Source organism: Robertmurraya sp. GLU-23, assembly GCF_052983275.1.
This window is the reverse complement of sequence record NZ_JBRKCV010000008.1, coordinates 55,632-113,302: the sequence shown is the minus strand read 5'-3', so window position 1 is coordinate 113,302 and position 57,671 is coordinate 55,632. Positions and strand designations below refer to the sequence as shown.

Sequence of the window (57,671 nt, the reverse complement as noted above, 5' to 3'; positions counted from 1 at the left end):
AGCGTTAGAAAAAACAATTAGTCGAATAAACCACCATGAAACGGTGAATTCACTAAAGGATTATAATCAAAAAGAAAGACTAGAAAAAGAGACCCTACAGTTCTTGTTAGGCAAAGGCAATGAGTTACAGTGGAAGGAACGGTTTGGGAAAGACGCCGAAATGCTTAAAGGTGTGACCGTTCTTGCTCTTTCATCGGTCGTCCCACCACCAGACACAAACGAAGATCATCGGATTGTTGTCATTCAAAATGGTACGGAGAACTTATTAGTGATTTTTCACTTGGTGAAGGATTTAAAGAATATATGGGACCATTTGTTGAACTGGTCAGAGCATATGGGAGTGGCTGTTGGCTCGGGGAAGACGTATACAAATATATTAGATATTCATAAAAGTTATCACGAGGCTCTTCACGCCCTTCGATATACCCAGTTTATGAATGAGTTCGAGTGGTATCGCTTTGAGGATATTGGTGAAAGTCCTAGTCATAGCACCGATCTGTCCAAGCACGAACAAGCGGTTATCTTTCATATCCGGACGGGTGATAAGGAAGGATTGTTCGAACAGTTGAAGTCATTAATCACCCAACTGGACCGAAAGAAGCTTCACCCTGACGTGATCGAACGAGATGTGCTAAAGCTTGTCTATCTCGGTCTTGAAGTCTTAAAGGAAACAGGCTGCGATCCCAATCAAACCTGGCCGGACTACATGCCACATCATGAAATTCGTAAGCTACAAACAAAGGAAGAAATGTATTCATGGCTTTACAATCAACTAGAAAAAATTATTCATGCCTCTATTAATATTCGTTCTACATATAAGCATGAGGCAATCGAGCGTGCTTGTACATTTATTAAAGACAACTACACAAGAGATGTCACGCTACAAGAGGTTTCCGAGCATGTAGGAATGAACGCCACCTATCTTAGTCTCTTATTTAAAGAAGAGATGGGTGAGTCGTATATCAAATACTTAACTCATTTACGAATGGAAAAAGCGAAGCAGCTCTTGACGGAGGGGAAAAAAGTAGCGGAGGTAAGTGAGTTAGTTGGTTATCACAGCTATAGACATTTCTCCGAGCTTTTTAAAAAGCATGTCGGGATCAAGCCAGGTCAATTTAAGGAAATAAAATAGTCTTGTTCCATGGAACAGGACTATTTTGTGCGAAAAATTCATACATAAACAAAAAATACGGACGTAATCAAAAAAATGAGACAATTAAAAAACCTGATGAAAGCACTTACAATAAAGATAGATCCAAGGACAACAACCTAGGAAAACATAAAAATAGAATCTGATCTTCCTACAAGGAAGCGAGACAGCTGTCATTGGATTTTAGGTCATCATTATATATAAGGGGGAAGTTAAAAGATGAAGGCTAAAAAGAAAATTTTTGCCGTGCTATCAAGTGCTGCGTTATTCGCAGGAATTATGGCAGGCTGCAGCAGCAACAACGACAGTGCTTCAGGAGAAAAAGAAGAAGATTCAGGACAAGTGACGCTAACCATCCTCGTGGATAATCAATCTAACTTGGATGGAATGAAAGCGGTAACAGATGCGATTGAAGAAAAATACGACATTAAGACAGAATATGAATTGCGCCCTGGTGGAGGAGAAGGAGACAATTTAGTTAAAACACGTCTGGCAACAGGAGACATGACAGACTTAATGGCATACAACTCTGGTTCTCTATTCCAAGCGTTAAACCCAGAGCAAAATTTTGTTGATATTACAAATGAACCATTTGTTGAAACGATTATAGATGATGCCAAAGAATCACTATCATCGAATGGAAAAGTGTTTGGAATTCCAAGTGCCAATGTGATGGCGGGTGGATGGTTCTATAATAAAAAGGTTTACGCCGAACTAGGTCTTTCTGTTCCAACAACATGGGATGAACTAATGGCCAATAATGAGAAGATTAAAGCAGCCGGTAAGACTGCTGTAATTGGTAGTTACAAAGATTCTTGGACATCACAGTTAATCGTTCTTGCTGACAACTATAATGTCCTTCAACAGCATCCGACTTTTCCAGAGGATTTCACAGCTAATAAAGCAAAAATTGCTGATACTCCAGGGGCTCTTCGAAGCTTTGAAAAGTTAGCTGAGGTGTTTGAGGGTGGCTACTTAAATGAAGACTTCCTTGCTACAGGCTACGAAGCAGGATTAAAGATGTTAGCTGAAGGTCAAGGGGCTCACTATCCAATGTTAACATTCGCTTTACCTATGCTATCTGCTAACTATTCGGAACAATTGAATGACATTGGTTTCTTCCCACAGCCAGGCGAAAGTGCTGATGAGAATGGATTAACGGTATGGTTACCAGGCGGTATTTATATCAATAAAAACAGCGAACATGTCGATGAAGCTAAGAAGTGGATGGAGTTCTTTATTTCACAAGAGGGAATTGACATTTACACTTCAAAAATTAAGCCAGATGGACCGCCTGCCATTAAAGATATCGAACTTCCAGAAGATGTGTATCCAGCTGTTAAAGACATGATGCCATTCTTCGAATCTGGAAAAACAGCACCTGCTCTTGAATTCTTAAGCCCAGTAAAGGGTCCAAACCTTCCACAGATTGCTGTTGAAGTAGGAAGCGGTATTTCTGACGCAAAAGCTGGAGCTGAACTATACGATAAAGACGTTGAAAAACAAGCAAAACAACTTGGCCTTGAAGGCTGGTAATCAGCTGGTTAAATGAGATGAGGCCCTGTCATTCCCGACAGGGCTTCTAATCTAACCAGACTAGAAAAGGGGAATACATTATGACAAAGCTTACCAATCGCTCGTACACGTATTACTTCTTATTGCCCGCAGGAATTATATACTTCGTGTTTTTCCTACTGCCAACTATTATGTCGTTTTTCTTTAGTATGACATGGTGGACCCTCACAGATTGGAAATTTATCGGACTTGAAAACTTCATCACTTTTTTAACAGAACCATCGTTAAACATTGGTTTTAAAAATACGATCATTTACGCAATAGTGACCTGCACGTTAAAGGTAATCTTAGGACTTTTACTAGGTGTATTCTTAAGTCAAAAGCTAAAAACGATCGGGTTTGTACGGTCTATGGTATTCTTTCCAACTCTTTTAAGTACGATTGCTGTTGGGATGGCGTTTGCGATGATGATGCATCCTACTCAAGGGCTTATTAACACGGCGTTGAAGATTGTAGGAATTACAGGGCCAGATTGGTTAGGAGACACGACGATTGCTCTACTATCTGTTGCATTAGTAGATGTATGGAAAGGGGTAGGGATGGCAACCGTCATCTTTATCGCAGGAATCATGTCTATTCCAGAGGACTACTATGAAGCACTAGCCATTGATGGTGGAAACTCGTTCCATAAGTTTTGGAATATCATTGTGCCATTAAGCAGACCAGCCATGAACTCTGTTATTATTCTAGCCTTTATCGGTGGGTTACGTTCATTTGATTTAGTGTGGGCAATGACTAAGGGCGGCCCTGGATTTAGTACCGACTTGATTGCTTCTATTATTTATAAGCAATATCAAGGTGGCTTTTACGGTCTCTCCACAGCAGGAAACGTGATTTTGTTTGTTGTTGTTTCAGCTCTTGCCTTCCCATTATATGCATTCTTGAATAAGAAAGAGGTGGACTTATAATGAGTGAAACACAGATCGCAGTAAAAGCCGATACTCCATTTCGGACAAATACCAGGAAGAGAAAATCAGTAAGGAAGTTGTTCAGTGAAATATTAGCGATCATCCTGTCTTTAGTTATATTCGGAGTTCCGTTTTACTTTGTTATTGTGAATGCGAGTAAGGATACAAAAGAGTCCTCTCTCTTAAATATGGACCTTCCAAGCTCGTTTCAACTAATCGAAAATATTCAAGCGGTAATGGCCGCTCAAAACGGAATGATCGTAAGAGCCTTTTTCAATAGTATGATGATCACTGGTTTTTCAATTGCCATTCTCATCTTAGTCGGGGCCATGGCTGGATATGTGCTCCAACGTCGTACGAGCAAAATGTCACCATTTTTCAACTTTTTGATTTTGGCTGGACTTATTATTCCACCAGCGATCGTACCAACGATCTGGGTTCTTGATGGAATCGGACTATTTAAAACGATGCCGGGCATTATTTTAGTAGAGGTAGCACTGAACCTACCATTCACCATTTTGCTTTATAAAGGATTTATGGCAACACTTCCGAAGGAACTGGATGAAGCGGCACTGATTGATGGCTGTGGAAGAATGCGCTTGTTCTTTAGCATTATTTTGCCATTGTTAAAACCAGTTTCAGCAACCGTCATCGTACTTACAGCTGTTGGAGTGTATAACGACTTTGTTAACCCGTTATATTTCTTCCCAGGTGCTGAAAACGCTACGTTACAGTTAACGCTCTATAACTTCTCAAGCATGTACAATACACAATGGAACTTGTTATTTACAAATATTCTATTAATCTCGATTCCACCACTTATCTTGTTTATTTTCTTCAATAAGAAAATTGTAGCAGGTATGACCGCAGGAGCTGTGAAGTAGAAAGGATGCTGAAAAACAAATCTTACTTGTCCAACAGAAGGTGAAGGATTAGTGGGGTTTGTTTTTTTATTAAAAGGAGGAAAAAGAATGGCTGGGCTTAAAGTTACAAATCTGACTTGTGAGTATCGGAAAAATCCTATAGGGATCGATGTGAAAAATCCATCCGTCAGTTGGCAGCTGGAATCTGATCGGCGTGCTACGTTTCAGACGGCCTATCAGGTACAAGTATCAACCTCTAAAAACTTTGAAACTTGTATTTGGGATACGGGAAAAATAGAATCTGATCAATCCATTCAGCTCATGTATTCAGGTCCGATTCAGTCTCGAACTCTATACTTTACTCGAGTTAAGGTGTGGGATAACTACAATCGGGAATCCAATTGGAGTGAGGTCTCTAGTTGGGAAACAGCGTTCCTTGATCATCAGGAGTGGAAAGCTAGCTGGATTACTCCAGACGAAACGAAGATGGATCCTCAATCAGAGGAGATTTTTCAACTAAGGAAAGCATTTATTTTGGAAAAAGAGATTGCTTCCGCTCGAGTGTATGCGACAGCAGCTGGATTATATGAGGCGTATATCAATGGAAAGAAAATAACTGAAGATCTACTCACACCGGGCTGGACGAGTTACAAAACTCGACTGCAGTATCAAACGTATGATGTAACTGAGCTCTTGTCAGAGGGAGAAAATGCGGTAGGTGTACTGCTAGCAGATGGCTGGTATAAAGGGAATTTAGGTTGGAGTAATAAAAGAGATATTTTTGGTGACCAGCGAGCCTTCCTAATGCAGCTTCACGTCAAGTATGTTGATGGTACAGAAGAAGTCATCATTACCGATCCATCCTGGAAGGCTTCAACAGGCGCGATTTTATCTTCCGAGTTATACCATGGAGAAGCCTATGATGCACGCTTTGAACAGGCAGGCTGGAGCCAGTTTGAGTTTGATGATACCAATTGGGCTACCTGCGTAAGTATCGAGTTACCTTTTTCGAACCTGGTGTCTCAAGAAAACTGGCCAACTAGAGTAACTGAAACGCTTCGTCCAGTGGATGTATTTGTCACACCTGCAGGTGACACCGTACTAGATATGGGCCAAAACATGGTCGGACGCATGCGCTTTCATGTGGAAGCACCTAAGGGAACCATCATAACTTTAGAGCATGTAGAGGTTTTGGATAAGGACGGCAATATTTATTTCGGGAATTTACGAAAAGCAAAGCAGCGGGTGAGCTATATCACAAAAGGAGAAGGAGTGGAAACTTATGCCCCACACTTCACTTTCCAAGGCTTTCGATATGTAAAAGTTCAGGGTTATCCAAATCAAGAAAACGGTCTAGATCTTAGTCAATTTACTGGAGAGGTCATTCACTCAGATATGCCAGCAACGGGTGAATTTACTTGTTCAGACCCTTTCGTGAATCAACTTCAGAAAAACATTGTCTGGGGACAAAGAGGGAATTTTGTGGATGTTCCAACTGATTGTCCGCAAAGAGATGAGAGGCTTGGCTGGACGGGGGATGCGCAGGTCTTTATACGAACGGCACTTTATAACTACCAAGGGGCTCCATTTTTCAAAAAGTGGTTAAGAGATCTGAAAGCCGATCAGCTAGAGGACGGAGGCGTTCCGTTTGTTATTCCCGATTTGCCTAACTTAATGGGAGGAAATTCCTCTTCCGCTGCTTGGGGAGATGCGGCGACCGTTTGTCCTTGGACCGTGTATAAGGTGTATGGAGATAAGAGTGTGCTTAAAGATCAATACGACAGCATGAAAGCATGGGTCGAATACATTCGGAAACAGGGGGAGAACGAATTCTTATGGAATACGGGCTTTCACTTTGGAGACTGGCTTGGTTTGGATGCAAAGGAAAACAGCTATGTCGGAGCCACTCCGAGAGACTTCATCGCCACGGCTTTTTATGCTTACTCGACAAGAATTTTAAGAAACAGTGCGATTGTACTGGAAAGGTATGAGGACGCGGCAGAATATAGCAGTCTATTAAAAAAGATCAAAGAGACGTTTGTTCGAGAGTTTATCTCTCCAACTGGACGACTCGCTTCTCCTACTCAAACCGCGCATGTACTCGCTCTCGCCTTTGACTTAGTAGAAGATGAAACGAAGAAACGAGTCGCTTCCGATTTAAATACACTAGTCATCGAAAATGACTACCATTTAACAACAGGCTTTGTTGGCACACCATATTTATGCTTTGCTCTATCCGAAAATGGGTACCATGATACCGCTATGAAACTATTACTTCAAGATAGTTATCCATCATGGCTGTATTCAGTGAAAAAAGGGGCGACCACCATTTGGGAGCACTGGGATAGCATCAAGCCAGATGGTAGCTTTTGGAGTGATGATATGAACTCTTTTAATCACTATGCATATGGAGCCATTGGTGATTGGATGTACCGTAGAGTAGCCGGACTTGATATGGATGAAAGTGATGTGGCCTATAAAAAGATTCTGATTCGTCCTCAATTTGCTGGTGGGAAGTTGACATATGCTAGAGCGGAGCACCAGTCCTTATATGGAAAAATTGTCTCGGCATGGGAATGGACGAAGGATGAAATCAACGTACGGGTTGAAATTCCTGCCAATACGACGGCGACCATTGTGTTACCGAATGTTCATAGTGATGATCTAACGGAAAATAACATGGAAGTCGTCCAGGCGGAGGGAGTCGTACAGGTGGAAAATCAGGACGGGAATGTTCGAATTGAAGTCCGTTCAGGCGTATATTCCTTTACGTATCCAAACCGAATGGGAAGATTGGATCTATTTACAAAGAATTCCAGAGTGCTAGACCTTCTTTCCTCTTCTGTAGCAATGGAAGTATTAGAGAAGCACTCTCCAGGAATATCAGAAAAAATCGGGCCTTTTTCACATATGAAGGCTTATACTCTAACTCGTTTCGCCAAGGAACCAACGATTCAACTAAAAGATTTACATTCAATCATTCAAGAAATTAATGAAACTATATTAGCTGGAAAAAAGGAGAGTAATCATGAGTACTCAAAAGCTTAAGAATCATGTCGTTGTAAAAAATGAACGTTTTATCCAGGAAGCAGAACGTTTGAAGCCTGAATTAAAAAGTAGTGTAGTGAAACCTGAAAGACTAATAGAGGTCAATCCAGATCCAAGCGTTATGCATGGCTGGAAAGTGGAACCTGTATCCTCCATTGATGAATTGCAAAAGCAAGAATTCAAGAAAGGTGATTCGTTTATCGTTGATTTTGGGGACCACCAAGTGGGTTACCTAAACTTTCGGGTTCGTCCGGTTGGAAGTCCTCCAGATGCCCCTTTGAAACTAAAGCTAACGATTGGTGAAATGCCAGTAGAAATGGGAGAGCCCTTTGAGAATTATGATGGCTGGTTAAGCAGTGCTTGGCTACAGGAGGAGACCATTTTTGTAGATGTCTTGCCTGCAACGATTGCTCTTCCACGCAGATATGCTTTTAGATACGTGAAGTTTGAGGTCCTAGCCACTTCGCCAAAATACCAAGTTATGTTTGAGGATATTGAATGTAGGGCCGTCACGTCGGCTGATCTGGAAGCGGTCGAAGCCTTAGGACATCCAGACTCTATGTTACAAAAAATGGATGAAGTAAGTATTAAAACATTAGCGGATTGTATGCAGGACGTGTTTGAAGATGGACCGAAGCGTGACCGCCGTCTTTGGTTAGGGGATTTACGTTTGCAGGCTCTAGCCAACTATGAAACGTTTGGGACGAATGATTTAGTCAAAAGATGTTTATATCTTTTTGCCGGTGTACCGAATGATCAAGGAAAGGTATCAGCCAATGTATTTATAGAACCACAGTTAATTGCAGATGATACCTTTTTATTTGACTACTCACTTTTCTTTTTATCAACATTGCATGATTACTATCTGGCCACAAGAGACAAAGAAACATTAACAGAATTATGGCCTACTGCTTACCGTCAAGTGGAACTGGCTCTTGAAAGATTAGATAAAAATCATATCTTAGAAGATTCTGCAGAGTGGTGGTCCTTTATTGATTGGCAGCAGGGGTTAAATAAGCAAACTCCTTCTCAAGCGATTTTAATCTATACAATAAAGCAAGCGATATTTTTGGCAGAGGAATTGAAATTATCAGAAAAAGAGATTCTTGCTGTGCGCTTACAGGAAATTGTGGAGGCGACGAAGAAATATTTATGGGACGCGGAATTACAGTTTTTTGTGAGTGGGGCAGATCGACAAGTATCATGGGCAAGTCAAATCTGGATGGTATTAGCTGGTGTCGTAACAGAAGAAGAAAGTAAGCAATTGATGAAGCATTTGTTAGAGGAGAAACCAGAAATAGGAATCGCTACTCCATATATGTATCATCACTTTATTGAGGCATTACTGATTGCGGGAGAAAAAGAGCTAGCCATTTCTGAGATGAAAACCTACTGGGGTGGAATGATTGAAGATGGTGCCGATACGTTTTGGGAGTTGTATGACCCGAAAGACAAAGAATTCTCCCCATACGGAAGTCATCTAATCAACAGCTATTGTCATGCTTGGAGCTGCACACCAACGTATTTGATTCGTAAATATCATCTATAAGTTGCTTTTGGATAGGCTGTTTTCGTAAAGAGTGTTGTTAAAATCTTAAAGCCGATTTTAACGTAGAAAAAGCTGTTTTGCGCTTAAGAACTTAGTTTGTAGGCTCTTTTCTTATTAAATTTATGATGTTTTCTCCGGAAACTTAGCACAATTAATAAATTTATATCCCAAAAGCAACAAAGATTAAGAAAAGAGCCTTTAACTAAAAGGAGAAGAAGATGAAAAAGTATATTTCTTTTGACGTGGGTGGAACAAAGGTAAAGCACGGGATCGTCCTTGAGGACGGAACGATTGTAACAAAAGGAAGCTACTCGACTACTTGTGATGACCTAGAGGTATTTTTGGCCGATATGGTCAAAAAGATTACGGAATATAAAGAAGCTCATGAAGTGGAAGGCGTTGCCATTAGCCTTCCGGGCTTCATTGACCCAAGCACCGGGTTCGCCGAAAGAGCAGGAGCCATTATCGCTTTGGACGGAAGAAATCTAAAGGAGCTCCTTGAAGCTAGGGTTCCTTTACGAGTGGAGATTGAGAATGATGGAAATTGCTCGGCGTTAGCGGAAAGATGGAGCGGAAATGCCGTTGGCTGCGATGACTTCATTTGCTATACGATCGGCACAGGAATTGGCGGGGGGATCATGGTGAATGGTAAGATCGTCCATGGCCACACGTTCCGCGGTGGTGAATTTGGCTTTATGCTAACACAAGCAGATGTAAAGGGGAAAGAAATGCTGCATACCAACTCTTCTACCACTAGCCTGATCAAAAGGTATAGAGAGTATAAGGGCTTGGAAAAGGATGTAAAAGTTGAGGGAGAGTCCATTTTCTCCGATGCTGCTGAAAATCAAGAGGTGGACCAATTAATTCATGACTGGTTGGAGCATATTAGTTTCGGACTCTTTAATTTAGCAGTGACTCTAAATCCACAGAAGATCCTAATTGGTGGGGGAGTAAGTGCAAGAGAAGGGTTGATTGAACAAATCCAAGAAAAGCTAGAAGAACTTGAGTGGTGGAAGTTTTTAAAAGTGGAAATTGCTCCATGTAAACATAGAAATGATGCAGGGCTGATTGGTGCGGTGTATCATTTTATGAACAAATAATATAAGGGACGTATGTATTGGCATACGTCCTATTTTTTATTGCGTTTTAATGGCCAGTCTGAAGGTTCTCTGCCATCTCCAAATTGTTCATATAGGCAGCCATGGCCAATTCATACCTTACCTTTTTGCTTGCTTCAACGAGGTCGGCTTCCTTCACAAGTCCGGATATGGAGTACCTGTGACCCCTGAAATCAATGTTTAACTCAGTGATTTGGTTAAATTTGAAGATCTCTACGGGAACACCATGCTCATCCTTCAACAAGAATTCTCCGTATTTCTCGTTGCAAATTCGAGCGACTTCTTCCATGACCTTAAAAGCGTCGTCAGGATTTTGCCTGTAGCTGAGAACAAGGCTTTCGTTCACCCGGCGCCTTCCCCTGCTCCCGTTATGTAGTTCATTAATGTTGCTATAGGAAACCGAATAGAGGTAACCATCAAACTGGCGAATTTTCAGGTGGCGCATGCTGATTTCCTCGATTTTCCCCTGATGATTTCCATTGATAATCACATAATCTCCGTGATGAATCTGACGTTCAAACAAGTACGTTAGCCCCATGATATAATCCCGGATAATATGCTGGAAAATCAGTGCCAGGGCACCGGCTACTACGACCGAACCAGTAACAAGCCTAGTCAGGTCAAAGAAATGGCTGAGCGCATAAATAAAGAAAAACACCAGTCCCATTAATTTTGTCACCTGATACGCGAAATGCATCAAGGTCTCTTCACGATTTTCATCCAAAAAGCTCGTTTTATCAAAGAAAAGCCGGATGGATTTACGAATTAAATAAACGGTAAGAATAATCAGCACTGCCACTATAATAATCCTTACGGGCAATTTTTCGAATAGTTCCAAGGAAAACATTTTATCAACCCTCCACTTCTTTTACTATACCAAAGGAATGTGGAAAAGGAGAAAAAATTCCTATCGGATGAAAATTTAAAAAGCAGGCTTGTGAATGGGGTATTATTCATTTGAGAAAGATAATAAAGTAGAAATTCCCACATTGAAGAGAGGACATGTGAAGATGAAGAAAAAACAAAACTCTAAATATTATATGTTACTCATTATTTCTCATATTTTTCTTCTGCTTTATGTTCTTTATAAAAAGAAAGAAAGAAAAACGATTTTCTTCACATTTTTGTCTATAGTGGGTTTAGCCTATTATTTCGAGTATCCGTTATATATATTTAAAGCATATAAATATAAAACGAATCTACTTAAAAATAAAGAAAAAGATAACTCGTTTGGATCTGTTTTGTCTCAAGGATTGTTTGTTCCAACGGTTGCCATACTAATTTCTTCTTTTCAGCTAGGGTGGAAGATTAAATTTTTATTTTCAATGTATTTTATGTTGATTGAAAGACTTTTTATTAAGATAAAAATTTTTCAGAATAGATGGTGGCATACCATATACACTACGCTCTCCATTTTTACTTTTTTTTTCATAAGTGATGTTTGGTATAAAGAGTTGAAAAAAGGAAACAAGTTCATTTTAAAAATGACTCAATACAATACCTTCCACGTCATTTACATGAATTTGTTATTTTTACTTTCCGTATTAAAAAAGTTCAGATTTAAACCTGTTAGGTTAACCATTCATCCTTGGTATCATCACTACTCTTTTATGAAGGTTTACATTACTTTTGAGACATTTTTAACGATGTTTTTTTCAGAACAAAAAAACAATCAATTAAAGATCATTCCGATCCTTAGTATATTAATAATGGACACCTATTTAATAAAATGGAAGTATTTAAAAATGAAAGGTAATTATTGGGCATTTGTTTTTCCTGTAAGATTTCTTTCTCATTTATCACTATATATACTACAAAAATGGAATAAATCACTAGCCTAAATGAATGGTGCTTGAGTTAAAGATAGAGATCGCTGAGGCGATCTTTCTTAGTGTTAAAATATTAACTTAAAGGGAAACAAATTTAACTAATATTTATATATCTTAAACCATGATAAAGTATAAAAATAAGGGGGGATGAATATGACAAGTGGAAATGCCATCAGTAATAATAAGGAATTGTCACTAGAACAACGTGAAGAATTACTAAAAGTATTGAAAGCCCGTTTTGAAAAAAATATAACGCGTCACGAAGGTCTTGAATGGGAAAAAATCCAGGCAAAGCTGGAAATGAACATGGAAAAACTGTGGTCGCTTCATGAAATGGAAAGAACCGGCGGTGAACCGGATGTGGTTGGTTATGATCAGGAGACGGACGAATATATTTTTTATGATTGTTCAGCGGAAAGTCCTAAAGGTCGCAGAAGTGTTTGTTACGACCGTGAAGCGTTAGAGTCAAGGAAAAATCATAAACCCGAAAATAGCGCAATCGATTTGTCGTCTGCCATGGGCATCGAACTATTAACAGAGGAACAATATCGAGAGTTGCAGAAGCTTGGGAATTTTGATTTGAAAACATCGAGCTGGGTACAAACACCCTCTGCTATTAGAGAACTCGGTGGGGCCCTTTTTTGTGACTGTCGCTTTGGACATGTCTTCGTATATCATAACGGTGCCGAATCTTACTATGCTGCCAGAGGATTTCGCGGCTCGCTAAGAGTTTAAATTTAGCATAGACAGCTACATTCAAATGGAGAAGGAGGATTCGGTGAGATATTTACCACATCTCCCGTTTTTATTAGTGGAGCTGGTTTTCCCTCTTCCTGACCAACCGAAAATAAAAGACTGCCGCAAACTTAAAACACATAAGTTTGTCGACAGCTTAAGCAGCCGAGGCTGCTATTTTTTTCTCCATCTTAATAACGGTTTTGAGATAATCGGCGTTAACACACCTGAAAGAATCGCTTCGGTTATTCCATTAGTGGCGACTATAGTCAGGAGTGCAGGCAAGAGCTGCTCCATATCCAACTTCAAAAAGTTCGCATAGGGCTCCCCATAAAATAAATAAATGAATCCAAGAACTAAAAACGTATTTGTTAAAGATCCCAGCACACCGGCAACACTCATTCTTACTGTTTCATTGAGCTTTCCACTGAGTAATCGATGAAACACATATGCAGCAACCACACCAATTAAAATCCGAGGCAAAACGGATACAAGCGGATTCGTGAAAACAATGGGTGCAATTACGCTTGTCGGGGCGACAAATGCCCTGATGAACGTGATGATTCCCCATATGCCGCCTACAATGGCTCCTTCCTTCGTTCCGAGGACGATTGCTGCAGTAATGACCGTTACCTGAATAATCGTCAAGCTAAGCGGTCCCATCGGGATATATCCTAAAAATGGGATGGTCGTTTGAATAATGATGATGGCAGAAAGCATCCCTAATAGGACCATGCGGAATGTCTTGTTTTTTTTGTTCATGAATAAACTCCTCTTAACAAAAAATATATTCTTCATTTTCATTCTACACAAAAGAGACAATAGGAGGACAGACTAAAGAGCGTTTTTTTCTAGTTGGGGCGAGTTTTGCTTTTTTATATGCCAATTCTGATGTCAAAATGACCGTCATAAAGGTTCATTTTTTTAGTATAGCACCTCAAACCGGAACCCTTTATGTTTATCCCTGAAAGCTTTTATATTACACTAAAGACAACACAATTCACGTTCATGAGGTGTAATATGGGAAATGATCTTCTTGCAACCTTGATGGAAATGACAGAAGAAGAACAGATGATTCTCGAGCAAAGTAGTGAAATCAAAAAGGACCTTTATACAAATCAAACGTCTTTTATTATTGAAAGTGAAAAGTTCTTAAATCCAAACGAGATGATTATGCTAAGAAAGCATACCCGATTTATTGATTTTCCCAAGCATCGTCACAATTATATCGAAATTAATTACGTGTTTCATGGTGAGTTAAAGCAGAAGGTTGGAACAGAGAATGTCCACTTAAAGCAGGGCGAGCTTTTATTTTTGAACCAGCATATTGAACATGAGATTGAAGCTTGTGCAAAAGAGGATATTATCATTAATTTTATTATTCAGCCAAAATTCTTTGATTTCATTTTTTCTTATTTATCCTCCACCAATTTAATGAGTAACTTTATTATAAACAGTCTCTATAATCACACGCAGAATGGACAATACTTGTACTTTGCAGTTACACATGTGGAGGCCATTCAAGAGTTAATTAAGAAGATGATGGATGAAATCATGGAACCATCGTTATTTTCAGAGTCGACCTTAAAGCTTTATATGGGACTTTTAATGATAGAGCTTTTAAAGCACACAGATAAACTAAAGCAAAATGAACTAAGCTCCGAACATCACTATATTCTTGTAGAGACGATGAAGTATATTGATGAACACTATCAAAATGCTTCTCTTTATGAGTTAGCTCAGCAATTAAATCAGCCTCACTACGCGGTCAGCAAGCAAATCAAGAAAGCGACGAAGTATACTTTTAAGGAGCTTTTACAAGAAAAGAGACTTACGAAAGCGAGAGAGTTTCTAGAGAGAACCGAAATGCCGATTACAAAAATCATTGATGAAGTTGGCTACGATAACATGAGCTACTTCTACCGAATTTTTAAAAGCAAATATGGAAAAACTCCCAAGGACTATCGAGTGGAGCTGAAGGGCAGATGAACTTTGTGTTCAGCTGTTTTTTTATTGGGTTATGGGATTTGGAGATTGAGGACAAGGGGTAATAAAGGTCGGGATCGCAAATAAACTTTGGTAATAGCAAATAAGGATGATAAATCGCAAATAAAATTTCAGGATCGCAAATAAACTTGTAGGATCGCAAATAAAATTTCAGAATCGCAAATAAATTTGTAGAATCGCAAGTAAAATTTCAGAATCGCAAATAAATTTGTAGAATCGCAAATATATCCTAAAAATCGCAAATAAGCATCAGAAATGGAGCTTGATGGGTAAAAGTTTTGTTCGAATTTCGTTAAAATAACCTTCTAGAGCAACAAAAAAGAACTGGCCGAATGAATATCTGCCAGTTTTTTTTGTGTTTCATGAAAAATTGGCCTTTCTATTTAATTTAAGCTTATGCTTGTCGGGTCAGAACAGTCGGCTCCGCTTTTCTTGCAAATAAGGTCAATAAATTAAATAAATCCCGTTATAGGATATTTCTCTGAATCTAGTATGATAGTAATATCGTAAGCGGTTACAGCAAAAGGGGCGTTGAGGATGAACAAGTACAGTATTGCTGTTGATATTGGTGCATCAAGTGGAAGGTTAATGTTAGGTCATAGAGAAAATGGACATTTACAGTTACGTGAATTATATCGATTTGAAAATAAGATTGTGCAAAAAGGGAATCATTTTTGCTGGGAAATTGAACGACTGTTTGATGAAATCAAAACAGGATTAAAAAAGTGTAATGAACTTGGGATCCAACCAGATAGCATCGGGATTGACACGTGGGCGGTTGATTTTGTCCTTCTAGACGAAAACGACGAGCCACTTACAGAATCCGTATCCTACCGTGATCCACGAACGGACGGCATGATGGAAGAGGTGTTTGAACTAATCTCAAAGGAGCGCCTTTATCTAGAAACAGGTATCCAATTTCAAAAGTTCAACACGATCTACCAGCTCTACTCACTGAAAAAGAACCATCCAGACATCTTAGCAAAAGCAAAATCCTTTTTAATGATTCCTGATTATCTGAACTTTTTACTATCAGGGAAAAAATCGAACGAATATACAAACGCAACATCCACGCAGCTAGTCAATGCTTTTACGAAAAAATGGGACTACGAGCTGCTAGATATATTAGGCATAAATAAGGACATGTTCCATGAAATTCAGATGCCAAAGACAATTCTTGGGAACTTGAAGGAAGAGCTAGTAGCAGAACTTGGCTTCGACGTGAACGTCATTCTCCCTGCCACACATGATACCGGATCGGCGGTGATCTCTGTACCAGAAGAGGAAAGTACCATTTATATTAGCTCAGGAACATGGTCGTTAATGGGGACGGAGAATCATTTCCCTATCTGTGTCACAAAAGCGCTAGATTACAATTTTACCAATGAAGGTGGTATCGACTATCGCTTCCGTTTCTTGAAAAATATTATGGGACTTTGGATGATTCAAGAGGTCAAGCGAAACTACGATCATGAGTACTCCTTCGCTAGATTGGTAGAACTGGCGGAAGAGGCAGGAGACTTCCAATCAATCGTAAACGTCAACGATGATCGATTCTTAAAGCCAGAAAATATGATTCAAGAAATTATGAACTATTGTATCGAAACGGGACAAAGGGTGCCTAGTACACCAGGAGAAGTCGCAAAATGTGTGTATGATAGCTTAGCGTCAAGCTACCAAGAAACCATCGGAGAGATTGAAAGCATTTTTGAAAAATCCTTCGACAAGATCAATGTGATCGGTGGTGGCTGTCAAAATGAAATGCTGAATCAGCTTGTCGCGGACGTGACGAATAAGGAAGTGGTGGCTGGACCGATTGAAGCAACAGCCATTGGTAATATCGTAGCCCAATTGATGGCATTAGGTGAATTTACGGATTTACAGGAAGCACGTTCTGTCATCAAACAATCGTTTGAAGTGAAAAAATACGAACCTACTCAATCAGTAGCAAACTCATAATTGGAGAGGAAGAATATTATGACTATAAAGGAAAACTTTGAACTAGCGAAGCAAGCATACGCAAAATGGGGAATCGATGTTGAAGACGTATTACAAAAATTAAAGCAAGTACCGATTTCCATCCACTGCTGGCAAGGGGATGATGTAGCGGGATTTGAAGTGAACCCTAGTGAGCTTTCTGGAGGAATTGATGTAACAGGCAACTACCCTGGAAGGGCAACCTCACCGGAGCAATTGCGTAGCGACCTTGAAAAAGCACTGTCCCTTATTCCTGGTAAGCATCGTATAAACCTTCATGCGATTTATGCAGAAACGAATGGGGAAGTAGTAGAACGTGATCAACTAGAGCCAAAGCATTTTGAAAATTGGGTAGCTTGGGCGAAGGAACACGGATTGGGGCTAGATTATAACCCAACACTATTCTCACATCCAAAAGCATCCGATGGATTAACCCTATCACATCCAGATGAAGAGATCCGTGAATTTTGGATTAATCACTGTATTGGAAGTAGAAAAATCGGAGAGTATTTCGGAAAAGAGCTAGGAACTCCAGCTTTAACAAATATTTGGATTCCGGACGGTTACAAAGATATCCCTAGTGACAGATTGACACCAAGACAACGTTTAAAAGATTCTTTGGATAAAATTTTCGCTGTACCTGTTGATGAGTCATACAATCTGGATGCCGTAGAAAGCAAAGTATTTGGAATTGGCTCTGAATCATATGTGGTCGGTTCTCACGAATTTTACTTAGGATATGCACTAAAGAATGATAAAATCTGCTTGCTTGATACAGGTCACTACCATCCAACAGAAACGGTATCAAACAAAATTTCTTCCATGCTTTTATATAGTGACAAGGTAGCTCTTCACGTATCAAGACCAGTCCGCTGGGATAGTGACCATGTCGTGATTTTAGATGATGAACTAAAAGAAATTGCCCTTGAAATTGTTCGTAACGATGCCCTAAATCGAGTGATTATCGGTCTTGATTTCTTTGATGCAAGTATCAACCGTGTAGCGGCTTGGACAATCGGAACAAGAAATATGGTGAAGGCATTGTTATACGCAATGCTTGTACCAAACGAAAAATTAAAACAGCTTCAAGAAGAAGGCAATTTTACCGAAAGATTGGCATTAATGGAGGAATTCAAAACCTATCCGTTCGGAGCCATTTGGGATTACTATTGTGAACAAATGGGTGTGCCTGTAAAAGAGGCTTGGTTAGAAGAAGTAAAATCATACGAAACAGAAGTATTATCAAAAAGATAACAAAAAAGATAAGTAGATCTTCCTTTGTGAGGGTCTACTATCTTTTTGTTTTTCAAAGATTATGCTATAATTTAACATGAAATTAACATAAAAATAAAAATAATCAAATATAAATCAACGTTCGATCGGGGAAGGGTGTACGTTTGTGCTGGTAGCTGAGAGGCAGAGGAAAATTGTTGATCTAGTCAATGAACGCTTAAGTATACGAGTGTCCGAACTGAGCAAAATTTTTTCAGTAACGGAAGAGACCATTCGGAGAGATCTTGAAAAATTAGAAAAAGATGGCTTTTTGGAAAGAAGTCATGGTGGAGCTGTAAGTATTGAAAAGGAAGATAATGAAGTTTCTTATTTGGAAAGAGAAATTACGAGAGCATCTGAGAAGCGTGCCATCGCTTTAGAAGCGGTAAAAATGGTGGAGCCTGGGGACCAGATCGTTCTTGATGCGAGTACCACCGCTTGGTATATGGCCAAAGAGCTTCCAGACATGCCATTAACGGTATTAACAAACTCCATTAAAGTGGCCCTAGAGCTGAGTAAAAAGGAACAAATTCGAGTCATCTCAACAGGTGGAAACCTGATGCCGATTTCTCTTTCATATGTGGGTCCTTTAGCAGAACGTTCTTTAAAAATGTACCATGTGAACAAAATGTTCTTTTCATGTAAGGCGATTCATCCCGATGGGGGACTTAGTGATACGAATGAATTGCAAGCTTTATTAAAAAAAGAAATGATCCAGATTGCGGATAAAGTGATCTTAATGGCGGATTCCAGCAAGTTTGAAAAAAGAGCCTTCTCGCAAATAAACTCCTTATCAGCCGTGCATAGCATTATTACCGATTCAAACATGGATGATCGGACAAAAGAGAGGCTTGAAGAAAAGGAAGTTAAATTAATATTTGTAAATATATAAGATGAAAAACAGACCAAGTTAGGTCTGTTTTTTTACTACAAAGAAGTTATTTAAATGGTCGTACCAGATGAACCGGTAGAACCGACCTTCTATATTTGGGAAATATTTCAAAAATATATTGCGTTGTATAGGTGGAAATAGGATAATTATTTACGATTTACCTACAAGATCGTTCATAAAATAAAGTTACCTAGAAAAATAGATAGTAACCAGTCAGGTAGGGGGGATGTTGATTGGCTAAGATTATGGTGGTTGATGATGAGTCTCCTATTCGGGAGCTTGTCCGATTATATTTGGAAGATGAGGGATTTGAGATTGTGGAGAAGGCGAATGGAGTGGACGCGTTGGAGTATGCGGAAAACAATCCTCTCGATTTAGTTATTCTCGATATTATGATGCCAAAATTAGATGGCTGGGGGCTATGCAAGGAGCTTCGGGAGCTTGGGGATATTCCGATTTTAATGATTACCTCAAAGGGAGAAGCTCAGGATAAGATTAAGGGCTTTAAGCTTGGAACCGACGATTACTTAGTAAAGCCCTTTGATCCACTGGAGCTTGTGATGCGGGTAAGAGCCTTGCTGAAGCGTTATCGAATTTCTGCCTCTCATGTGATTAAGCTTGGAGAGCTTGAATTAGACCGGAAAACCTATCATATTGTCTATCCAGATAAACGAAGGGTAACCATTCCGATGAAGGAGTTTGAGTTACTTTATAAGCTGGGCAGCTATTCAGGTCAGCTGTTCACACGTGACAACCTTATTGAACAGATTTGGGGCATAGATTATGAGGGGGATGAGCGGACAGTTGATGTTCATATCAAGCGGCTTCGGGAACGATTTGCGGAGTTTGAATCTGATTTCAAGATTGTAACCATCCGTGGTCTCGGGTATCGATTGGAGGTGTATCGCAATTAAGTCGCTTTATACTCGTATTGTCGTTATTTTTGTTAGTGTTGTGATGGTTAGTTTGTTTGTTGCCTATCTGGGAACGACTTATTTATATAAAGATGTTATTCATAAGGAGATTCGCCGAATCCTACTCGAAAATGGTGAAAAGGTGATCGAACTCTATGAGACTTCTAATTCTGACGATGTAGTGCAATTTACTCAAACATTTACAGGGACAATTGGAAGTAGGCTTCAGCTATATAATCAGGAGGGGGTTCCTCTACTCGATGAGGACTTGAAGGTTGAAACAAAAGATGTAGAATCCGTTCTCTCAGGGAGAGTAGAGGAAAAGATCTTTGAAGGAGAAATTCAAGTCCCGGTCGTGGGGATTCCCTTTTCGGATAATGGTGAGTCCTTTGCATTATTTATCAGCGTAGAGAGAAATAAGGTGGAAGAGGAAACGATGAATTCGATTCACTTCATGTACGTCTTTATTCTCTTTTTAGGAAGTCTATTGATTATCATTGGTGCTCGTTATGTCGTGAATCCTCTTGTTCGGCTAACCGAAGCAACGAGGAAGATGGCGCAAGGGAATTTTAAAATTGAACTCCCAACAAAACGTAAGGATGAGATTGGAATCTTAAGTACCAGTTTTAATGAAATGGCAAGGGAACTTGGGAAGCTTGATCAAATGCGTCAGGAATTTGTAGCCAATGTCTCCCATGAAATTCAATCACCGCTCACCTCCATCTCAGGATTTTCAAAGGCATTACAACAAAAGCAAGTAAATGAGGAAACTCGGAATCGGTATTTGAAAATCATTGAACAGGAATGCGAACGGTTATCACGCCTTGGAAGAAATCTGCTTCACCTTTCTCATTTGCAGCATGACCAACATAAGCTTACCTTGGTAACTTATCGTTTAGATGAGCAGTTGCGGAGTGTAGTAATTGGTCTAGAACCACAATGGTCTGCAAAAAGCATTTTGTTTGATATTCAGCTAGAGCCGATAACTATAGAGGCAGATGAGGATCAGCTGAAACAGGTATGGATGAATATTATTAATAACAGTATTAAATTCACCCCAGCTCAAGGGAATATTTTTATTGAAGCTACTGCCAAAAATAATCAAATCACTGTTTCGTTTAGTGATAATGGTGTGGGGATACCAAAAGAAGAACGAAAGGATATTTTTAAGCCTTTCCACAAGGTTGATAAGTCCCGTGATCCTTCGATCAAAGGAAACGGGCTAGGATTATCGATTGTAAAACAAATTATTGATTTACATCATGGCCATATAGAAGTGGCTGAAAGTCCTTCGGGAGGGGCGAAGTTTATCGTGACAATCCCCAACTATAAATAAAGTAATAACTGAGAAAGGAGTATTTTTACTCCTTTCTCTTTTTTTATTTGCGTTCATATTCAGTTCATATAGAGGATTTATCATACAGTTCATAGCCACTCACTAGCGGGTTTTTTAAGAAAGGGGGCTTTAGTATGAAGGTTCGAAAAATTCTTTTTTTACCATTACTTCTTTCAATCATCTTTTCTTCAAATTGGGTAATTGATTTAGCAACTTATTTTAGAAGAAGCCTGGCCATCCTCACTTTGGGAATGACTTTGTGGTTCATTTATGACCATTTGAAAGTACCGGATTTACCGGGCAGGATCATCATCGTTTTATGTGTCATCGTTGTCTCCTCGGTTCTGCTTGTCTTAGGTACCCTGTTAAAAACAGGTTGGTAAAAAATATTACTTGTGTTCATATTCAGTTCATATTGGAGGGTTACTGTAGGTTCATCGAAAAAAAGTGAAAACAAAAATAAGGAGAGATTATATGAATATTTTTCTTTTACACTGGGCTGTATTTATTTTTCTTGTAGGTCTGGTTTTATCATTACCGCTTGGGGCCGTTTATTATTTGAATCATTCACAGCTTAAGCAGTTCTTTACGAATCCGAGGAAACTGAAAGCAGCACATTTGGATTTTATCATGCAGGCATTTTCGATAGGATTGGTTTTCTTGCTAGAGATTGGTACGAACATGAGGGTTCCGACCTACGCTGTGATCCCACTGGCATTTGGAACCTTTTGTAATCCATTTATCTTTTTAATGGAGGCAACACCTTTGTATAAAAAGGCCTATATAAAATTACTGTACCAAACCTTAAAAGGCGTAAGCCCTTCGGCACTATTTTTCGCATGGTTTGTGGTTGCTTTTTTGTACTTACCAGCCTATATCATGTGGCTTCTTCTAGCTTTTGTGTTACTACTAACCTTTACATTTGTAGCATTTAGCAGAAAAACCAAGATGATTTCATCGACTAAAAAAATAATTGATATTGGAGGAAAACAATCATGATTACTGTAACAGATGTTTCAAAAGTGTACTCTTTAGAGTCAGGAGATTTTTATGCCTTAAAAAACAACCATATCCACATTCAAAAAGGAGAATTTGTCGCGATTATGGGCCCGAGTGGCTCGGGAAAAAGTACCTTACTTCAGCTGTTAGGCGGACTTGATTCTCCTAGTTCAGGAAAAATTGTCGTGGATGATGTGGAACTAAACACTTTAAACGAAAAAGAACTTACCCAGTTTCGACGGACGAAATTAGGATTTGTCTTTCAGAACTATCAGCTTTTACCGATGATGACGGTTGGAGAAAACATTGCCTTGGCCCTTTCTGCAAACAATGCGTCAAAAGCGAAAATCAAAACGACTGTCAAGCAGCTGTTGTCAGATGTGAACCTGGAGGGAAAAGAAACACAATTCCCTTCTCAATTAAGCGGTGGGCAGCAACAGAGGGTAGCGATCGCAAGAGCCTTAGCGATGAAGCCAAGTTTGATTTTAGCCGATGAACCCACAGGAAACTTGGATCAAAAAAACGGAGAAGACATATTACGACTACTTTCAAAGCTTAATAAAGAAGAACAAATCACGATTGTGATGGTGACTCATGATTTACAAGCAGCACAAGTAGCTGATCGTATTATAACGGTTCGTGATGGATTAATAGTAGAAGATGGAATGAAAGGTGGTTATCAAAATGAAACAGTGGAAAATCGCATGGCGTAACTTAATGCGGAGGAAGATGAGAACCTTCCTTACGATTCTATCAATTGTCATTGGGGTAGCATCCACGTTTTCTGTGATTGCAGCCGTAGATTCCGCGGAGAAGTCTTTCCCTATTTTTATAAAAGAGGCCTTTGCGAAGGCAGACTTTACTATCGCAGGTACAGAGGCTTATTTTTCAGAGGATGTTCTTACGCAAATGGAATCCATTGAACAAGCGACATCTATTGCCCTTTTAAAAGAAAATACCAAACTAGTCTTGGAAGATAAAGAGGTTTCTGCGATTCAAAAAAGGGTGGTCATAACAGGGTATAGCAAGCTTGATACGCCTGTTACTGGGTTCAAAATAATGGAAGGGGACCTAAACGGCAAAGGAGCCGTCATTACAGACAGAACAGCCAAGGTGTGGGGAACGAAAATTGGAGATTCCATCTCCATTGATACAGATGATGGAGTGAAAGAAATCGAAGTTTCTGCGATTGTGAAGTACACTCAAGATTTAATGGGGCCATCTAGCTGGAATATGGCGAAGTATCACCACTGGGCAATCGCTGTTCCACTACCTGTTGTGCAGGAGTGGTTTGGTCATGAAGGGGAAATCCAAGGTATTCAAGTGAGAGCAAGTGATACAGAAAGTTTAGCAGCGGTAGAACAGGAAGCTGATCAACTTGTAAAAAATAATGCAAACATTTATATGCAACCAGTCGTTGTGAATGTGGATGAAGAGTTTCAAAAGATGGATTCCTTTTTCTTGGCTCTTTATATTGCAGGATTTCTAGGAATTGCACTTAGTGCCTTCATTATTTTTAACTCACTGTATGTCAGTATTAGGGAAAGAAAAAATGAGTTTGCCGTTCTGAAAACGATTGGATACACTCCTGGTCAATTACAGGTCATGGTACTGACAGAGGTAATCCTATTAGCTCTAGTTGGTACAGTGATTGGTCTAGTGATTGGATACGGTATGGCGCTTGGCTTAACAGCCCTCGTCTTCATGCTCATTGGAATTACTGATGGAAATAGCATGGTGCTAGTACCAGGAATCATCTTATCGTTAATTGCAGGTTTGGTTGTTCCAATTGCTGCAGCGTGGTATCCGATACGAAACGTTGGCAAAATTAGTGTCATTGAAGTGCTGAAGGAGAATAAAGCGAAAGCAAAAGTAGGGACGAATAAGTGGGTTGGAATCGTCGGAGTTTTACTGATAGGATCTAGCTTTTTTATTAAGCATTTGCTATTGGTTTTGCCCCTTATGGTTGGGATTGCGTTGATTTTCCCCTATCTATTTAAAATGTTTGGTTGGGTGATGAAAGGATTCTATGGAGTAGTTTTTCGATTTTCGGGAGACATGGCCATACGCAACTTGAATCGAAACCTAAGTCGTTCTTCCATGACTTCTGTCATTCTCTGTCTTGGTATTGCCATGATTGTCCTAATGGCATCCCTTAACTCTGCGCTTTTACAAACGTATGAAAAAGTAATTCATTCCACTTATGGTGGGAATCTTGATATTATGTTCCACCATATTGAAGAGGAAGACCTTGCGACCATTAAAGCGACAAAAGGAGTGGCAGATGCAACGACTTATTCTAAGCAGTCAATCATTTGGACCCTTGATGGTCAAAAAAGAATGCTTCCCGTGTTCGGTGTTGGGGAGGAATGGATTGATCGTTTCCCACTATTTACTAGCGAGGAATGGACACATAGTGAATTATTTAGAAGCCTAAAGAATGATGAAATTGTCCTCGACCAAACTTCCTTTGATGTGTGGGGAGGAAAAATCGGTGAAAGTATTACGCTTGATACCTTGGACGGGGTGAAGCCTTTTAAGGTGGTCGCTGTTGTCAGTACAATGAAAAACAATGGCTATAGTGCGTTCGTAAAGGATCACCATTTTGAAGAAAGCTTTGGAGTGAAGTATGAACGAAACGCACTCGTCATTAAAGAAGAAGAAACAAGTTCACTTCAACTACGAGAAAACATCTATGGGCAATTCGGTGAGAGAATTGAAGAAATGTGGGGACCTGAGGATTGGGTATCCGTTATTGGAGCAGTCGTTACGAGCTCATTTAGCATTATAAATGCACTCGTTGTTCTTGCGATTATCATTTCAGGTATCGGAGTCACGAATACATTGCTCATCAATATTATGGAGCGCATCCGCGAGATTGGAATGATGCGTGCAGTCGGGGTTACAAGGAAGCAAGTTATCAGAATGATTCTTTTAGAAGGTTTTGGAATTGGCTTAGCGGCAACCGTCATCGGAATATTATTCGGGATCCTGCTAATCTATATGACTTCTGGTTTCATGGAGTATAATACTTTAACCTTTGAATTCGGAGTTTCCAACCTAATCATTTCTTTGATCTTCTTATTTGGAATAATCATCAGCTTGATTTCAAGTTTTACACCATCAAGAAGAGCAGCCAAAATCCCGTTGAACGAAGCATTGCGATACGAGTAAGTGTGATAGGGGGACGGTTCTTATGTATCGTTCCCCTACTAATTGAATGAGGTGTTGACATATGTTTAATAAGTTATTGATGCTATTTATTTCGGCTGTAGTGCTTCTTTCAGCGTGCGGTACGGACTCCTCTTGGGAAGAAGAAGAGGTTGTTGAGGAAAGCAATAGGATTATCACGGAAGATGTTGATGTAGATTGGGAGATTGATAAAGAACAAACTTCTGGAAAAGAGACTATCATACGGCTTACTGTTTCAAATAATGGGGTACCGGTTGATCATTTTGAAGTGAACCATGAAAAGTTGCTGCATTTAATTCTTGTAAGTAAGGATTTATCTTATTTTAATCATATCCATCCAGAATACAAGGGAGATGGAGTGTTTGAAGTCAAAAATAAGTTTCCGGCAGGAGGGGAGTACCGAATGGTTGCGGACTTCAAACCAACAAACGGAAGTTCCATGAGTAAGATGGTCTGGGAAACCGTCGAAGGGGATACAGCACAGCCGATAGCTGTTACCGTTGACGAAAATCTAGAGAAAACCGCAGAAGGAATGAACGTAGCCTTATCGATTGAACCGGGCCTTGCAGCTGGAGAAGAACGTACGATGAAATTTACTCTAACCGAAGGAGATAAAAAGCTGCCAGTCACAGACCTCGAACCATATCTAGGCTCAATCGGACACGTCGTGGTTTTATCAGAAGATGGTGAAAGATACTTACATGTGCATGCATTAGAAGGTCAAGGTAGCGGACCAGAAGCATTATTTGAAACAGAATTTCCGGAAAGTGGAATATATAAAATTTGGGGCCAATTCCAACGAAACGGTAAGGTTGTTACAGTACCTTTTGTAGTAGAGGTTCCGTAGAGTTCATTCCTTGTGAAAGGGTTGATATAGGTTAATGAAGGTTGGATTAGTACGCCATTTTAAAGTGACCCATGGGTATCCTAAAAAATATATTACCGCTGAGGAACTTGTAAAATGGGAGAAGGAATATAATGAGTCGAATGTAGAAGAAAAGGAAATAGAATTATCTCAAGTTAAATGGGAAAAATGTTTTTCAAGTGACTTACCAAGAGCTAGGATAACAGCTGAAAGATGTTTTGATGGCATTATTATTTATCTTGAAGAATTAAGAGAAGTTGCCCTTTCTCCATTCTTTCAGAAGAAGATTAGGTTGCCTCTATTTATTCATATCCTTTTTATCAGATTTGCTTGGCTAGTCAATCATAAATCACAGCTAGAGAAAAAAAGTGATGTTCTAACACGAGTCAATAAGGCTTTGGATCTTGCCCTACAATCAGGTGAAAATGTTCTAATTATCAGTCATGGGGGCATAATGATGTACATGAGGAAGGAATTAAAGAAGAGAGGTTTTAGAGGGCCAAAATTCAGAAGACCAAAAAATGGAGTGCTTTATACATTTGTTAAATGATTGTATCCTTTTAGGAATTAATAACTTTAAAGAGGAACACACATATAAGACCTTATGTGTGTTCTTTTTTAATATCAACTTGGTTAGCCTAGGGACCTTGTTTTATTCTAATAACAGGATTAAACAAATTATATTTGTGGCGAAAATGTTAAATAACAAAAACAAACAAAGGTATATTATCTGTATTTATGTTGAATATATATAGACTGGGGAGTAAGATAAAGGTATAGGAAATGAAAGGGAAAGGATAATTGAAAACCCTTTCTCATTTTAAAATCGTTTGTGAAATAGTGAACAAATGTTGGAGGAGGAAAAAAGATGAGCAATGCACGTGTGTATTATGTACCAAGCACCAACCTAATGGGCAGAGGCTGTTTAAAAGAACTGCCAGCACTTGTAAAAGAACTCGGACAAAAAAAGGCATTAGTTGTAACGGATAAGTTCTTGAATCAATCCGGTTTAGCAGGAAAAGTTCTTGCGGAACTAGATATGATTGATCTAGAATACGTCATCTTTGATGATGTCAAACCAAATCCTACGGTCCAAAATGTGTATGAAGGGTTTGAGGTATTTAAGGAAAATGCTTGTGACTTCATCGTATCAATTGGTGGAGGATCTCCTCAGGATGCTGCAAAGGCAATTGGACTTTATGTAACCAATGGAGGAGATTTACGAGACTATGAAGGTGTTGGAAAAACAAAGAATAAATCGGTTCCGATTGTTGCTGTCAACACGACCGCTGGTACATCTAGTGAATTTACCATTAACTACGTGATTACAGATACGGAACGAGAAGTAAAAATGGTGATGGTAGATAAAAACAGCTTAGTGTCCATCTCCGTAAATGACCCGGAACTTATGGTTGATAAACCAGCAGATTTGACTGCTGCAACAGGTGTGGATGCACTTACCCACGCAATTGAAGCGATAGTGACTCCAGGAGCCTTCCCTGTTACAGATGCAACGGCATTAGCTGCTGTGGAAATCATCTTCAACTACTTGCCTCGTGCCGTAAAAGATGGTCATGATATTGAAGCTCGTGAACAGATGACATATGTGATGTTCTTAGCGGGTATTGCTTTTAACAATGCAGGACTAGGTTTTGTTCATGCGATGGCGCACCAGCTTGGCGGTGTGTACGATCTTCCACACGGAGTATGTAACGCGATGCTTCTACCGATTGTGGAGAGAGAAAATGCGAAACGTGATCCAAAGAAATTCCGTTTAATTGCCAAAGCAGCAGGTATTCAAGTGGATGGAAAAACCGATGAGCAATGCGCGGATGGAGTGATCGAAGCGATTAAAGCTCTTTGTAAGGAAGTAGGAATTCCAAGCACCCTTGCTGAGTTGGGTGTGACGGATGTGGATTTAGATAAACTAGCAACAAATGCCTTAGCAGATGCATGTGCACCAGGTAATCCATTCCAGCCAACAAAAGAAGAAGTGATTGAAATGTTTAAAGAAATTGCTTCTCCTGTAGTCATGAGTTAGTGACGTAGGTAGCAACTATATTTTGACTCACGCTATTTTTCTTTTAAACAAAGGAATATAAACGTAATCAAGTATAATTGGCATTCGATTTCCTTCAAACCCTGTCCGAATAACCCCCGGATTCGGACACCCAAGTGTGAAAACCAGTCAAGCCCTGTCCGAATACGCGTTGGATTCGGACACCCAAGTGTGAATTCTAGTCAAGCCCTGTCCGAATCCCCCCAGGATTCGGACACCCAAGTGCGAAATCCAGTCAAGCCCTGTCCGAATACCCCTTGGATTCGAACACCCAAGTGTGAATCCCAGTCAAGCCCTGTCCGAATCCCCCCAGGATTCGGATTAATCAACTCTATGAAAATGGCTACTCTTTTAGAGAGTCAATAGTATTTCTCACATCACGATCTTCGGAAACTGAATCGCTATCTTCTTCAACGCCCTCACCCATTTGGTTACCAATTGCACCGCCTGAAACACCGCCTATTACAGCACCAACTAGTCCAAATGGAGAACCGATCATGGCACCCGCAACGGCTCCATTTAAAGTTCCTGCTGCTTCACTATAGTCATTGACACCTTGATTGTTGACCTTTTCTTCCACATTTTCATCCTCGAAGTTATTGCGTTCGTTACTCTGATTCATCTACTCACTTCCTTGTTTATAAGTGAAAAATTTGGTGTACTATCCTAAACATATACTACCCAGCCGAAGTCGATTTACTCCCTTTGTTTAGTGGTAGATTTCTAAGTTTCATTAAGAGTTGAGTGTTATACACAAACAGATGTAAACTACCAATAACTAATTAAACAGATTAACTGGAGGAAATGAGATGAAATATTTTGTAGTTGATGCTTTTGCAGAAAAGGTTTTTGAAGGAAATCCAGCAGGAGTCTGTATCATGAATGATTGGATTTCAGATGAACTCATGCAGAAAATAGCTATTGAAAATAATTTATCAGAAACAGCTTTTGCAGTAAAAGAAGAAGCAGGTCCCTATCGGCTAAGATGGTTTACACCTGGAGGAGAGATTAATCTTTGTGGGCACGCCACGTTAGCAACGGCATTTATCATTCTAAATTATTATGAGAAGCAATTGGATCGTGTCAAGTTCCAAACAATTAGTGGAGAGTTAACTGTAAATAAAAAAGATGATTTATATGAACTGGATTTCCCTTCCGTTCCTTTAGAAGAAATTTCTGTTACGGATCAAATGATCAGCGCTTTGGGAATTGTGCCAAAAGAAACCTACTTAAATAGAGATCTTGTATTCATACTGGAGTCCGAGGAAGAAGTGAGAAACGTAAGCCCTGACTTTGCCAAATTAGAGAAACTACCAGAAGGATTGGGTGTTTGTGTTACGGCCAAAGGTAGCACATATGATTTTGTCTCTCGAGGATTTTTCCCTAAGCTAAAAATAAATGAAGATCCCGTAACAGGTTCCTTACATTGTGGCTTAATTCCGTTTTGGGCCAATAGACTGAAAAAAGAGGAAATGGTGGCTAGACAATTATCAAATAGAGGTGGAACACTTTATTGTAAACATGAGGGTACACGAGTGAAAATGGCTGGAAGTGCGGTTTTATATTCAGTAGCCGAGATAAACATTGGGGATTAAGTATTATTCAAGAATAAGGTAATTTTTCGATAAACCAAGGGTGAAGGGTTGGGATGTATTCATTATTATCATACGTTCCTCATCAGGAGTGTTCATTGTTCCTTTTGAAAATGAATTTGGATGGGATCGGTCAACCATTTCATTTGCTTTTGCGAAGGAACGTATGGTAGTTAAGGAAAATGAATCTTCTTTAGCTAACTAAATGAAAAGGCCGAATATCCCATGATATAAAAATGGGAAATCGGCTTTTGTTCCAAGTATATTTGAAATTAATTATGACCCACTATACGATGCGGCACATACGGCTCTTCAAGGAATGCAATCTCTTCAGGTGAAAGCTTTACTGATAAAGCACCTACAGCATCCTCAAGATGTGATATTTTTGTTGCCCCGATGATTGGAGCTGCTACTGTTTCTTTTTGTAATAACCAAGCAAGTGCAATATGTGTACGTGGAACACCGTGTTTTTCAGCAATAGATGCTACTCGCTCCACCACTAATCGGTCGCCATCGGCAGTCGCATCGTATTTAGACTTTTGGACTTGATCGGTTTCTGAACGAAGTGTGGTTTCGGACCAGTCGCGAGTTAATCTACCAGAAGCAAGTGGGCTATATGGAGTAACACCAATTTTCTCTTCCCTACAAAGTGGTAGCATTTCTCTTTCCTCTTCACGGTAGATGAGGTTAAGATGGTTCTGCATAGAGACAAATTTCGTCCACCCATTTTTTTCAGCCACGTGTAAAGCTTTTTGGAATTGCCAAGCAAACATGGCAGAAGCACCAATGTATCTTGCTTTTCCTGACTTCACTACATCATGCATGGCTTCCATTGTTTCTTCAATAGGAGTAGTATAGTCCCAGCGATGGATGATATAAAGATCTACATAATCTGTTTCCAATCGCTTAAGGCTTTGATCAATTTCACTCATTATGGCTTTTCGAGAAAGTCCCGAACCATTTGGACCTTTGTGCATTTGCCCGTGTACTTTGGTTGCTATTACTACTTCGTCACGATTAGCGTAATCTTTCAGAGCCCGTCCAAGATATTCCTCACTTGTGCCAAGAGAGTATACATTGGCAGTATCAAAAAAATTAATCCCTAATTCAAGCGCTTTCTTTATCACGGGGCGAGAGTCCTGCTCGTTAAGTACCCATTGGTGAACCCATTTATTTGCGTCTCCAAAACCCATACATCCAAGACAAAGTCGAGATACATCTAAGCCAGTATTACCAAGTTTCACATACTCCATTTGATTGTTCCCTCTCTTTTGTTTAATTGCCACGTTTATCGTGACCTCTTTACTTTATTATGGCATAAACAGGGAGAAACCCCTTAACCCATTTCTATCAAGTTTTTGCCTAATCCTATCAACCATTCTTACCCTACGAACGAATATCAGATATAATGACTGAAGATGGAGAAAAAGGAGAATAAATGATGTCTGAGAAAACCTACAAACAGCAACTAGAACTTGCTAATCTCATAGAGAACTTTTCCAAACAGGATGGTGTCCATTCTACATTAATCCCCTCTGTATTTCTCATTCGTGAATCCATTATTACGGAACCTTTATCTAGAGTGAACGAGCCGTCTTTTTGCATGATCCTCCAAGGTGAGAAGGAAGTGTTATTAGGAGAGGAACGATTCTTGTATGGTCCTGGGCATTATATTGTGGCCTCTGTTGATTTGCCAGTAACAGGGCAAGTGATCAAAGCCTCAATGGAATCGCCCTATTTAGCGCTCAAACTTGAATTGACATCAACTGAAATTTTAGAAGTAATAAATGAAATCAATCTTCCATTTAATCAGGGAATGAACTCGAAGCGGGCGATGTTTGTTAGCGAAGTAGAACCATGTTTGTTGGATGCCGTACTAAGACTAGCAAATTTATTAGAAAATCCAAAGCACATTCCTGTCCTTGGTCGATTATTTAGAAAAGAAATTATCTATTGGATCTTACAAGGTCCACATGGAGAAGCATTAGAACAAATAGCATTAGAGGGTAGCAATGCCTCTAGAATACGAGAAGTGATCAACCATATTATCAAGAATTTTGAAGAACCCTTTCGAATCGAAGAGCTTGCCGAAATCGCAAATATGAGTGTGTCATCTCTACATCGACATTTTAAAGAAGTAACAGCTATGAGTCCGATTCAGTTCCAAAAACAATTGAGATTACAAGAAGCTAGGCGCATGTTATTGGCAGATCCAACAGATATAGCCGATGTTGCATTTAAGGTGGGCTATGAAAGCCAGTCGCAATTCAGTCGAGAATATTCCCGAATGTTTGGCCATTCACCTCGAGTAGATATAAGAAGAATGAGAGAAAACTATGCTTAAAATGAATAGACTAATAGTGGGCTATGCTTGAGTAAAAGGTATAGCCTATTTTTATACAAGAAATGGAAAATGCATGTAGAAAGTCAGCCTGTTATGATCGAAATCTGTCATTGTTATGGAAAAGGTACACGTCAATCATTGATCAATCCTTTTTTATTAAAATACTCCTTAATTGATTGTATGGCCCGTACCTCGTCACTTCCGATTGCCTTTATATATAATTTAGTACCTGGTTTAATTCCTAGAGACAAAATCTCCATTATTGACTTGGTTGAGTGTTTTAGATTAACAGTATCACCCTGATACTCAAGGGAAATATCGGATTTAAATTTATAAGCTAAACTTACTAACAGGGTTGCAGGTCGTGCAAATCCAGTGTTCTTTGTAATAATAAACTTTTTTTTAATCATTTTTTCACCTCTAAGGGTCGTTTCCGCAAGATTCTAAAGTAGGACGAGAAGAGGATGCCCAAAAGCTAGACTTTTTTGGACACCCTCACAATTACTATTAAAAATTAATCATGTTCTTATATAGTGCTGGTGTCAATCACGAATCGATACTTCACATCTGAGGCTAATACGCGTTCGTAGGCTTCATCAATTTTGTCCGCTGAAATCACTTCAATGCTAGGAACAATATTATGTTCTGCACAGAAGTCTAACATTTCCTGAGTCTCACGGATGCCTCCAATCATTGAACCTGCAAATGAACGGCGATGACCGATCAGAGAGAACACATTTACTGCCAATGGCTCTGCAGGTGCGCCAACATTTACTAAAGTACCATCCAGCGTTAACAGTGAGAGGTAAGCACTAATGTCAATTTTTGCACTTACCGTGTTAATGATCAGGTCAAAAGTTCCGGCAAGTTTATTAAATGTCTCAGGATCACTTGTGGCATAGTAGCTGTCGGCACCGAATTGCAAACCATCTTCCTTTTTACTCAAAGTTTGTGACAGAACGGTAACTTCTGCACCCATGGCGTGTGCAATCTTAACAGCCATATGACCAAGACCGCCCAGACCAACAACCGCTACTTTCTTATCCGGACCAGCACCCCAATGATTTAATGGTGAATATGTCGTAATACCTGCGCAAAGTAATGGTGCTGCAGCATCAAGCTCAATACCATCAGGAATTCTGACTACGAAATCCTCCGTTACCACTATGTGAGTAGAGTAGCCACCCTGAGTTGGCTCACCGTATTTATCAACACCAGCATAGGTAGGGACATTTCCTTTGAGACAGTATTGTTCTTCTCCTTTACGGCAGTTCTCACATTCACCACAGGAATCCACCATACATCCGACCCCTACTCGGTCACCGACCTTGTACTTTGTGACCTCAGCTCCTATTTCTGTGACCATTCCCGCAATCTCGTGTCCAGGTACGAGTGGATAGTTCACTGGACCCCATTCTCCATGTGCCGTATGGATATCAGAATGGCATATTCCTGCATATTTAATTTCTATTAGAACATCATGTAAATCAAGATCGCGTCGTTTAATTTCAGCTGCTCGAAACGGTTTGTCTGGACCGTCGACAGCTCTTGCTTTAGCAATTACCATTAATAAAACCTCCTAAAATTTATACTTTTCAAGAGAATATGTTGTTTAGGTAAACTGAATCATTAAGGTTCAATTTTTTCTATCCCACCTTTTATCTCTTGCAAAATCATGTTAATCCCTAGAGTTAACTCTAGGTCAAGTAATTAAATGATTTTTTTTTAAAAAAGCTCTCTTTGGCCATACATGTTTCAAACTATCTATCAATCTAGTTTATTTTTACTTTCCTCTAAAACTTTGACATTCAGCAAATACGGTGATAAACTCCCTCGTAACACTAGAGTTAACTCGAGGTCTATATCATTTAGAAAGGGAGTTAAATGTTGAAGACTTATTCTATTAGCGAAGTTGCAAAAGAATTGAATGTTACAGTATATACCTTGCGCTACTACGACAAAGAGGGGCTTATGCCTTTTGTAGAAAGGACAGCCAACGGAATACGTTTGTTTAAAGAATCCGATATTGAAGCTTTAAAAATAATTGAATGTCTAAAATCCACCGGAATGCCTATTAAGGAGATTAAGAACTTCATTGAATGGTGTTCTGATGGGGACTCCACGTTGCAACAAAGATATGATATGTTTTTGGAAAGAAAGGCTTGTGTAGAAGCACAGATGGAAGAATTGAAAAAAACAATGAAACTCATTGAGCATAAATGTTTGTATTACAAGACGGCTTTGAATGCCGGAACGGAAGAGATTCATACTAGATTATTAATTTAGGCAGCTTGTAAGGTCTGAACTCGGTATTGTACCGGGCTCAGGCCTTTGGTTATGGTCTTAGTGTCCACCCGACGCGGACAAAAAAGGCAAATGTGTCCACGAGGGGTGTCAGACACCACAAAGTGTAGTAGTATATAACGGTATATAACGGTATATTATTTGTTCAGGTGCGTGATACATAAATGGGCTATTCTCTTGATATGAAAACAATTTTTGTTATTTTGGTTACGGGTCATGTTTTTACTGTGTTTTTAATTAGTGCTTATTGGCGCGACCATCGAACAGATAAGACGGTTACTACTTTTTTCTTGGCCAAATGTGTTCAGGCCCTTGCCTGGACATTATTAACCTTATGGGGTGGCATTTCGGATGTGTTCACCATCTCGGTTGCCAACACTTTACTGTTTTTAGGGACTTCGTTTGAAATGATAGCGATTCTAAAACTGTTGAACGTGTATACAAAACGGATAAAAATAACGTATTTGATTATGACCTTCATAAACATATTTGCTTTTCATTTAGCTATTCTATTTTTCAACTTAGAGAGCAACCGAATTGCCGTTGCTTCATTTGGTACCGCTATGCTTATGATTCTACCTGTCTATCATTTAGTATATAAGCGAGAATCCTCGCGATTAAGAAAGATATTAGGTTTATTTTACTTGTTTTTAGCTTTGGCCTTGTGTGGTAGAGGGATCGTTACCCTAATGTCCGCTTATACATGGAGCTTTTTTACACCAGGATTTTTTCAAACACTTTCTTTCATAGGTCTTTATCTTGTGATGCTGATCGGAAACACAGGATTTATCCTCATATTAAAAGAACAAGCGGATCAAGAGCTTATTCGATTAGCCAGTTATGATGACTTAACAGGAGCGTTGAATCGAAGAGTATTTTTCTCAGAAGCAAACAAGTGTTTAATGGCATGTTCTAAGAATAAGAAACCCATATCTCTTATTTTGTTTGATATTGATTATTTTAAAAAGATTAATGATAAATATGGACATGATGTTGGTGATCATGTGCTGCGTGAATTGAGTAAGAAGATTCGGGAGTATATCAGCAAAGGGCATTATTTTAGCCGTTTTGGTGGCGACGAATTTGCGATTCTTCTACCAGAAACAGATGAGAAGCAATCCATGAAGTTAGCATCAGAAATTTGTAAAGGGATAGAGAAGGAGATTTTGACGGAATGGGAGCTTTCATACACGGTTAGTATGGGTATAATAACTATTATCCCTACCGTAGAGACAGAACTAGAAACGATGTATATTGCCTGTGATAAAGCTCTCTATGAAGCAAAAAGAAATGGAAGAAATGGTGTCAGTCGAGGCTTTTTATCTACAGAAGGGTTTGAAGATGAGAGGCTAAGTCAAATAAACTAATCAAAATATAGAAAAGGGGGATGTTTGTCCACCCCACGCGGACAAAAAGGGCAAAAGTGTCCACGAAGGGTGACAGACACCCATTTTTATTTTAGGGTTTCTTTTGCGGCGCGTTCTCCTGATTCAATGGCACCCTCCATGTAAAGGCGCCATTCATTAGCTGTTTCCGTCCCCGCCCAATGAATAGGTCCAACCGGGTCCGATAAGGCAGCCCCATATTCAGAGATCACGCCGGTTGCAAAATGGGCAGCATAGCCTCCTCTTGCCCAAGGATCTTCTGCCCAATCTTTCTCATACACACTGATAGGCTCAAGGGCCTTGCTTCCGAATAAATGGGCAATACAAGCTATAATCTCTTTCCTGCGTGCTTCTTTTGTCAATCGACCCAAACTTCTTGCGTATTTTCCCCCGATCAATGCAGTTAGAACACCATGAGGCTGGTCTGGTGTGGTGCTATCCATCGTAGCTCGAATCGGTCCGCAATCGTAGTAAGAGCTGCCAGATAATCCATCTTCTCTCCAAAATGGGGTGTTATATATGATGACTGATTTTATGATCGATCCTTGCCCAACCCGCTGACAAAGCTGTTCGCGAAGTGCAGGCAGTGGGGGATTGTATTGTATTTTTGCGCTGAAAGCAGGAGGGATGGCAACGATGACTTTTTTGCTAGTCCAACACTCGGAATCAGTGTGGACGGTTGCAGCACTGTTTCTCCACTCAATTTTTCTTACAGGTTGATTGAAGTAAATTTGATCCTGCATAATTGTAGCCATTCTTAGTGGTAAGGTTTGCGCCCCACTCGTTATCCACATATCTTCAGCAGTCAAAATCTGATCCATTCCACCGGCGGATTGGATGAACCAAAGGATGTCTAAGAAGGAAAATTCGCTAAGCTCAAGGGAGGAAAGTTCTTCACAGAAAATACGGAAGAATGCTTTTCCGTATGTTGAGAACATTTGTCTTTCAATCCAGCTGTCCATAGTTAGCGCATCATATTCTCTCATTAAAGAGGAATGTAATAATCCTTCTTTCTGAATAAGCTTCGTTAATTGATGGATCTTCTTTCGAGTTAGAAATAAATCTAGCATTCCTTGTGGTGAAACAGGTGGGGAAGTTTTTGAACTAAGCATGCGCTTGTTATGTAAATCATATATGGTTTTTCCCTGTTTGTATGAAGGGATGGTCTTTATATTGAAAAATTTCAATAAGGACTGTATACGAGGCTGGAATGGAGAAACCCACTGGGCACCAAGATCAATCGTAGAATCTTGATGGCTAATCGTTAATACACGACCTCCAACACGATTTTGAGCTTCTAAAATAGCAAAGCTTTTTCCGTGCTTCCTTAACTCCCATCCAGCAGCAAGACCGGATAGTCCAGCTCCAACAATTACTACATCTACATGATTTAGCACGATGAGTGCCTCCCGTAAAAGATTTAGCTGCTGAAAATAAATATAGGCATCGTGAAAGTATTTTCCCTCTGTTCTTAAAGAAACATGTACATTTTACTCATTATGTGGTCAAATGAATGTACTTTACATGTTGTTTTCATAAAAAGAATAAGTTCGGTAAAATGTAGTATTGTAAAGAAATTTTGAAAAGAGGCTGTTTTATGGATTTTACAGATTTCACCTTAAGTGAAGAAATATTGAGTACTTTAGCGAGCCTACAATATCAACATCCAACTGAAGTCCAAAGAAAAATTATTCCTCTTGTCTTAGAGGAGCGGGATGTGATCGTGAAGTCACGCACAGGAAGTGGAAAAACAGCATCCTTTGCCATTCCGATTTGTGAATTGATTGATTGGACAGAAAATAAACCGCAAGCTCTAGTACTCACCCCTACTCGGGAGTTAGCTGTACAGATAAAAGAAGATTTTATAAATATCGGCCGGTTAAAACGAATCAATGCAGTAGAAGTATACGGAAAACAATCCTTTATGTATCAAAAAACGAAACTTAAACAAAAGACTCATGTCGTTGTTGGGACACCAGGTCGACTGCTGGATCATATTCAAAAAGGCACTCTTCTACTCGATCAAGTTCGCTTCCTTGTAATAGACGAGGCTGACGAAATGCTAAACATGGGCTTTATCGAGCAAGTAGAGGCCATTATAGAAGAAATGCCAAAAAATCGAGTGACGATGCTCTTTTCAGCCACTCTTCCTGATGCGGTAAAAAAGCTCGCTCAAAACTATCTGCGCTCACCGTTGGAGGTTGAGATAGAACCTTCAAGCAATACAGATAACTTAATTGAACATTCCTTGTATTGGGCGGAGGAAGATGAAAAACTTCAATTATTGCAAAATGTAACGATTATCGAAAACCCGGATAGCTGCATCATTTTTTGCCGGACAAAGGACCGTGTGGATATGGTTGTCGATCATTTAACGAAGCTTGGGTATGATTGCGATAAAATACATGGTGGAATGATTCAGGAAGATCGTCTAGATGTGATGAGTGAATTCAAACGGGGAGAGTTCCGCTACCTGATCGCAACCGATGTGGCTGCCCGCGGGATTGATATTGAAAATATTTCCCTCGTGATTAACTTTGATATTCCATATGAAAAAGAGAGCTATGTCCATCGCACAGGAAGAACTGGCCGGGCGGGGATGAAAGGAAAGGCTACTACGTTTGTTACAGAAAGAGAAAAACGACTGTTAGACGAAATTGAGCAGCTCATTGGTTTTCATATTCCACAGAAGGAGAAACCTGCTTCGGGGCAAGTGGAGAGATCACGATCTGCCTTTGAAGAGAAGATTGGTTCAGAGCCGGAGATTAAGCAACTAAAAAGCGAGGAACTCAATAAGGATATCACCAAACTCTATTTTAATGGCGGCAAGAAAAAGAAGCTGCGGGCCGTAGATTTTGTCGGAACCATTTCTAAAATTGATGGTGTTTCTGCACAGGATATCGGAATTATCACGATTCTTGACACCGTCTCTTATGTAGAAATCTTGAATGGCAAAGGGGCACAGGTGTTGTCCGAAATGAAACATACAACGGTAAAAGGGAAACAATTAAAGGTTCATATAGCCAGAAGATAAGCACTTCTTAAAGAGGTGCTTTTTTAATTGGAAAAAAAGAACAAAACCCCATTGACAGAATATAACTCTTACTTTAATATTATCATTATCAATAATGATAATAAAAACAAGGGGGATTTACGATGATTAGCAATGCAACAATCTTAAGCATGGTCGCAGTTATTATTTTTTCTATTCTTCTATTTACTAGTGCCATTCTAATAACAAAAAAACAGGTAGGAATTTCACTCAAGCCGTTAATAATAGGTAGCATCGGGTTTGTTATTATCACTCAAGTATTAGAGAAACTTCTTCATGTTGCAGTCATAACCAATTTTCCAAACTATGCGGAACATCCATGGTTATTTGGATTATACGGCGGTTTTGCAGCAGGGATATTTGAGGAAGTAGGGCGCTATATCTTATTTATCTGGCTGTTGAAAAAATATCAGGATTACAAAGGTGGCCTGTCTTTCGGGGTAGGCTGGGGTGGCATTGAAGCCGTAGTTATTGCCCTTTCAACGGTTGTACCATTTCTTCTCTTTGCAACGATGATCAATGCAGGTACATTTGATGCCTCTATCGGAGCTAGTCTTCCGAGTGATCAAGCAGCTACCATTAAAGAAACATTATTAAATCAAGGAGTTTCTCACTACCTATGGGGAATACCAGAGCGTTTCTTTGCTCTCTTTATGCAAATCGCTTTCACTTTACTTGTTTTACTAGCTGTTATTAAAAAGAAGTTTCAATACGTACTGCTCGCAATTATCGCTCATGCGGCAATTGATTTTCCTTTAGCCTTCTACCAAACTGGATACATCAAAAGCTTATGGATTATTGAGTTGTACATTGCCTTCATCGGAGTTCTATCTTTCTTCATTATAAAAAGATTAAGAAAATTGCTGATTGGGTAAAAATACCTGAGACAAAAGTTGGTTTTAATAAAGTATAATAAAAGAAAAACTGTAAAAGGCAAACTTCTCCGAAAGGGAAGGACGCAAAGCCATGAGCCTAATCGCTTGATCTAGCGAATGGTTGTCAGGTTGCCAGGTCTCATTTTGTGAGCCTCGGCTGGCAGAATGGGGGAACTTGAAATGAAAAAGCTAGTAGTATCAATGATTGTTGTGTTGCTTTTTTCAATAGGAGGCTTTGGATCAAAAATGAGTGCTTCTACTGTAGATCGCTCCACCTGGCTATGGAATCCATGGGAAATTGTTAGTGATGAAGCGGGAACAATAAGCTTTCTCGAACAAAAGCAAATCAACAAAGTCTATGTACAAGTCGATCGTGATATCCCAATGAATGTGTACCGTAGCTTTACTACGAAGGCATCAGTAAAAGGGATAAAAGTATATGCTCTAGACGGAGCACCAAGCTGGGTAGCTCCAAAAGGATATCGAAATCAAGATGCGTTAATGAACTGGTTAAAAACCTATCAAGCTGGGTCAACCGCTTCTCAAAAATTTACGGGTATTCATTTAGATGTAGAGCCCTACTTATATAGCGGTTGGAATACGAATAGAGCAGCTACTGTAAAAAGTTATCAAGAACTGATAACAAAAGCGAATACTTCAGCTGCAGGATTAAAACTACCACTTGAAGCGGACCTGCCATTCTGGTTTGATGAAGTTTCTTATAATAATACGTATGGTAAAGGAAATCTAGCGGAGTGGGTCATTACAAAAACGAATAGTGTAACGATTATGGCCTATCGTGATACCGCCCCAGCTATCATTGAAATCGTCAAAAATGAAGTAGCCTTTGCTGGGAAACATAATAAGGCATTAGTCATCGGTGTAGAAACAGGTGCAACAGACGAAGGAGATATAATTTCCTTTTTTGAAGAAGGCGAAGCATATATGAACGAGCAGCTTGCTTCAGTTGCCTCTCATTACGGAACCACTCTTGGATACAAGGGAATTGCTATCCACCATGTAGGAAGCTGGAAAACCATGAAACCATAAAGAACGAAAGAAAGCACTTGTCAAAGAGTGCTTTTTTGTTCATATTCAGTCCTTTTTCTGGTCTAAAAAACATCATATACTTTGTTTAAAGCTTGGAAACAGGGAGGGCTCTGTTTATGAACCTGAAACATTTACAATATTTTCGTGTGCTAGCGAAAACACAGCATTATACAAAAGCAGCCGCTCAGCTATATATCACACAACCAAGTCTTAGCCAGGCAATCGGCGAGCTTGAAAAAGAATTAAGTATCAAGTTATTTGAAAAGGTTGGTCGAAATATTAAGCTGACCAAATACGGCCACTATTTTTTAACCTATGTGGAAAATGGATTAGAGGAGCTTGAAAAGGGTGAAAGGAATCTTCAAAAGCTCACCAATGCCAATACGGGTATCATTGACTTAGCATTCATTTTCTCCTTAGGAGCCGATTTTGTCCCATCGATTATTCAGTCTTTTATGGAAGAAAATGAGGGCGGACAAGTAACGTTTTCTTGTATTCAAGGAACCACACAGAATATCATCCAAGGCTTAAAGGAAGAAAATTATGACCTTGCTTTTTGTACGTATGCGGAACATGAACCAGAGATTGATTTTATTCCATTAATGAAGAGAGATATTGTACTCATCACTCATAAAGATCATCCGTTAGCATCCAAGGATTCCGTGGAATTAATGGATATTGCTGAGGAAAAATTCATTTGTTTTAACAAGAAAAGTCTATTTCGTCCCGTAATCGATCAATTATTTACGGATGCCGGAATCACTCCATATATATCTTGTGAAGTAGCAGAAGATACGGCATTGGTGGGCTTAGTGGCAGCCAAACAAGGAGTGGGAATCCTTCCGCGATCCTCCACCTTAGACCTGTTTGACATTAAAGTTCTACCTTTTCAGGAGCCGCTCCCAGAACAAATTATCTACATGGCGAGTGTAAAGAATCGTTACCTATCACCTGTAGTGGAAAAGTTTAAAAGTTATATTGAAAGAAATTCACTTAACTTATTTTTCATAGGGTAAGCCTATAGATCTCACCAAAAAACCGATTGGTATTTATGGATTGTCTGTTTTAAAATAGTCGTATAAACAAGTTTGTGAAATAATGAGCAAGAGAAAGAGGGAATCTATGATGAAAAAGGTACTTATGCTAAACGGTGTGAATCTTAATATGTTTGGAAAACGTAATCCGAAGGTGTATGGAACGATTACCCTAGATGAAATTAATGAAAGCATGAAAAAGTTAGCAGAAGAGTTAGATCTAGAACTTGAAACATTCCAAACGAACTGTGAGGGAGAGATGGTAGATCGCATTCATCAAGCCTATCGTGAAAAAGTCGATGCAGTGATTATTAATGCTGGTGCCTGGACCCACTATAGCTACGGAATTCGCGATGCTTTAGATATTTTAGAAGTACCGTTTATTGAGATTCATATGTCTAATATCCATGCAAGAGATGAATTTAGACATCGTTCTGTATTTGCAGAAATTGCTCAAGGTCAGATTAGCGGTTTTGGATGTGACAGTTACTTATTAGGGTTAAGAGCCGCAAAAACACTTATTGATGAAAAGCAATTACAAGAAGCTTAAAAAAGCTAGCAGGCCAATGACTAAAGGGTTCCGTTTTTTGGGTACTTTATTAATTAAAATCACAAGACAAGACGTATGAATTTGCATACGTCTTGTAGTAATTAACATGATTAAGTATTGTACAATTAAAACTGGTCGATAAAAAGCTGCGGATCCTCACATTTAGGTTAGGAGGGTCCGCACTTATCAGTTGAGGGATCAGGTTAAGCACCCGAGCTGAAAAATAGACGGAGAAATTCCGATTAATTAGTAATTGTTATTAAAAAAAGCTTAAATAAACGGAGAGATTCCGCCTATTGGCTCAAAAAATTCGAAAATAGGAGATTTTGCTTTGCATAAGCGGAAAACCTCCCCTTATTTACCCCGAAATCTGCTCCATTCTGCATCTAACCGGAAATTCTCCGCTTATTACGCTAGTTACTCGATTAAGGCCAAGACAAAGGGACCCAATACCTGCTAGCATTGTTATTGAAGATACGAACGTAGTTGTTGTAGTTTTGCTTTTCCAAAGTGATCCTCTAAGGTTCTTACTGCACTTTCCACTACAAACTGCCTCTTTTGGCTAGGCTGCAAAAGCTCCTCTAAGATGAAATCGAGCAGCTCGATATATTTCACAGAGTCAGTCATATGCACGCTCTCTTTTTTTAGACTCATAATTTCAAGTGTAAGTTGTTCTTGATAAGATTTATCTTTCTTATGACAAGTTGGAGACCAATCATCCAACAGTTCCGGTGGAAGAAGTTGCTCACCGGTTTCCCCTACATTCTTCATTAGTGCCAAAAGTCGATTAACACTATATCTTACTACCCGTTCAGGATTGCTCTTTAAGCTATTCGCCATTCTCTCATACTTAAGGTTATGGTGGAAAATAGCGGTAAACATTATGGCAGCATCAAGAAGATAGGGTTTCATGCTCTCGCCAAAAATTTCATGAAAGCGTTCGTATACCCAACGTAACATTCGCAACTGAAAATCACTAATAAACTTTTTTAACTCAGAATCATTTAAAAATAGCACTTCTTCATATAAAGGTATAAGATTACTTGCTCGATTGGTCTTCACTTGCAATTCCATTTGCTTAATGAACACTTCGATATCTGACGGGTCTTTTCCGATTAAAAGTTCGTTTCTTTCATGCTCAAACTTTTTTTGGATCACTCGAAAAATGGCCATGAGTAGCTCGTTTTTTGAAGAAAAGTAATTATAAAAGGTTCCTTTAGATATACTACTAAAATCTAATATGTCTTGAATGGAAGTTGCTTGAAATCCCTTTTCTACAAAAAGCTGGTGGGCTGTATTAATAACGTGTTGCTTCCGATCATTCATTGTATCACCCGAATTAGTATTTGGACTCACTGTATAAAAGTATAGTAACTTATTTTTCTGAAGGTTACAAACCCATTATTTAGCTGTGTTTTTTCATTGCAATTTTTATACTCAGGGTATAATATATGTAAAGTGTATAACAGAAGTACATTTTATTGGACTTATAGTATAGGAGGAACATACATGGCTGAAAAACAAGATAAACGGCCGCCATACGGGATTATTGGAGTTCTGTTAATTGGGGCTTTCATCACGTTTTTAAATAACACCTTATTAAATATTGCTTTGCCATCCATCATGAAGGATTTAGAGGTAGAAGCTGCCACAGTTCAATGGTTAACTACAGGCTTTATGCTAGTTAACGGGATATTAATTCCGGCTACTGCCTTCTTAATACAGAAATATTCTGTTCGAAATTTATTTTTAGTCGCCATGAGTTTATTTACGATCGGTACTTTAGTTGCTGGTGTGGCTCACGAATTTCCGATTCTTTTAGCTGGACGTATGCTTCAAGCATCAGGATCTGCCATTATGATGCCATTGCTTATGAACGTCATGCTCGTTAGCTTTCCAATTGAAAAAAGAGGAACAGCGATGGGGGTTTTTGGCTTAATCATCATGTTTGCCCCTGCCATTGGTCCAACTTTATCAGGGTGGATTATTGAACACTATGATTGGAGAATGCTTTTCCACTTTATTACCCCTATTTCAGTAATAGTGGTATTAATCGGATTCTTCCTATTAAAAGATAAGAAAGAAAAGAGTAATCTTCGTTTAGACTTTTTCTCATTAGTATTATCAAGTATTGGTTTTGGTGGGATTCTTTACGGCTTTAGTTCGGCAGGAAGCAAGGGGTGGGATAGCCCGCATGTGTATCTGGCTATTGCAGTCGGTTTCATTTCGCTAGTAACTTTTATTTTAAAACAAATAAAGCAAGACAATCCGTTGTTAAACTTTAAAGTGTTTAAATACCCCATGTTTGCCTTGTCATCTTCTATATCCATGGTAACAAACATGGCATTATTCTCAGGAATGATCCTTATTCCCATTTATGTTCAAACGATTCGTGGAATTTCTCCACTAGACGCAGGGTTAATGCTCCTACCAGGTGCCATCGCCATGGCGATTATGTCTCCTATTACCGGGAGACTGTTTGATAAATTTGGTGGGCGAGTATTGGCGCTAATTGGTTTAGGAATCACGGTAATCACCACGTATGAGTTTAGTCAGTTAACGGTAGACTTAAGCTATACGCACTTAGTCATCCTTTACACAGTTCGAATGGTTGGGATGTCATTTGTTATGATGCCTGTTTCAACAAACGGATTAAATCAACTTCCGACGCGTTTCTATCCACATGGTACGGCAATGAACAATACGTTAAACCAAGTGGCTGGGGCAATCGGCACCGCATTACTAGTTACGGTTATGTCCAATCGTACAGAAACACACGCCAAAGAATTGGCTGACGAAGCGATGAAGACAGCAGCTGGTCAAGGAGCAGGAGCCGCACAGCCAACTGCTGAAATGATCGCTCAAATGAAAGAGCAGATTATGATGAAGGCGATGCTCGAAGGAATTAATGATGCATTCCTTGTAGCTACAGGGATTTCAATTGTCGCCTTCATCCTTGCATTCTTTATCAAACGCGCCACACAAGCAGAGGATCCAATCGAAGGAAAAGAAGTGTCAAAGGTTGTACCGGCAAAGCTAGCTGAAAATTAATGCTCGTATCTGAAGGGACCCTCGAAATTGAGGGTCTTTTTATAGCAAGTAAAGTGTTAGAATCGCAAATAAATTTTTCGAAGCGCAAATAAAATCCCGGAATCGCAAATAAATTTTTCGAAGCGCAAATAAAATCCCGGAATCGCAAATAAATTTTTCGAATCGCAAATAAAATCTCAGAATCGCAAATAAATTTTTCGTATCGCAAATAAAATCCAAAACTACTAATAGAAATCTACTAATCCTCCTAAAAAAGCACCAAAATCCATTCAGAAATGCCCTTTCATCCCTTAGTTTCCACTCATTTATTGCAAAAAGAATCGAAACAGTGCGGAAAAAATCAATCTCTTCAAATCCATTCCGAGATTCCGCCTGCCCCTAAAGTCAACAACAATATTTTACCAAAATTAAGATTTTATACTTGCGTATCTACTAAACTACCGTTACTATTAAGTTTGTATTAAATCTAGATATGGATATACATAAGTAAAAATTCAACTATATATTGTGTTGTTGCCTTAAGATAAGATGCCGTACGGCTTAATAGGGAATCTGGTGAAAGACCAGAACTGCCCCCGCAACTGTAAATGCTGACAAAATGAACAAGCCACTGTGAAGATTGCTTACGAGATGTAGGTGCCTAAATGGGAAGGGTTCAAAGTAGAGTGAAGCATAAGTCAGGAGACCTATCTTACTTAAGATGTTTCAACTTCTTCGGGGATTTGGGAAGATGAAACGATGGCGACAGAAGACAAAAAGTATTTTTGCCTGTTTGTCTTTTGCTGAAATCGTTTCATCCGCTCAAGGAACCACTTGAGCGGATTTTTATTTTCAGGAGGGACGATCATGACAGTAGTAGATGTACATGAAGATTATAAATCGGTGTTAAGAGCGATTGAAGAGTGTTCTTCAACTTATCAATTAGACGCCACTGAGATGACAAAAATGGTAAATGAATTAGAGGCAGCAAAAAAAGAAGTGAGCCAACAAGCTTTATTTTATTCTTTAAATAAAATCGCGATGGACCAGCCAGATTGGACATTTGTTGCCGCGCGCATATACTTAACCGAATTATACAAGAAAGCTTCGCAAAATCGAAACTACGATTCATCACATACATATGGGAACTTTTACAATTTGCTAGAAACGTTAACAGAGAAAGGGATCTACTCTCCTAAACTGCTGCAAATGTATACAGAGGAAGAAATTAAAGAATTAGCGGACACAATCAGTCCTGAACGAGATAAGCTTTTCAACTATATTGGTCTGTTTTTGTTTGCTGATCGTTACCTTGCAAGAGATCATGATAGAAATGTATATGAGTTACCGCAAGAAAGATTCATGGTTATTGCGATGACCATTATGATGAACGAATCGAAAACCAAAAGACTAGAGTTAGTAAAAGAAGCCTACTGGGCCCTTAGTCATTTATATATGACGGTAGCCACACCAACATTATCAAATGCAGGCAAGAACTTTGGTCAGCTGTCCTCTTGTTTTATCGACACAGTGGATGATTCGCTTGACGGCATTTATTTGAACAATTGGGATATTGCTCGCTTAAGTAAAGAAGGCGGTGGCATCGGGATTTATTACGGAAAGGTTCGTGCGCTAGGTTCCGATATCAAGAGGTTTAAAGGAATGTCCTCTGGAGTCGTACCTTGGATCCGCTTGATTAATGATACAGCCGTAAGTGTTGATCAATTAGGTCAAAGACAAGGGGCGGTTGCCATTTACTTAGATATATTCCATAAAGACGTGATGAATGGCTTTCTTGAACTAAAGACCAATAATGGGGATGAGAGAAGAAAGGCTCATGACATTTTCACAGGAGTTACCATCCCTGATTTATTTATGGAAAAACTTCAAGAGAAAGATGAAAACGGCAGAAGTATTGGAGAATGGCATACATTCTGTCCGCACCAAGTGAAGCAGCTGATGGGCTGGAAGGATGAGAGCGGGAACCCGCTTGGGCTTGAGGATTTTTATGATGAAAAAGATCGAAAGTATTTTACAGAAAAATACGAAGAAGCGGTGAATCAACCACTCTTACCAAGAAAAACCTACCGTGCGATGGATATTATGGCCCGAATAATGGTTGCTCAGTTAGAAACAGGTACACCTTACATGTTCTATCGAGATGAGGTGAATCGTCAAAATCCAAACAAGCGTGCAGAAGGAAGAACCTCTATCTACTGCAGTAATTTATGTACAGAAATCGCCCAAAACATGTCGAGTACAACGATTGTAAAAGAATACAAGGACGAAGATGGCAATCTAATAATTGTAAGAAAGCCGGGAGAATTTGTTGTATGTAATCTTTCCTCAATCAATCTCGCAAAGGCTTATGGTTCCAATGAGCTGGAACGATTAATAGCGATTCAAGTGCGGATGCTAGACAATGTTATCGATCTGAATACCATTCCAGTTGGACAAGCCGAGTTAACGAATCAAAAATATCGAGCGGTCGGCTTAGGGACGTTCGGGTGGCATCATCTGTTGGCCTTACAATCGATCCATTGGGAATCAGAAGAAGCGGTCCAGTTTGCTGATGAACTATACGAAAATATTGCGTATTACACGATTCGAGCATCTATGGAGCTTGCCAAGGAAAAAGGTGCCTTCAGTCAATTTGAGACGTCTGAATGGGCTACTGGAAGATACTTCGAGCGGAGAAATTACACGTCCGACCGTTGGAGTGAGTTAAAAGAACAAGTAAAGGCAAACGGTATTCGTAATGGCTGGCTGATGGCGATTGCTCCAAATTCGTCGACTGCAAAAATTGGTGGCTCAACTGACGGAATTGATCCGTTGTACGCAGTGGAATATGCGGAGGAAAAGAAGAACTTTAAGTTCAAGGTAACCGCACCTGACTTGAACCATCGCACATACACGTACTACCGAAGAGCAAGGCATGAGTTAGACCAAGTGTGGAGTATTCGTCAAAACGCAGCACGTCAGCGTCATATTGATCAGTCTATCAGTTTTAACTTGTATGTGAGACACGATATAAAAGCAAAAGACTTGCTCCATTTACACGTAGAAGCTTGGAAGCAAGGGTTAAAAACGACGTATTACGTAAGAAGTACTTCGCAGTCAGAGATTGAAGAATGTGAAGCTTGCCATAGCTAAGCTTGAAAGGAGAAGGGACCATGTCAATCAATGCCCCATTAAATAAAATCAAACTGTTGAACCCAACCTATCCTAATCGTTCAACAGGTATTATTAACGGACAATCTTCTGGTCTATTAAACTGGAATGATATCGCCTACCCACAAATGTATGATCTGTATCAAACATTGCTGTCTAATTTTTGGAAGGCACAAGAAATCAATATGCAAGATGATATTAAACAATGGGATTCATTATCTTCGCACGAAAAGGATATCTTTTTACGGGTCAATACGCAGCTTGCCTCCCTGGATAGCCTTCAAACGCCAACGATGAGTCAAGTGCTAGACTATGTGTCCGATTCAAGCTTCAAGGCAATCTTTGCGGTCATTGCTCAACAGGAGGCTGTTCACAACGAATCGTACTCGTATATATTAAGTTCATTGGTTCCTGTTAGTGAACAAAATGCGCGGTTCAATCAGGCAAAGGATGATCCGATTGTTCAAAAAAGAAATCAGCTTATCTTGGATGCATATGAAAAATTCCGTTCACATCCATCAGCTCAAAACCTCTATGAACTAGCCATTAACTCAATTATTTTAGAAGGAATCTATTTCTATGCGGGATTTGCCTTTTTCTATAATCTAGCACGTCAGCAAAAAATGCTTAAAACTAGTACGATGATTAGCTATATTCAAAGAGATGAGATGCAGCATGCGTATTTCATTTCTCAGTTTGTTCGTATTATGTTAACGGAAAATCCAGAGCTAAATAATGAGGCAAACATTCAATATGCGTATGATCGCATCAAAGAAGCGGTGGATCTTGAGAAGGAATGGGCAGGAGAAATATTAGCGGAGATCAACGGAATTGACCTAGAAGAGTTCGGACAATATGTGGAGTATTTGGCCAATAAAAGACTTCGACAATTGGGTCTGGATCATCTTTATGGTGACCGTGACAACGTGATGCCATGGATTCAAGTGTTTAGTGACGAAATGATCAATGACACCAAATCAGACTTTTTTGAACAGAAATCCCGAACCTATACAAAGGTGACGCAGTCCAATGGCTTTGACGAATTATAAGGGGAAAATAGCGATTGTTTATTCATCTGTCACGGGGAATACGGAAGAACTTGTTCGTATGGTAGCAGGCTGCTTTCAAACGCGATCTGTATCTACTGACTTGTTTCTAGTAGAAGATTTTCTCCTCGCTAACATTCACGACTATGATGGATTGGTCATTGGAACCTATACGTGGGGAAATGGAGAGATCCCAGTAGAAATGATGCCTGTGTATCAGGAAATAGAACTGCAAAATGTTCGGGAACTTGCCACGGCTGTGGTTGGAACAGGCGATTCCTTTTATCCTTCTTTTTGTGGAGCGGTGGATGAATTTAAGGATATGCTCTATGTGCAGACCTCCTTAGTGGCCACCTTAAAGATAGAATTACAGCCACAACTTAAGGATTATAGAAAATGTGAAAAATTAGCGGAGTTATTAATAGAAAGAATTCAAAGTCAAACTTATAGTACAGTGTAAAAAGGATTTTTAAATGTTTACTAGATGGACAATTTGGGTATAAAGGAAGGTCTCTTTCATTTATGGCTCAATAACAGATAGGTAGAGGGACTGCATTTGCGGAGGCAGTTCCTTCTTTGTGTGTTTTTTTATAGACAAATGCGAATACAATTATTTACTATTATATGTATATACCTATGGATAAGAATGAAAGTTTTGTTTGAAAATACCATTCTTTGTTAAGATAAAGAGTGAGGGTAATCGGGATTTCTTTATCGATCATATACAATCTTCCTACTCTTTTAGAATGCTTAAAAGAACTCAATCAGTTAGACTATAATCCTGAAATTATTGTAGGAGGGAGAATCACATCCTTGTATCAATTATATAGTTATTGTCCAAGTAACGTTGTCGTGATAGAGGGTTTATACCATCTACGTTCGTGGCTTAAAGAGAACAAGATATGTGAAAGAGTATATGAATATCATTGAAAAATCCTTCCAAACCTTCCCGTTTCCATTTTTTGTGGTGGATCAAGATTTTACTATTATAGGAGTTTCAGAAGAGACGCAACTCCAATTTCCTAATGCAAGGAGCTTTCTTGAACTTGTTGATTTAGGAAGTAGGAAGAAAGCGGAACGATTCTTAAAACCAGTATTCGCAAAAACAAAGGTAGAACTGAATTTAGTCAGGAAGGATTTCAATCTTACTTTATTCGATGTGTATACCCAGTGGGAAGATGAAAATCGTTTATATGTGTTTTGTATAGAAAAACAGGAAAGTATTCAGCAAATACAAACCATCATTCGAAAGTTAGAAACTCAACTAGAGAGCGAAAATCTTACGTGGCTTGAGAAACAAGAACAGCTTGAAGCCACCTTAAAAAGGATGGAGCAAGTGGTTATGAAGCATGATAACCTTTCAAGCCTTGGGAATATAGCTTCTATTATAGCCGGAGATTTGAAAAAACCATTAGTAAGTATTCGGGGTTTCCTTCAATTGCTAAAGCCTTATCTAATAGAGACCGGTAAAGACCATTATGCCGATATTGCACTTGAAGAAGTAGATTATGCAAATAATTTAATCTATGAATATGTTAGTTCTACTCGACCAACAGCTCCTAATAAACAGCAAGTAAATATACAAAAGGTATTAATGGAAGTAATTCAAACTTCTCAAAAAGAAGCCTTGAAAATAAATTGTGAAATTAAGTATGTGAAGGAACAAATACTCCCTGTTCAGGAACTAGATCAAAAGCAAATGAAACAAGTAGTGCTAAATTTGATTCGAAATGCGATGGATGCGGTCCAGGCTAGTAAAAACAGAGGGAAAGGGAGCATTATTCTAAGAACAAAACTTAATGAAAATACCATTGAGATCTCTGTAAAAGATAATGGTTCAGGTATGGAAGAGGAAACGATAAAAAGAATTTTCACTCCTTTTTTCACCACAAAAGAAAGAGGAGCAGGAATCGGGCTATCAGTATGTCAAAAAATAGTAGAAAATCATGGTGGAATGATTGAGGTGTCGAGTAAACCTGGGGAAGGTACAACCTTCATTGTTGCTCTACCTTTATTATAAATGACTTACGTAAGGGAGAAGAAACAATCTAATAGTATTTACGCTGCATGATTAAAAAATCGTAACTATTACATTCTTTCGGATTGCAGCAAGTTTATGGAAAAAGGGGTATAGTAAGTTTTGAAAATATCAGACAAAGAGTTGATGGATGCTTATGCTGCAGCATTGAAGTTGGCTTTAGATCATGAATTTATACAGTTGTTAGAGGAAGAGATAGACAAAAGAAATTTAAGACATTTAGTAGAGAACTATTTCATTGAGCAGTGATTGACCTTTGGCCAGATACTATTAGATAGATAAGAAATCTTTAGGAGCAGGTTTGGCAGGTTAAAATAATGAGAAGTAAGGGCGATCCTATATATTTGCAGGAGCAAACCTTTAAGGGAATCCGCTAATTTTCGTTCATAGGGGATAGGGAATTGACAGAAACTTACTTGGAATTACATGCGATGGATAAAGAACTATTGTTTGAGGCATTTACCCATGCGCCATTAGGAATGGTATTGATGGGAATAAATGGGAAGATCGTGAAAACAAACTCGTCCTTTTGTCGTTTTACGGGATATTCAAATGAAGAAATGGTTCAATTAGGGCTAAGGTATTTATTATATGAAGAAGACTATGTAACGATAGATTCAAATTATCGAAAGTTACTAGCTGGGGAGAAAGATTCTTTTCAATTAGAAAAGCGGTTTGTACATAAGAATGGTGAAGTAATTTGGGGTTCAATCAGTGCCCATAAGGTGAGTACGTCTCAAGCAGATTATATTATTGGCCAAGTGGTCGATATCACATCTAGTAAACAGATGGAACCAGAAATGGAAAGGCTTAAATCCCAGTTAAATTCTTTTATGGATCATCATTTAGATCCAATTTTGATTTTCGATGAAAAAGGGATTTTAACAAAAGCAAATTCGGCGTTTGAAGAGGAGTTTGGTTGGAATCTTCAGGAATTAATCGGGGTTAAAATGCAAGATGTGAGATTTTTAGCAGATGAAGAAGAGAAGTTAAAGGAAAAGGTCCTTCGTGGAGAATGTGTGGAAGGGTACGAAACATCTTTAAAGAAGAAAAATGGAATGGCGATGGATGTAATGCTCACAAGCTTTCCGATTAAAGACCATCAGGGAATCAAAAACGGAATCGCTGTTAGTTTTCGTGATCTAACAGACCGGAAACAAGCAGAAGAACTAATGATTCAGTCGGAAAAACTGTCTATTGCCGGACAATTGTCAGCAGCTATTGCACATGAAATTCGAAATCCTATCACGGCTATCAAAGGCTTTTTAAAGCTCTTGCAAAACTCCAATGAAAAACAGCTATATTATGAAATTGTAGAATCAGAAATAGCCCGAATTGAACTGATATTAAGTGAATTATTATCACTTGCCAAGCCACAAAAAAACAATTTTAAAGAGACCGATTTACGCTTAACCTTAAAGCAATGTATTTCACTGTTAGATGCAGAAGCGAATTTGAAAAGTGTTCAGGTAGATTTTAAGCACCAGAGTCATCTACCAAAAATTCATTGCGATGAGAACCAAATAAAGCAAGTGTTCATTAATTTTATGAAAAATTCTTTTGATGCCATGCCTGACGGAGGCAATTTACATATTGAAATGGAAAATTGTATGCTCACTTCTAGTATAACCATTCGTTTCAAAGATACTGGCTGTGGAATACCGAAAGAAGTTTTATCCAAGATCGGTCAGCCCTTTTATACAACGAAAGAAACGGGAACGGGCTTAGGGTTTATGGTGAGTAAAAATATTATTGAAGGCCATAGTGGCACTGTACATATCTCAAGTGAAGTAAATGTAGGAACAACCATTGAAGTCGTTTTACCAAGCTTAAATAACATACAATAACCTCATCCAAAGGTGGATGAGGTTATTATTTTTATCCAATATAAGCGATGATTCCTTCGTTGTCGTCTAAATGTAGCTTGATAGGAGCATAGGGATCTCTTCCTAAATACTCATCGATCCAGAGGCGTAACGCTTCAATTAAATTTGCAGTGATAAGCACTTGTTTTCGATCATCTACAAACACTTCAGCAGAAAAGCCGTAATCATCGTCATACATAAGCTCTACTTCGACTGCTTCAGGGTTTATTTGCTTTTTTTTAGCGATATAAACACAAATAGCATTAATAATCTCTTGTTCAGAAATAATTAACTTCTCCATGGGTTTGTGTTCTCTTGCTTCTTTTTCTTTTTAAGAGCGGTAAAAACCATGCGAATGATACTAATTAAGGCGATAATAGCAAACACATTTACCATGAATCCAAGGATGGAACCTAAGATTCCCATGTTTGCAAATAGACTACCAAATAATAGACCCGCAAGCCCACCAAGCATAAGCCCCTTCATCAGACCGCCGGAGAAGAACCCCTTATTTGCTGTTGTTGAAGACTTTGTCGTTGTGGAATCTGATTTTTTATTTTGAAAGAATGAATTGTTGTTATTGGTTGTTGTATTTGAATTATTGTTGAAGCTTTTCTTTCCTGATTTATACGATTTTGCTTCCACTGTCGTAGTGGTGTCTTGGAATACAATGTTTCCAACTGGTGAAAAAATGAGTGCTGCCATTAGCAAAGCTGATAGTAACTTTTTCATTCCTTTTGTTTTCCCCCTGTAATGTATATTTCTACTACTCTATTGTATACGAGTGAGAGAAGAAAGGGTTTCATTTTTATAAAAAAAAATAGAATGGAAAGTGGTTCCATTCTATGATTAAGAAATTAGGATGCTTTTGTTTCTACTAGATGAGATTGAACAGGCTTCTGTTCGATTTAAGTGTAGGAAGAAAGTGGTAATAAGTACAATATGGAAATATTATGATTGGGGATAAGGGGAGCTTATAGGTTTGGAAGGGGACAGGTTTTGTGGGTGTAAATAAATGATCAGGATCGCAAATAAAATCCGAGAATCGCAAGTAAATTTTCAGGATCGCAAATAAAATCCGAGAATCGCAAATAAATTTCCAGGATCGCAAATAAAATCCGAGAATCGCAAGTAAATCGCCAGAATCACAATCAATCTATTAAAAAATCCATTTTAAACCATCAATAATTCGTTGCGAAGGGTCAAAACTCCCCTCTAAATGAAAAAACTCCCGCGACCATGCGGGAGTTCAGTCTATTTCATCTGAAAATACGTATCTAATACCCTGCGCCCGATGGTTAAGTTCGGAGAGGGACCTGTGTCTCCTGTATACACCCATGGAACAATGACGGCCATGGCTACCTCCGGGTTACTTGATGGGGCGTAGCTGACTAAGCTAACATTCATCACTTCAGGTGGTGCATTCTTTGGGTACTGATCACGGTCTGGTCCATCATAGAAGGACTGAGCGGTACCTGTTTTTCCTGCCGGGCTGTAAGGGGCAGAACCGAAAGCTTTAGCTCCTGTTCCGGAGGTCATCACTCGGCGGAAGCCGGTTTGAACTCGTTCGACCCATTCGTCCTTCATGCTTACACGATTTAAGATATTTGGTTGGATTTCTTGGTAAACGGGGCCAAGCTTATCACTAGTCGTACCAGGCTCACGGATTTCTTTTACAATATGGGGCTGAATACGGTAGCCTCCGTTAGCAATCGTTGCGGCATATTGAGCAAGCTGCATCGTTGTGTACGTATCGTATTGTCCAATGACCAAGTCAAGGGCAAAACCTGGCTTCGTTGAAGGGCCTTTAAAGCCGGTCATTTCATTTGGTAAGTCAATTCCTGTTTTTGCACCTAAGCCAAATTGAGCAAAGGAATCTCTGATTTTTGAAAAAGTATCTGGAGCTAAGCTTAATGGAGCATTTGGTACATACTGTGCTCCTCCAATTTTTATAGCGGTACGGAACATATAGACGTTAGAGGATTGTTCTAATGCGTATAAGTCATTAATCGTACCCATATTTCTCCAAGATTTTTTCACGGGAGTTCCTTTAATGGAGATTGGTCCGTCATAAAGGGAAGTACCTGGAGAAATAGCGCCCGTTTGGTATCCGGTAAGCACGGTTGCTCCCTTCACGGAGGAACCGACATTATAAGAAGTAGTGATATTGCCAAGTGCAAAGTCCTGGATTTCTAGGTTACCCGTTTCTTCGCTTCTTGCTAAAAGCTTTCCAGCCATTGTTAGGATTTCTCCGGTATTTGGATCCATTAATACAACAAAGGCGCGGTCTAGAAACTTTGTTCCACCAAATCCACGTTTGGTAGCGAGAAGCTCTTCTTCAAGAATTTTTTCAACGGCGAGCTGTAAGTCCATATCAATGGTTAGAATAAGATCCTTGCCGCGCGTACCATCGGATACAGGGACCGTTCCGACGATATTTCCTGATTTGTCCTTTAAATATTTAATTTTGGATTTATTTCCGCGCAGAACATCTTCATATTGATATTCCAAATAGCTTTTTCCGACACGGTCGTTTCTACTATAGCCACGAGAGAGATAGTAATCTAGCTGTTCAGCTGGTATCCCTTCTTCACTAGTAGTGGTTTTTCCTAATATTGTTTTTAAGGTATTTTCGAATGAATACGTTCGCTCCCAGTCCGTAACCGTATCTACCCCAGGTAAAAAGTCGAGATTCTCACTAACCTTTGAGAATTCCTCATCTGTTACCCCAACATTCTTTACGAGATGAGGGGTATACTCGTATCCACTCGCAAATTCACGGTAAATGGCAATGACTTGTATATCTTTCTCTTTTAGAGAGGCGAGATCTTCCGCGGTGATTCTTTCTAGCAACGTGTCATAATATTTTTTGTTAAACTCTTTTTCACTGTCTGTTGAATCTCTCATTGCCTCTTCTTCAGATTTGGATATTTTCTCTTTAACCAATAAAGGATTTTTTAGAATCCAATAATCCTTTTTGTCACGATCTCTCACTTTCTTTGTATCCATCATGATTAGCTTGGAGAGGTTTTCTGCTGTTTTTAACATTTCCTCCTGACTGGCTCCCCAGTTTGTGTATGTAATCGCGTTTTGAGCAATATTGTCAACTACTATTCTTCCGTTTCGGTCGTACATTTTTCCGCGTGGAACAGGTTGACTTACAACGATTTCATTGGTCCTTTCGAGTTCGTCCTTGTAGGCTACTCCCTGAACCATTTGCACAGTGCCTAAGCGCACAATGAGGATAACAAATAAGACAAACACAATAAAAAATAGGAGATTTACTCGTAAGGGAACATGTCTCTTTTTGCTTGCTTTTTTCTTCATGAACTTCACTCCTTAGAAGGGAACGACTCTACTGGTATATATTTCTATTTTTATCATAATCTATGACGTTCTTAATAACAACAAAGTTTCAATTTTTTGACTAATTAACAGGTTACTCACATGTTGTGGATATCTACTGTGAAAATGTTGTTAATAAACTGTATATAACTCAAATAATCCACATTATCCACATTTTATAAACAAAGTTATGCACATTATCCACATAATCGAGTTGTAGAAAGAATAAATAAAAAAAGTTATAAACAACCTGTCCAAATGCCTCTTTTCTTTCTATATAGAAAGTGAGAGGAGGTGATAGAGATGGCACAGGCGATGATCATGGATACGAAGCTTAAAGTATTGTTTGAAAATGGACTAAACTCAAAAGGAGAAGTAATCATTAAAACGAAGACATTTAGTAATGTGCGTAAGGAGGCTACTGCGGATCAACTTTTTCAAGCGGGTCAAGCATTAGCAAGTCTTTGTTCTTTACCAGTAGTGAATATTGAACGAGCTGACAATTTTGAGTTGGTAAACGCGTAAGTGGAGTTGAGTGATTAAACATGAGGAGGTGAGTAAATTGGCCAAAACATTGGAATTACAATTCATAACTGAAACAGGTGAAACAACAACCATTAGTATGGAATCTCCAAAAGAACCTGTTGATACGGCTGCTGTGAAGATTGCGATGGATCAAATTGTTGCTTCAAACGCATTTTA

At 39.1% G+C, this 57,671-nt stretch carries 51 protein-coding genes and 2 riboswitches (2 of these 53 cut by a window edge); of the genes, 40 read left to right on the top strand and 11 right to left on the bottom strand.

The window, feature by feature from the left end; translation table 11 throughout:
* From ACVBAX_RS14425 to ACVBAX_RS14395, 7 genes are all read left to right on the top strand, one after another.
* Positions 1–1,132, top strand: the 3' portion of a protein-coding gene (locus tag ACVBAX_RS14425; RefSeq protein ID WP_447117605.1) for a response regulator. Its footprint begins 341 nt before the window's first position; the window shows 1,132 of its 1,473 coding nt (coding positions 342–1,473); its start codon lies beyond the left edge, outside the window; its stop codon occupies positions 1,130–1,132.
* A gap of 237 nt (positions 1,133–1,369) precedes the next feature.
* Positions 1,370–2,686 (top strand): ABC transporter substrate-binding protein, encoded by a 1,317-nt coding sequence (locus ACVBAX_RS14420; RefSeq protein ID WP_447117604.1) that lies wholly within the window; start codon positions 1,370–1,372, stop codon positions 2,684–2,686.
* Between the two features lie 80 nt (positions 2,687–2,766).
* Positions 2,767–3,633, top strand: a complete 867-nt coding sequence (locus ACVBAX_RS14415; protein WP_447117603.1) for a carbohydrate ABC transporter permease — start codon at positions 2,767–2,769, stop codon at positions 3,631–3,633.
* The gene (locus ACVBAX_RS14410; RefSeq protein ID WP_430776211.1) at positions 3,633–4,517 is read left to right on the top strand and encodes a carbohydrate ABC transporter permease; all 885 of its coding nucleotides are present in this window, start codon (positions 3,633–3,635) and stop codon (positions 4,515–4,517) included. Before ACVBAX_RS14415 ends, ACVBAX_RS14410 begins: the two co-directional genes overlap by 1 nt.
* Positions 4,518–4,604: 87 nt before the next feature.
* Positions 4,605–7,544, top strand: a complete 2,940-nt coding sequence (locus ACVBAX_RS14405; RefSeq protein ID WP_447117602.1) for a family 78 glycoside hydrolase catalytic domain — start codon at positions 4,605–4,607, stop codon at positions 7,542–7,544.
* Entirely contained in the window at positions 7,525–9,093 is a 1,569-nt protein-coding gene (locus tag ACVBAX_RS14400) for an alpha-L-rhamnosidase-related protein (RefSeq protein ID WP_447117601.1), read from the top strand. The genes ACVBAX_RS14405 and ACVBAX_RS14400 overlap by 20 nt, the downstream gene beginning before the upstream one ends.
* 218 nt (positions 9,094–9,311) lie before the next feature.
* Complete coding sequence (locus ACVBAX_RS14395) at positions 9,312–10,193, top strand: ROK family protein (protein WP_447117600.1); 882 nt, start codon at positions 9,312–9,314, stop codon at positions 10,191–10,193.
* A 46-nt stretch (positions 10,194–10,239) separates the two neighbouring features.
* Here ACVBAX_RS14395 and ACVBAX_RS14390 read toward each other — a convergent pair whose 3' ends face one another.
* Positions 10,240–11,058 (bottom strand): mechanosensitive ion channel family protein, encoded by an 819-nt coding sequence (locus ACVBAX_RS14390; RefSeq protein ID WP_447117599.1) that lies wholly within the window; start codon positions 11,056–11,058, stop codon positions 10,240–10,242.
* A gap of 163 nt (positions 11,059–11,221) precedes the next feature.
* On the opposite strand from ACVBAX_RS14390, the gene ACVBAX_RS14385 reads away from it, so the two are divergent.
* On the top strand, positions 11,222–12,052 hold the full coding sequence (locus tag ACVBAX_RS14385; protein ID WP_447117598.1) for a hypothetical protein: 831 nt from the start codon (positions 11,222–11,224) through the stop codon (positions 12,050–12,052).
* Between the two features lie 141 nt (positions 12,053–12,193).
* On the top strand, positions 12,194–12,775 hold the full coding sequence (locus tag ACVBAX_RS14380; protein WP_447117597.1) for a DUF4256 domain-containing protein: 582 nt from the start codon (positions 12,194–12,196) through the stop codon (positions 12,773–12,775).
* Positions 12,776–12,949: 174 nt separating this feature from the next.
* On the opposite strand, the gene ACVBAX_RS14375 is transcribed toward ACVBAX_RS14380, so the two are convergent.
* The gene (locus ACVBAX_RS14375; protein ID WP_447117596.1) at positions 12,950–13,537 is read right to left on the bottom strand and encodes an ECF transporter S component; all 588 of its coding nucleotides are present in this window, start codon (positions 13,535–13,537) and stop codon (positions 12,950–12,952) included.
* Positions 13,538–13,795: 258 nt separating this feature from the next.
* Between ACVBAX_RS14375 and ACVBAX_RS14370 the strand changes: the two genes are divergently transcribed.
* From ACVBAX_RS14370 to ACVBAX_RS14310, 13 genes are all read left to right on the top strand, one after another.
* Positions 13,796–14,764 (top strand): AraC family transcriptional regulator, encoded by a 969-nt coding sequence (locus ACVBAX_RS14370; protein WP_447117595.1) that lies wholly within the window; start codon positions 13,796–13,798, stop codon positions 14,762–14,764.
* Positions 14,765–15,319: 555 nt separating this feature from the next.
* Positions 15,320–16,741, top strand: a complete 1,422-nt coding sequence (gene rhaB / locus ACVBAX_RS14365; RefSeq protein ID WP_447117594.1) for a rhamnulokinase — start codon at positions 15,320–15,322, stop codon at positions 16,739–16,741.
* A gap of 18 nt (positions 16,742–16,759) precedes the next feature.
* Positions 16,760–18,013, top strand: a complete 1,254-nt coding sequence (rhaA, locus tag ACVBAX_RS14360; protein ID WP_447117593.1) for an L-rhamnose isomerase — start codon at positions 16,760–16,762, stop codon at positions 18,011–18,013.
* Positions 18,014–18,158: 145 nt separating this feature from the next.
* On the top strand, positions 18,159–18,923 hold the full coding sequence (locus ACVBAX_RS14355; protein WP_447117592.1) for a DeoR/GlpR family DNA-binding transcription regulator: 765 nt from the start codon (positions 18,159–18,161) through the stop codon (positions 18,921–18,923).
* A gap of 233 nt (positions 18,924–19,156) precedes the next feature.
* On the top strand, positions 19,157–19,837 hold the full coding sequence (locus ACVBAX_RS14350; protein ID WP_119706577.1) for a response regulator transcription factor: 681 nt from the start codon (positions 19,157–19,159) through the stop codon (positions 19,835–19,837).
* Positions 19,838–19,880: 43 nt separating this feature from the next.
* Complete coding sequence (locus ACVBAX_RS14345) at positions 19,881–21,173, top strand: sensor histidine kinase (RefSeq protein WP_447117591.1); 1,293 nt, start codon at positions 19,881–19,883, stop codon at positions 21,171–21,173.
* 134 nt (positions 21,174–21,307) lie between these two features.
* Complete coding sequence (locus tag ACVBAX_RS14340; protein ID WP_447117590.1) at positions 21,308–21,556, top strand: hypothetical protein; 249 nt, start codon at positions 21,308–21,310, stop codon at positions 21,554–21,556.
* A 91-nt stretch (positions 21,557–21,647) separates the two neighbouring features.
* Positions 21,648–22,172 carry a hypothetical protein gene (locus ACVBAX_RS14335; protein ID WP_119706580.1) on the top strand — a complete coding sequence of 175 codons (525 nt, stop codon included), beginning with the start codon at positions 21,648–21,650 and terminating at the stop codon, positions 22,170–22,172.
* Positions 22,169–22,885, top strand: a complete 717-nt coding sequence (locus tag ACVBAX_RS14330; RefSeq protein ID WP_447117589.1) for an ABC transporter ATP-binding protein — start codon at positions 22,169–22,171, stop codon at positions 22,883–22,885. The genes ACVBAX_RS14335 and ACVBAX_RS14330 overlap by 4 nt, the downstream gene beginning before the upstream one ends.
* Positions 22,857–25,346 carry an ABC transporter permease gene (locus tag ACVBAX_RS14325; protein WP_447117588.1) on the top strand — a complete coding sequence of 830 codons (2,490 nt, stop codon included), beginning with the start codon at positions 22,857–22,859 and terminating at the stop codon, positions 25,344–25,346. Before ACVBAX_RS14330 ends, ACVBAX_RS14325 begins: the two co-directional genes overlap by 29 nt.
* Positions 25,347–25,407: 61 nt before the next feature.
* The gene (locus tag ACVBAX_RS14320) at positions 25,408–26,211 is read left to right on the top strand and encodes a hypothetical protein (RefSeq protein ID WP_447117587.1); all 804 of its coding nucleotides are present in this window, start codon (positions 25,408–25,410) and stop codon (positions 26,209–26,211) included.
* Positions 26,212–26,245: 34 nt separating this feature from the next.
* Positions 26,246–26,779 carry a histidine phosphatase family protein gene (locus tag ACVBAX_RS14315; protein ID WP_447117586.1) on the top strand — a complete coding sequence of 178 codons (534 nt, stop codon included), beginning with the start codon at positions 26,246–26,248 and terminating at the stop codon, positions 26,777–26,779.
* 318 nt (positions 26,780–27,097) lie between these two features.
* A complete protein-coding gene (locus ACVBAX_RS14310; RefSeq protein ID WP_447117585.1) occupies positions 27,098–28,270 on the top strand; it encodes an iron-containing alcohol dehydrogenase in 1,173 nt (390 codons plus the stop codon).
* Between the two features lie 361 nt (positions 28,271–28,631).
* Here the strand turns inward: ACVBAX_RS14310 and ACVBAX_RS14305 are convergent, their stop codons facing one another.
* The gene (locus ACVBAX_RS14305; protein ID WP_447117584.1) at positions 28,632–28,910 is read right to left on the bottom strand and encodes a glycine zipper domain-containing protein; all 279 of its coding nucleotides are present in this window, start codon (positions 28,908–28,910) and stop codon (positions 28,632–28,634) included.
* Positions 28,911–29,097: 187 nt separating this feature from the next.
* Between ACVBAX_RS14305 and ACVBAX_RS14300 the strand changes: the two genes are divergently transcribed.
* Entirely contained in the window at positions 29,098–29,883 is a 786-nt protein-coding gene (locus tag ACVBAX_RS14300; RefSeq protein ID WP_447117583.1) for a PhzF family phenazine biosynthesis protein, read from the top strand.
* Positions 29,884–30,152: 269 nt separating this feature from the next.
* On the opposite strand, the gene ACVBAX_RS14295 is transcribed toward ACVBAX_RS14300, so the two are convergent.
* Positions 30,153–31,133, bottom strand: coding sequence for an aldo/keto reductase (locus ACVBAX_RS14295; RefSeq protein ID WP_447117696.1), 981 nt, complete (start codon positions 31,131–31,133; stop codon positions 30,153–30,155).
* A gap of 188 nt (positions 31,134–31,321) precedes the next feature.
* Here ACVBAX_RS14295 and ACVBAX_RS14290 point away from each other — a divergent pair, with 188 nt between their 5' ends.
* A complete protein-coding gene (locus tag ACVBAX_RS14290) occupies positions 31,322–32,224 on the top strand; it encodes an AraC family transcriptional regulator N-terminal domain-containing protein (protein WP_447117695.1) in 903 nt (300 codons plus the stop codon).
* Positions 32,225–32,355: 131 nt separating this feature from the next.
* Here the strand turns inward: ACVBAX_RS14290 and ACVBAX_RS14285 are convergent, their stop codons facing one another.
* Positions 32,356–32,634: an HPr family phosphocarrier protein gene (locus tag ACVBAX_RS14285; protein ID WP_447117582.1), complete on the bottom strand. Its 279-nt coding sequence runs from the start codon at positions 32,632–32,634 to the stop codon at positions 32,356–32,358.
* 116 nt (positions 32,635–32,750) lie between these two features.
* A complete protein-coding gene (locus ACVBAX_RS14280) occupies positions 32,751–33,791 on the bottom strand; it encodes an NAD(P)-dependent alcohol dehydrogenase (RefSeq protein ID WP_447117581.1) in 1,041 nt (346 codons plus the stop codon).
* A gap of 320 nt (positions 33,792–34,111) precedes the next feature.
* On the opposite strand from ACVBAX_RS14280, the gene ACVBAX_RS14275 reads away from it, so the two are divergent.
* Together ACVBAX_RS14275 and ACVBAX_RS14270 are read left to right on the top strand one after the other, a co-directional pair.
* On the top strand, positions 34,112–34,510 hold the full coding sequence (locus tag ACVBAX_RS14275) for a MerR family transcriptional regulator (RefSeq protein ID WP_447117694.1): 399 nt from the start codon (positions 34,112–34,114) through the stop codon (positions 34,508–34,510).
* 200 nt (positions 34,511–34,710) lie between these two features.
* Positions 34,711–35,895, top strand: coding sequence for a diguanylate cyclase (locus ACVBAX_RS14270; RefSeq protein ID WP_447117580.1), 1,185 nt, complete (start codon positions 34,711–34,713; stop codon positions 35,893–35,895).
* Positions 35,896–35,981: 86 nt separating this feature from the next.
* Here ACVBAX_RS14270 and ACVBAX_RS14265 read toward each other — a convergent pair whose 3' ends face one another.
* A complete protein-coding gene (locus tag ACVBAX_RS14265; protein ID WP_447117579.1) occupies positions 35,982–37,310 on the bottom strand; it encodes a flavin monoamine oxidase family protein in 1,329 nt (442 codons plus the stop codon).
* A gap of 200 nt (positions 37,311–37,510) precedes the next feature.
* Between ACVBAX_RS14265 and ACVBAX_RS14260 the strand changes: the two genes are divergently transcribed.
* The 5 genes from ACVBAX_RS14260 to aroQ all read left to right on the top strand — a co-directional run bounded on the left by ACVBAX_RS14260 (position 37,511) and on the right by aroQ (position 42,474).
* On the top strand, positions 37,511–38,947 hold the full coding sequence (locus ACVBAX_RS14260; RefSeq protein ID WP_447117578.1) for a DEAD/DEAH box helicase: 1,437 nt from the start codon (positions 37,511–37,513) through the stop codon (positions 38,945–38,947).
* A gap of 122 nt (positions 38,948–39,069) precedes the next feature.
* Positions 39,070–39,840 (top strand): YhfC family intramembrane metalloprotease, encoded by a 771-nt coding sequence (locus tag ACVBAX_RS14255; protein ID WP_447117577.1) that lies wholly within the window; start codon positions 39,070–39,072, stop codon positions 39,838–39,840.
* Between the two features lie 47 nt (positions 39,841–39,887).
* A riboswitch (cyclic di-GMP riboswitch) is annotated at positions 39,888–39,977 on the top strand.
* A 43-nt stretch (positions 39,978–40,020) separates the two neighbouring features.
* Positions 40,021–40,890 (top strand): amidase, encoded by an 870-nt coding sequence (locus ACVBAX_RS14250; RefSeq protein ID WP_447117576.1) that lies wholly within the window; start codon positions 40,021–40,023, stop codon positions 40,888–40,890.
* 116 nt (positions 40,891–41,006) lie between these two features.
* A complete protein-coding gene (locus tag ACVBAX_RS14245; RefSeq protein ID WP_447117575.1) occupies positions 41,007–41,906 on the top strand; it encodes a LysR family transcriptional regulator in 900 nt (299 codons plus the stop codon).
* A gap of 109 nt (positions 41,907–42,015) precedes the next feature.
* Positions 42,016–42,474: a type II 3-dehydroquinate dehydratase gene (gene aroQ, locus ACVBAX_RS14240; protein ID WP_447117693.1), complete on the top strand. Its 459-nt coding sequence runs from the start codon at positions 42,016–42,018 to the stop codon at positions 42,472–42,474.
* A gap of 465 nt (positions 42,475–42,939) precedes the next feature.
* Here the strand turns inward: aroQ and ACVBAX_RS14235 are convergent, their stop codons facing one another.
* Positions 42,940–43,800: a TetR/AcrR family transcriptional regulator gene (locus tag ACVBAX_RS14235; RefSeq protein WP_447117574.1), complete on the bottom strand. Its 861-nt coding sequence runs from the start codon at positions 43,798–43,800 to the stop codon at positions 42,940–42,942.
* A gap of 183 nt (positions 43,801–43,983) precedes the next feature.
* Between ACVBAX_RS14235 and ACVBAX_RS14230 the strand changes: the two genes are divergently transcribed.
* The 7 genes from ACVBAX_RS14230 to ACVBAX_RS14200 all read left to right on the top strand — a co-directional run bounded on the left by ACVBAX_RS14230 (position 43,984) and on the right by ACVBAX_RS14200 (position 53,606).
* The gene (locus ACVBAX_RS14230; protein ID WP_447117573.1) at positions 43,984–45,525 is read left to right on the top strand and encodes a DHA2 family efflux MFS transporter permease subunit; all 1,542 of its coding nucleotides are present in this window, start codon (positions 43,984–43,986) and stop codon (positions 45,523–45,525) included.
* Between the two features lie 509 nt (positions 45,526–46,034).
* A riboswitch (cobalamin riboswitch) is annotated at positions 46,035–46,232 on the top strand.
* 139 nt (positions 46,233–46,371) lie between these two features.
* Positions 46,372–48,657 carry a ribonucleoside-diphosphate reductase subunit alpha gene (locus ACVBAX_RS14225; RefSeq protein ID WP_447117572.1) on the top strand — a complete coding sequence of 762 codons (2,286 nt, stop codon included), beginning with the start codon at positions 46,372–46,374 and terminating at the stop codon, positions 48,655–48,657.
* Between the two features lie 20 nt (positions 48,658–48,677).
* Positions 48,678–49,724 carry a ribonucleotide-diphosphate reductase subunit beta gene (locus ACVBAX_RS14220; RefSeq protein ID WP_430776172.1) on the top strand — a complete coding sequence of 349 codons (1,047 nt, stop codon included), beginning with the start codon at positions 48,678–48,680 and terminating at the stop codon, positions 49,722–49,724.
* Positions 49,705–50,181 (top strand): flavodoxin domain-containing protein, encoded by a 477-nt coding sequence (locus tag ACVBAX_RS14215; RefSeq protein ID WP_447117571.1) that lies wholly within the window; start codon positions 49,705–49,707, stop codon positions 50,179–50,181. The genes ACVBAX_RS14220 and ACVBAX_RS14215 overlap by 20 nt, the downstream gene beginning before the upstream one ends.
* Positions 50,182–50,625: 444 nt before the next feature.
* Positions 50,626–51,741: a two-component system sensor histidine kinase NtrB gene (locus ACVBAX_RS14210; protein WP_447117570.1), complete on the top strand. Its 1,116-nt coding sequence runs from the start codon at positions 50,626–50,628 to the stop codon at positions 51,739–51,741.
* Positions 51,742–51,861: 120 nt separating this feature from the next.
* On the top strand, positions 51,862–52,008 hold the full coding sequence (gene sda, locus ACVBAX_RS14205; protein WP_430776169.1) for a sporulation histidine kinase inhibitor Sda: 147 nt from the start codon (positions 51,862–51,864) through the stop codon (positions 52,006–52,008).
* Positions 52,009–52,160: 152 nt separating this feature from the next.
* Entirely contained in the window at positions 52,161–53,606 is a 1,446-nt protein-coding gene (locus ACVBAX_RS14200; RefSeq protein ID WP_447117569.1) for a PAS domain S-box protein, read from the top strand.
* A gap of 31 nt (positions 53,607–53,637) precedes the next feature.
* Here the strand turns inward: ACVBAX_RS14200 and ACVBAX_RS14195 are convergent, their stop codons facing one another.
* From ACVBAX_RS14195 to ACVBAX_RS14185, 3 genes are all read right to left on the bottom strand, one after another.
* Positions 53,638–53,925, bottom strand: coding sequence for a YxcD family protein (locus tag ACVBAX_RS14195; RefSeq protein WP_447117568.1), 288 nt, complete (start codon positions 53,923–53,925; stop codon positions 53,638–53,640).
* Complete coding sequence (locus ACVBAX_RS14190; RefSeq protein ID WP_430776166.1) at positions 53,913–54,356, bottom strand: hypothetical protein; 444 nt, start codon at positions 54,354–54,356, stop codon at positions 53,913–53,915. Before ACVBAX_RS14190 ends, ACVBAX_RS14195 begins: the two co-directional genes overlap by 13 nt.
* Before the next feature lie 522 nt (positions 54,357–54,878).
* Positions 54,879–56,951: a peptidoglycan D,D-transpeptidase FtsI family protein gene (locus ACVBAX_RS14185; protein WP_447117567.1), complete on the bottom strand. Its 2,073-nt coding sequence runs from the start codon at positions 56,949–56,951 to the stop codon at positions 54,879–54,881.
* A 321-nt stretch (positions 56,952–57,272) separates the two neighbouring features.
* Here ACVBAX_RS14185 and ACVBAX_RS14180 point away from each other — a divergent pair, with 321 nt between their 5' ends.
* Together ACVBAX_RS14180 and ACVBAX_RS14175 are read left to right on the top strand one after the other, a co-directional pair.
* Positions 57,273–57,494 carry a DUF1659 domain-containing protein gene (locus ACVBAX_RS14180; protein WP_119706637.1) on the top strand — a complete coding sequence of 74 codons (222 nt, stop codon included), beginning with the start codon at positions 57,273–57,275 and terminating at the stop codon, positions 57,492–57,494.
* A 37-nt stretch (positions 57,495–57,531) separates the two neighbouring features.
* Positions 57,532–57,671, top strand: the 5' portion of a protein-coding gene (locus ACVBAX_RS14175) for a DUF2922 domain-containing protein (RefSeq protein ID WP_430776163.1). 79 nt of this gene lie beyond the right edge of the window; the window shows 140 of its 219 coding nt (coding positions 1–140); it begins with the start codon at positions 57,532–57,534; its stop codon lies beyond the right edge, outside the window.

What these genes read in the sequence shown, in the direction of transcription:
- ACVBAX_RS14420 (WP_447117604.1), top strand. Translation starts at nt 1,370, where the DNA reads ATGAAGGCTAAAAAGAAAATTTTTGCCGTGCTATCAAGTGCTGCGTTA.
- ACVBAX_RS14415 (WP_447117603.1), top strand. Translation starts at nt 2,767, where the DNA reads ATGACAAAGCTTACCAATCGCTCGTACACGTATTACTTCTTATTGCCC.
- ACVBAX_RS14410 (WP_430776211.1), top strand. Translation starts at nt 3,633, where the DNA reads ATGAGTGAAACACAGATCGCAGTAAAAGCCGATACTCCATTTCGGACA.
- ACVBAX_RS14405 (WP_447117602.1), top strand. Translation starts at nt 4,605, where the DNA reads ATGGCTGGGCTTAAAGTTACAAATCTGACTTGTGAGTATCGGAAAAAT.
- ACVBAX_RS14400 (WP_447117601.1), top strand. Translation starts at nt 7,525, where the DNA reads ATGAGTACTCAAAAGCTTAAGAATCATGTCGTTGTAAAAAATGAACGT.
- ACVBAX_RS14395 (WP_447117600.1), top strand. Translation starts at nt 9,312, where the DNA reads ATGAAAAAGTATATTTCTTTTGACGTGGGTGGAACAAAGGTAAAGCAC.
- ACVBAX_RS14390 (WP_447117599.1), bottom strand. Translation starts at nt 11,058, where the DNA reads ATGTTTTCCTTGGAACTATTCGAAAAATTGCCCGTAAGGATTATTATA.
- ACVBAX_RS14385 (WP_447117598.1), top strand. Translation starts at nt 11,222, where the DNA reads ATGAAGAAAAAACAAAACTCTAAATATTATATGTTACTCATTATTTCT.
- ACVBAX_RS14380 (WP_447117597.1), top strand. Translation starts at nt 12,194, where the DNA reads ATGACAAGTGGAAATGCCATCAGTAATAATAAGGAATTGTCACTAGAA.
- ACVBAX_RS14375 (WP_447117596.1), bottom strand. Translation starts at nt 13,537, where the DNA reads ATGAACAAAAAAAACAAGACATTCCGCATGGTCCTATTAGGGATGCTT.
- ACVBAX_RS14370 (WP_447117595.1), top strand. Translation starts at nt 13,796, where the DNA reads ATGGGAAATGATCTTCTTGCAACCTTGATGGAAATGACAGAAGAAGAA.
- rhaB (WP_447117594.1), top strand. Translation starts at nt 15,320, where the DNA reads ATGAACAAGTACAGTATTGCTGTTGATATTGGTGCATCAAGTGGAAGG.
- rhaA (WP_447117593.1), top strand. Translation starts at nt 16,760, where the DNA reads ATGACTATAAAGGAAAACTTTGAACTAGCGAAGCAAGCATACGCAAAA.
- ACVBAX_RS14345 (WP_447117591.1), top strand. Translation starts at nt 19,881, where the DNA reads ATGGTTAGTTTGTTTGTTGCCTATCTGGGAACGACTTATTTATATAAA.
- ACVBAX_RS14340 (WP_447117590.1), top strand. Translation starts at nt 21,308, where the DNA reads ATGAAGGTTCGAAAAATTCTTTTTTTACCATTACTTCTTTCAATCATC.
- ACVBAX_RS14335 (WP_119706580.1), top strand. Translation starts at nt 21,648, where the DNA reads ATGAATATTTTTCTTTTACACTGGGCTGTATTTATTTTTCTTGTAGGT.
- ACVBAX_RS14330 (WP_447117589.1), top strand. Translation starts at nt 22,169, where the DNA reads ATGATTACTGTAACAGATGTTTCAAAAGTGTACTCTTTAGAGTCAGGA.
- ACVBAX_RS14325 (WP_447117588.1), top strand. Translation starts at nt 22,857, where the DNA reads ATGAAACAGTGGAAAATCGCATGGCGTAACTTAATGCGGAGGAAGATG.
- ACVBAX_RS14320 (WP_447117587.1), top strand. Translation starts at nt 25,408, where the DNA reads ATGTTTAATAAGTTATTGATGCTATTTATTTCGGCTGTAGTGCTTCTT.
- ACVBAX_RS14315 (WP_447117586.1), top strand. Translation starts at nt 26,246, where the DNA reads ATGAAGGTTGGATTAGTACGCCATTTTAAAGTGACCCATGGGTATCCT.
- ACVBAX_RS14310 (WP_447117585.1), top strand. Translation starts at nt 27,098, where the DNA reads ATGAGCAATGCACGTGTGTATTATGTACCAAGCACCAACCTAATGGGC.
- ACVBAX_RS14305 (WP_447117584.1), bottom strand. Translation starts at nt 28,910, where the DNA reads ATGAATCAGAGTAACGAACGCAATAACTTCGAGGATGAAAATGTGGAA.
- ACVBAX_RS14300 (WP_447117583.1), top strand. Translation starts at nt 29,098, where the DNA reads ATGAAATATTTTGTAGTTGATGCTTTTGCAGAAAAGGTTTTTGAAGGA.
- ACVBAX_RS14295 (WP_447117696.1), bottom strand. Translation starts at nt 31,133, where the DNA reads ATGGAGTATGTGAAACTTGGTAATACTGGCTTAGATGTATCTCGACTT.
- ACVBAX_RS14290 (WP_447117695.1), top strand. Translation starts at nt 31,322, where the DNA reads ATGTCTGAGAAAACCTACAAACAGCAACTAGAACTTGCTAATCTCATA.
- ACVBAX_RS14285 (WP_447117582.1), bottom strand. Translation starts at nt 32,634, where the DNA reads ATGATTAAAAAAAAGTTTATTATTACAAAGAACACTGGATTTGCACGA.
- ACVBAX_RS14280 (WP_447117581.1), bottom strand. Translation starts at nt 33,791, where the DNA reads ATGGTAATTGCTAAAGCAAGAGCTGTCGACGGTCCAGACAAACCGTTT.
- ACVBAX_RS14270 (WP_447117580.1), top strand. Translation starts at nt 34,711, where the DNA reads ATGAAAACAATTTTTGTTATTTTGGTTACGGGTCATGTTTTTACTGTG.
- ACVBAX_RS14260 (WP_447117578.1), top strand. Translation starts at nt 37,511, where the DNA reads ATGGATTTTACAGATTTCACCTTAAGTGAAGAAATATTGAGTACTTTA.
- ACVBAX_RS14255 (WP_447117577.1), top strand. Translation starts at nt 39,070, where the DNA reads ATGATTAGCAATGCAACAATCTTAAGCATGGTCGCAGTTATTATTTTT.
- ACVBAX_RS14250 (WP_447117576.1), top strand. Translation starts at nt 40,021, where the DNA reads ATGAAAAAGCTAGTAGTATCAATGATTGTTGTGTTGCTTTTTTCAATA.
- ACVBAX_RS14245 (WP_447117575.1), top strand. Translation starts at nt 41,007, where the DNA reads ATGAACCTGAAACATTTACAATATTTTCGTGTGCTAGCGAAAACACAG.
- aroQ (WP_447117693.1), top strand. Translation starts at nt 42,016, where the DNA reads ATGAAAAAGGTACTTATGCTAAACGGTGTGAATCTTAATATGTTTGGA.
- ACVBAX_RS14235 (WP_447117574.1), bottom strand. Translation starts at nt 43,800, where the DNA reads ATGAATGATCGGAAGCAACACGTTATTAATACAGCCCACCAGCTTTTT.
- ACVBAX_RS14230 (WP_447117573.1), top strand. Translation starts at nt 43,984, where the DNA reads ATGGCTGAAAAACAAGATAAACGGCCGCCATACGGGATTATTGGAGTT.
- ACVBAX_RS14225 (WP_447117572.1), top strand. Translation starts at nt 46,372, where the DNA reads ATGACAGTAGTAGATGTACATGAAGATTATAAATCGGTGTTAAGAGCG.
- ACVBAX_RS14220 (WP_430776172.1), top strand. Translation starts at nt 48,678, where the DNA reads ATGTCAATCAATGCCCCATTAAATAAAATCAAACTGTTGAACCCAACC.
- ACVBAX_RS14215 (WP_447117571.1), top strand. Translation starts at nt 49,705, where the DNA reads ATGGCTTTGACGAATTATAAGGGGAAAATAGCGATTGTTTATTCATCT.
- ACVBAX_RS14195 (WP_447117568.1), bottom strand. Translation starts at nt 53,925, where the DNA reads ATGGAGAAGTTAATTATTTCTGAACAAGAGATTATTAATGCTATTTGT.
- ACVBAX_RS14190 (WP_430776166.1), bottom strand. Translation starts at nt 54,356, where the DNA reads ATGAAAAAGTTACTATCAGCTTTGCTAATGGCAGCACTCATTTTTTCA.
- ACVBAX_RS14185 (WP_447117567.1), bottom strand. Translation starts at nt 56,951, where the DNA reads ATGAAGAAAAAAGCAAGCAAAAAGAGACATGTTCCCTTACGAGTAAAT.
- ACVBAX_RS14180 (WP_119706637.1), top strand. Translation starts at nt 57,273, where the DNA reads ATGGCACAGGCGATGATCATGGATACGAAGCTTAAAGTATTGTTTGAA.